Raw genomic sequence first — 57165 nt, forward strand, 5'->3', positions numbered from 1 at the left:
CGGCTGCCGCCGGTGACGATGGCCACCTTGCCCTCGAGGCCGAAGAGGTCGTCGATCGCGCTCATACCCTGAGCACCAGCTTCCCGGTGTTGCCGCCGGTGAACAGCAGCTGGAGGGCGTCTCCGAAGGCTGCGATGCCACCCTCGACCACCTGCTCGCGCGGGATCAGCGTCCCGTCCTCGAGCCACGAGGACATCTGCGTGACCGCCTCGGGGTAGCGGTCCTCGAAGTCGAAGACGAGGAAGCCGGTCATCGTGGCGCGGAAGACCAGCAGCGACATGTAGCGCGACGGTCCGGGCGGGAGCTTGGACTCGTTGTAGGCCGAGATGCCCCCGCAGATGACGACTCGCGCGCCGAGGGTCAGATTGGCCAGCGCTGCGTCGAGGATCTCCCCACCGACGTTGTCGAAGAACACGTTGATGCCGGTGGGGGCGATCTCTCGCAGGCGGCGTGACACCGACTCGTTCTTGTAGTCGATCGCTGCGTCGAACCCGAGGGTCTCGGTCAGCCACTGGCACTTCTGGGGGCCGCCGGCGATCCCGATGACCGTCGCGCCCTTGGCCTTGGCGATCTGCCCGACGACGCTGCCGACGGCACCTGCGGCGCCGGAGACGACCACAGTGTCACCGGAGGTGACCTTGCCGACCTCCAGGAGCCCGAAGTATGCGGTCATGCCCGGCATGCCCAGGGTTCCCAGCCAGGTCGGGGCTGCCGCGACCGCCAGGTCGGCGCGGGTGACGTCCTTGCCGGTGCTGATCACATGGTCGGTGGCGCCGAAGATCCCCATCACGGTCTCGCCGACAGCGAACTGTTCATGGCGTGACTCGGTGACGGTGCCGATGCCGAAGGCGCGCATGACGGCGCCGATCTGCACCGGTGGGACGTAGGAGCGGACGTCGTTCAGCCAGCCGCGCATCGCCGGGTCCATCGACAAGTAGTCGACCTTGATCAGGAACTCGCCGTCCTCGAGCGCCGGCAGCTCGGTCGAGACGTACTCCCAGGTCTGTTCGTCGGTGAGTCCGACAGGGCGTTGCTTGAGCAGAACCTGTTGTGCGGTAGTGGTCACGGGGTCAACTTTCGTGGCATCGCGGGACGGAGTCGTACGGGGATGTTATGCGAAACTGACGTCGGATTCAACTAGGACGATCCTCGGTGAAGATGGCCCACTCCGCGCCGAGGGAGAGGGCGTGCTCGCGTTCGATCTCCTCGGCACTGCGCGGATCGGTCCCGTTCGTGCTGGGGCGCATGCCCAGGACGACGATCAGGATGCTGGTGAGCATGGCGATCGATCCGACGATGAACACGGTGATGAACGACGACTCCGGCGAGTGGCCGTTGGCGAGGATCCGGCTGCTGAGCAGGGTGATGACCAGGGCGCTGCCCAGGGCGCTGCCGATCGACCGGGCGATCGAGTTGACGCCGTTGGCGATGGCCGTCTCCTCGGGACGCACCTCCGCAACGACAAGCGCCGGCAGCGCTGCGTAGCCCATGCTGAAGGCGCCGTTGGTGATGACGCCACCGAGGATCAGGTGCCAGCTCTGGGAGTGCAGCACGGCCATCTGGGCGAAGCCGACCAGGCCCAGTGTGGAGGCGATGATCAGGGTCGTGCGGCCGCTCAGTCTCTCCAGGAGGTATCCGCCCAGCGGCGCGGTGATGATGCCGATGGTAGCCGCCGGGACGAGGTAGATGCAGCTGGTCTGGAGCACGGATGCCGAGAACCCGTAGCCGAGCTCTCGCGGGACCTGTACGAAGGCAGAGATCACGAGGAACGTCGTGAACATGCCGAAGCCGATGAACATGCCGGCCGCATGGGTCGCCATCAGCGCCCGGTTGCGCAGCATCTCCAGCGGGACCAGCGGCTCGCGCACGTGTCGTTCGACGATGCCCCAGAGGACGAACGTTGCGACCGATCCGGCGAAGCTGCCGATCGTGGCGGTGCTTCTCCAACCCCACTCGTGGCCCTGTGACAACGGGAGCAGGAGCAGGACCAGGCTGAGGCCGAGCAGCAACCCGCCGATCCAGTCGACGCGCCCATGCCGGTGTGGGTCGTCTGCCGGGACCGTCCCGAGGGCGCACACCACCAGGACCAGCGCGACCACCAGTGCGAGCCAGAACATGCGCCGGTAGTCGCCGCCGTCGCGCAGGACCAGACCCGTCAGGACGAGCCCCACGCCACCTCCGACGCCGATCGCCCCGCTGACGATCGCCATGGACGACGAGAGCCGGTGCGCGGGCAACGAGGCACGAAGGATGCCGATCGACAGGGGGAAGAGGCCGAACGACACGCCCTGCATGGCACGGGCGATCAGCAGCATCGCGAGCGAGCTCGTGACGGCGGCCAGCAGTGATCCGGCCGCGACCGTGACGAGGATCCCGATCAGGACCCGCCTGCGGCCGTGGATGTCGCCGACCTTGCTGAGTATGGGTGTGAAGACGGCGGCGGCCAGCAGGTTGACCGTCACGGCCCAGCCGACCGCGGACGCCGAGACGTTCAGGGCATCGCCGATCTGGTGGAGGACCGGAACCACCATGGTCTGGAGCAGGGCGGTGACCATGGCAAGCATCGACAGCACCAGAACCAGTACTGGCCGGGCGGTCTCGATGGCAGATGTGGTCGGCGTGTGCCTGGTGGACAGGGCCATGATCTCGGGACAACCGTTCTCGCGTGGCGGCGTCGGGCGGGGCTCGTGCTGGTTGACGATGCCGGTCCCGGGGCCTAAGTTGAAGTCGACGTTAGATTCATGTTAGTCCACTTCGCGTATGCGGCAAGAGATTCAAAGAGATAGGGAAACCGACATGAGAGAAGCCGTCGTCGTTTCGACTGCGCGCACCCCGATCGGCAAGGCCTACCGGGGAGCCTTCAACAACACCCAGGCACAAGAGCTTGCCGCCCACGCGTTGGGTGCTGCGGTGAGCCGCGCCGGAATCGAGGGCGGCGAGGTCGAGGACGTGATCTTCGGAGCGGCCATGCAGCAGGGAAGCTCGGGGTTCAACATCGCTCGTCAGGCGGTCCTCCGCGCCGGATTTCCGACCTCCGTGCCGGGCATGACGATGGATCGTCAGTGCGCGTCGGGCCTGATGGCGATCGCCACAGCCGCCAAGCAGATCACCCACGACGGCATGAACATCGCCGTGGGGGCCGGGGTCGAGTCGATCTCGTTGGTCCAGAACGACAAGATGAACACGTTGCGCGCCGAGGACCCCTGGCTCGTGGAGCACCGCCCCGACATCTACATGCCGATGCTCCAGACCGCCGAGCTCGTCGCGGAGCGCTACGGCATCAGCCGGGACGCACAGGACGAGTTCAGCCTGCTCTCGCAGCAGCGCGTCGCCGCGGCCCAGGCTGCCGGCCGCTTCGATGCAGAGATCGTGCCGCTCGAGACGGTCAAGATCGTCACGGACCGCACCACGGGCGAGACCAGCGAGGAGCGGGTCACGCTGACCCAGGACGAGGGCAACCGGTCGTCGACGACGCTGGACTCGCTGCGCGGGCTGAAGCCTGTCCTGCCCGACGGAGCGGTGACCGAGGTTGCCAGCGTGACGGCGGGCAATGCCTCACAGCTCTCCGACGGCGCATCTGCGGCGGTCCTGATGGAGGCCGGCCACGCACAGCAACGCGGGCTCGACATCCTGGGCACGTATCGCGGCATGTCGGTGGCCGGATGCGATCCCGACGAGATGGGGATCGGCCCGGTGTTCGCGATCCCCAAGCTGCTCAAGCAGCACGGTCTCACGGTCGACGACATCGGCCTTTGGGAGCTCAACGAGGCCTTCGCCTCGCAGGCGCTCTACTGCCGCAACGAGCTCGACATCGATCCCGAGCGTTTCAACGTCGACGGTGGCGCGATCTCGGTCGGTCACCCGTACGGCATGACCGGCGCACGCCTCGTGGGGCACGCGCTGCTCGAGGGCAAGCGTCGTAACGCGCGCTATGTCGTCATCTCGATGTGCATCGGTGGCGGCATGGGTGCGGCCGGACTGTTCGAGGTTGCGCTGTGAGCTCCGAGGACATCAAGGACAGTGCCATGAGCTTTGCTGGAACCGGACCTGAGGACGACGTGTTCGGCGTCGTGCGTAACGGCGTCGGCACGATCACCCTCAACCGTCCCGATCGGCGCAACGCGATGTCCGACGCGATGATCAGCGGGCTCGCCGACCTGCTCGCCGCGATGGAGGCCTCCGACGAGATCGGCGCCATCGTGCTGACCGGCGCCGGCAATGCCTTCTGTGCAGGTGGCGATGTGCAGGGGTTCGACGAGAAGGGCGGCGAAGGCGGGGGAGCGCAGACGATCGACCCGGTTGCGGTCGCGCAGCAGCAGCAGGCTCAGCGGGACACCGTCGGCCGCATCTACCGGTGCCACAAGCCCGTTCTCGCGGCCCTGCCTGGTGCCGCTGCGGGAGCCGGCGTCGGCCTCGCGCTGGCCGCCGATCTACGCATCGGCGGACCCCGAGCCCTGATCGCCACGGCGTTCGCTGCGGTCGGGCTCTCCGGCGACTTCGGCGTGGCATGGCTGCTGGAACGGGCCGTCGGCCCGGCCAAGGCACGCGAGCTGATGTTCCTCAACCCGCGCATCAAGGCCGAGCAGTGCCTGGAGCTGGGCCTGCTCAACTGGGTCGTGGGCGAGGACGAGCTGGAGGCAAGGACCGCGGAGATCGCCGAGCAGCTCGCGAACGGCCCACAGCTCGCGCTCGCATCGATGAAGCAGAACCTGATCGAGGCGCCGATGGTCGATCTGGAGGCCTCGATGGACGCCGAGGTGCCGCGGCACAAGACGGCCGGCCTGAGCGACGACCACGTCGCCGCGGTCAGGGCCTTTGTCGAGAAGCGGCAGCCGGTGTTCGGTGCGGGTCGTGGCTGAGTCCGACTCAGCGACTCGTCCAGACGTGCCGAACCACGACCAAGGAGCGCCATGACCTCGACCGCACGCACAGTCTGGACGCCGTCGGCCGACGACGTCGCCGACACGAACATCGCTCGTTTCGCGAGCTGGCTGCGCGAGACCCGAGGGCTCGACGTCGGCACGTACGACCAGATGTGGCAGTGGTCGGTCGATCATCTCGAGCAGTTCTGGGCCGCGGTGTGGGAGTACTACGAGATAGGTGATCCGGTTCCCGACGACGAGGTGCTGATCGATCGGCGGATGCCGGGTGCCGAATGGTTCCCGCACGCCCGTGCCAACGTCGCCGAGTACATCCTGCGTCCCCGATCGGACGACGGTGAGGTCGCGATCGTCACGGTGGGGGAGACCGGGGCGCCGGTCGAGATCACGTGGGGCGGGCTGCGTCGTCAGGTCGCCAGCCTTGCCGCGACGATGCGCCGACTCGGCGTGCGGGAGGGCGATGTCGTCGCCAGCTTCCTGCCCAACATCGGCGAGACGCTGGTAGCAGGTCTCGCGACCGCCTCTCTCGGCGCAATCTGGTCGGGAGTCGGCCAGGACTACGCCGCACAGGCTGCGACCGACAGGTTCGCCCAGCTCGAGCCGGTGCTGCTGTTCGCGGCCGACGGACACGTCTTCAACGGCATTCCGCGGGACCAGCGTGCCTCCGTCACCGAGCTGCGCTCGAACCTGCCCACCGTGCGTCATGTCATCGGGGTCACGCGTCTGGGACACGGCCTTGACGACACGATCGACTTCGCGGTCGCCGTCGGCGACGACGTGCCCTTCGAGCCGGTCGACACCCCGTTCGGCCACCCGCTGTGGGTGCTGTTCTCGTCGGGCACGACCGGGCTGCCCAAGGGCATCGTGCACTCCCACGGCGGGGTCCTGGTGGAGCAGGTCCAGATGCTGGGGCTCAACTGGGACCTTCGCGCGACCGACCGCTACACGTGGTACACCTCGCCCAGCTGGGTCATGTGGAACACGGTGCTCGCCGCGCTGGGCGCCGGGTCGTCCGTCGTGTGCTTCGACGGGGCCCCGATGGCGACCGGTCCGCGGTCTCTGTGGAACCTGGTGGCCGAGCAGCAGGTCACGATCTTCGGAACCAGTCCTGGATTCCTGGCCGCCTCTCAGGACGCGGGTGTGCGACCCGCCGCCCAGCACGACCTGAGTGCCCTGCGCATCATGGGCAGCACCGGAGCGCCCCTCCCCGAGCGAGCGTTCGACTACGTCACGCAGGAGGTCGGCGACCTGCCGCTGTTCTCGATGTCCGGGGGCACCGACGTGGCAGGGGCGTTCGCCCTGGGCGCGCCCAACGTGCCGGTATGGGCGGGTGAGCTGCCGGTCCGTGGCCTCGGCGTCGCGGTCGAGGCGTGGGACGACGAGGGCCGACGGGTCGTGGATCGCGTCGGCGAGCTCGTGGTGACCCACCCCATGCCAAGCATGCCGATCCACTTCTGGGCCGATGCCGACGGGTCGAAGTACCGTGCGGCCTACTTCGAGACGTTTCCCGGTGTGTGGCGGCACGGTGACTGGATCACGATCTCCGACCGCGGCAGCGTGATCGTGCACGGTCGGTCGGACTCGACTCTCAACCGGCACGGCGTGCGCATGGGTTCGGCAGACATCTACGCCGCGGTCGAGTCGATGCCAGAGGTCGCCGAGGCGCTCGTGATCGGCGCGGAGGAGATCGACGGGGGCTATTGGATGCCGCTGTTCGTCGTGCTGCAGCCCGGGGTCGAGCTCGATGACGTCACGGTCTCGACGATGCGCACCCGGATCCGTGAGATGGCGTCGCCGAGGCACGTGCCAGACGAGATCATCGCCGTGCGGGGCATCCCTCACACCCGCACCGGCAAGAAGCTCGAGGTGCCGATCAAGCGGCTGATCCAGGGTGTCGAGCTGGCCCAGGTCGTCTCGCCCGCGGTCGTCGACGACGTGTCACTCCTCGAGGACTTCAGGGTCATCGCGGCGCAGCGCCTCGACGAGGTGCGTTCCCGGATGGTTCCGCAGGACGGCTGATGCTCGGCGACGATGCCGGCGGGTCAGGCGTGGATGAGGTCGGCCAGCGACTCGCGCACGGCCGGTCGCACGCCGGCCGGGACATTGGATCGGGGCGGGTACGCCGGCAGGTGGTCGAGGCCGAGCTCCTGCACCACCGCGGAGATGTTCGCGAACATCGCCTCGACCATCGAGCTGGTCCGCCCGGTGGACGACACGACAACGGCGGCGGCCTCCCTGCGCCGGGTGGGTCGGCCGTCGAGGGTGTCGCGAAGCATCGATGCGTACGCCTCGACGGCCACCCTGACGTCGTCCTCGGTCCAACGCCCCGGTTTGACCCGTGCGATCGCACCGGTCGGCAGCGCCCAGACGTCGCCGTCGACCAGGAGCTCCGCGGCGGCCGCCATCATCGAGGCGGTCTCGCGCAGCTCGAGCTGCCAGACGTAGACCAGGTCGCCGGTCGACTCCAGCTCGGCGCGGTGTCGCGACCAGACCTGCTTCGACACGTCGAGGAATTTCCCTGATCCGCCCACGGCCGACAGCGCCTCGACGATCCACGCCTGCAGCGCACTGGAGTTGCTCACCGACCAGTTGTACCGCACGTTGCCGCTGCGCCGGCTGGTCAGGACGCCAGCGACCCGCTGCGCCACGTGACCTGCGCGGCCGGGCCGGGACCGAGCGCGGGGCCGTCCCGGGGCGGAGAGTGACACGCGGCCGATCTGCGCATACGCTCGCTTTTCTCAGCACCCCGCGTGCGAGGCGACCGAGCGGATCATCGGATCGGCCGAGCGCACCTCCCGAGGTGACCGACCGGATCGGCGCCACGACCGCTCACGCGGTTCGAGAACTGGTGGTGCACCACCATGACCACGTTGGAGGCGACATCGTGACCGGAGCCAGGAGACTGTCATGACGGTGGAACCGACAGGGTTGACCGGCGGCGACGGCGAGGGTCGCGTCGAGGAGATCATGCGGGAGGTCCTGACCCGGCGCCGCGAATTCGTCGAGGAGCTGACGACCTACACCGGTGATGCGATCGCCGAGCTCGTCGCCGATGAGTCGACAGCCCATCTGCTCGGCGCGAGCATCAGCGAGAACACCTTGCTGCTGATCCAGACCCTCTACGAGGGGCAGGACCCGACGACGGTCACCGCACCGCCCGGTGCGGTGCAGTACGCCCGCAGGCTCGCCCAGAATGACGTCTCGATGGCCTCGCTCATGCGGGCCTACCGGTTCGGGCAGGCACGATTCACCGAGATGTGTCTCGAGGTCGCTGCCGAGCTTGGCGAGCGCTATGAGATCTCCGTGCTCAGCGACATCGTGACGCGGGTCGCCCAGTTCATCGATCGGATCTGCGACATCGTGGCCCGTGAGTACGAGCAGGAGCGCGATCGGTGGGTGCGCAGCCGCAGCGGCATGCGACAGCACTGGATCGGAGAGCTGCTGGCCGGCGATGTCACCGACATCGATCAGGCGGAGGCGGTGCTCGGCTATCCGTTGAAGGGCAGCCACCTGGCCGTCGAGGTGTGGAGTGACGACGTCGTCAACCGGGCCGACAGCCTGCATGCTTTCGACCTCGTGTCGGCGTTCATCGTCAAGTCGCTGGGCGCCCGCCGCCCGCACATGATGGTGGCGACGGGGGAGCACGAGGCCAGAGCGTGGTTCGCGTCCCGGCCAGCCGACAGACTGGATGTCAACGACGTCGCCACCTGGTTGCGCGAGCAGCGCGTCCCGGTCCGGCTGGCCTGGGGCACGACTCTTGCGGGTGTCGAAGGCTTCAGGCGCAGCATCCACCAAGCGGCCCGCACCAAGGAGCTCGCGGCGAGCCACCCGAACCGGAGGGCCGTCGACTTCACCGAGGTCGCCGCCGTGGCGATGCTGAGGAACGACCCCGTGGAGCAGCAGGACTTCGTTCGTCGTGTGCTGGGCGGGCTCTCCGAGCCCGGGGAACGCAACGACGGCCTCCGCGAGACGATGCTGGCGTTCCTGGAGCTCAGTGGCGATCACACGCTGACGGCGGAAAGGCTCCACGTCCACCGCAACACCGTGCGCTACCGCATCGAGCAGGCGCTCCAGACGATCGACCCGCACCGACCGCGAGTCGGCAACAGCCACGACACGATGCTCGCTCTGAGCATCCTGGAGTGGCGCCGCGACCTCTTTGCCGCCACGCGGTAGGTGGAGGTCTCAGACCTTCTCGTAGAGCGTGACGACGCAGGCGCTACCCAGTCCGAGGTTGTGCTGGAGCGCGAGCCTCGCGTTCTCGACCTGACGCCCGCCGGCCTGACCGCGTAGCTGCCAGACGAGCTCGGCGCACTGCGCGAGACCGGTCGCGCCGAGCGGGTGTCCCTTCGACAGCAGACCGCCGGACGGGTTCGTCACGACGCGACCGCCGTACGTGTTGTCTCCCGACAGGATGAACTTCTCGGCCGTGCCCTCGGGCGTCAGACGCAGCGCCTCGTAGCTCAGCAGCTCATTCGTGGTGAAGCAGTCGTGGAGCTCTACGACGGGGATGTCCTCGGGGTCCACGCCGGACTCCTCGTAGACCGCATCGGCGGCCGCGCGAGCGATACCGTAGCCGACCAGCATCCTTGGGTCCCCGGCGAACGACTCCGGGGTGTCCGACGTCATGGCCTGGGCGCGGATGCGCACCGAGGCGTCGAGCCCATGCTTGCGGGCAAACTCCGCGCTGCAGAGGATCGCTGCCGCGGCGCCGCACGTCGGCGGGCAGCACTGCAAGCGGGTGAGAGGCCCGTGGATGGTGGGCGAGGCCAGGACCTCCTCGACCGAGACCGGGTCGGTGAAGACGGCGTAGGGGTTGTGGGCCGCATGGCGGCGAGACTTGACCGAGATGTGGGCCAAGGTGTCCGGGTCCATCCCGAACTCGTCGATGTAGGCCTGGCCGGCGTTGCCGAAGAACTGCGCCGCTGTGGGAGCCGACGGATGGGTGCCCTGGTGGGCCTCGCGTGTCTCGTTGAACAGGCGCAGCGCGTCCGGTCGGTCGGTGAAGACCGAAGTGAGGGCGCCAGGGGTCATTTGCTCGAAGCCCAGAGCCAGGACGCAGTCGGCGGCGCCGGAGGCAATCGCCTGGCGGGCGAGCCACAGTGCGCTGGATCCTGTGGCGCAGTTGTTGTTGACGTTGACGACCGGGATGCCGGTGGGTCCCACGCCATACAGCGCAGCCTGCCCGGAGACGGAGTCGCCGTACACGTAGCCGACGTAGGCCTGCTCGACGAGGCTCAGGGCAATGCCGGCGTCGTCCAGAGCGCGTCGGGCGGCTTGACTGCCCATGGCGTCGTAGGAGTCGCTACGGCCTGGTTTGCTGAACGGGATCATGCCCACGCCGACGACGTGCACAGGTGCTGTTGTCTTGGTCATCCGCTCACTCTCCAGCGGACCGAGGGCTGAAGGAACCCGCAGACCGGAAGTTCGTACGGTCGAACAAGACGCGGCATGTGCCTTGGTCGGGAGCACAGACCGAGCGTCGCGCCAGTGGACCTGCGTTGATCAGGTCAGCTGACGATGGCGTGCATCAGGCGCCTGCACCGGCGCACGACGGCATCCATCGCGCCAAGGTCCCCGGCCAGGAACGCCATCAATGACTGCTCGAACATGCCGTCGTACATCGCGTAGGCGAGAGCAGACTCGACGTCGACCGAGGAGTCCGACAGCTCTGCGCACCGGGTCACGACGTTCCAGATCATCTGTTCCAGCAGATCATCGATCTCGTCGATCAGTGGACGCAGCTCGGCCTGGAACATGCTCTGGTTGCGCAGGTCGTACCAGAGGCGGTGCATCGACGCATCGTCGCGAAGCGTGAGAGACATGGCCTCCGCGAACTGGTCGGTCAGCTCATCCGCGGTGGACGCCGTCGCGACGATCTCGTCGTAGTGCGTTGCGCAGTCGCTCTTGTACTGGCGGACGCAGTGCTGGATGAGCTCGTCCTTGTCCTTGAAGTAGTAGTGCAGGACGCCGTGGCTGAACTCGGAGTTCTGGGCGATGTCGCGCAAACCGGTGCGGGCGTAGCCGCGCTCGGCGAGGGTGGCCAGCGCGGACGCCGCGAGCTGTTCGCGCCGGCGGGCGAACTTGTCGACCGCGGCCTTCTCGAGCCGGTCGTTCTGCGTGCTCACGTCTCACCCTTTGTCTGTTCGTCCAATCCGGGTGCACGGTTTTGTGCGCTCGGAAGAATGCGCCCATTCTACTGGTCAATCGTCCAGATTTGTCTTGTCAAGTGTCCAAATTTGGGCTTGTCTGTGATGGAGGTCATATCCGCGACGAAGGGAAGAACACGATGGCAACATGCGATTTGAGTGGCCGCAAGGTCCTCATCACTGGTGGCGCCCGAGGGCTTGGACTCAAGATGGCTGAGACCCTGGCGGGCCAGGGCGCAGCGGTGGTCATCGCCGACATCGATGCCGAGGCAGGAGCCGCCAGCGTTGCCGCCCTCGCCGATCAGGCGCACCACGTCTCCTTTGTCCATCTCGACGTGGCCGACGATGCCTCCTGGGAAGCGGCGATCCCGGACGTGCTCTCCGCGCTGGGTGGACTCGACGTGGTGGTCAACAACGCCGGTATCGAGATCACCGAGCTGTTCGTCGACCTGAATCCGGATCATGCGCGCAAGATCTTCGACATCAACGTGGTGGGCACGATGCTCGGAGTCAAGCACGCCTTCCGCACGATGCGTCCCGAGGGCCCGGCCGGTGCCGGCGGCGCGATCATCAACATTGCCTCGGTCGCCGCGACGATCGCCTTTCCGGGCATCGCTGCGTACTCGGCGTCCAAGTCGGCTGTCGACCGGCTGTCCCGCGTCGCCGCGGCCGAGTCCGGGCGCATGGGCTACGGCGTTCGAGTCAACGCGATCTGCCCGGGGCTGGTCCCCAACGCGATGGGCGCCCAGCTTGCGAACGACACCGCCGAGCTGGGGCTGTTCGGCTCGACCGAGGAAGCAGTCGGCGCCGTCGTCAGCTTGACCCCGAGCGGGCGCCTCGCGACCGAGCAAGACATCGCTGACGCCGTCGCCTTCCTCGCGTCCGAGGACTCGGCGTTCATCAACGGTGTCGCGCTGTCCGTCGACGGCGGCATGGGCATGTAGTCCTTCCGTCTCCCCACACCACCCTCCCCACAAGCAAAGGAAACTCCATGAGCAACAAGCCTGTCGTCGTCTACGGCGCATCGGGATACACCGGTCGACTGATCTGCGAATACCTCCGCGAGTACAACGTCCCGTTCGTGGCCGCTGGCCGCGACGAGGACAAGCTCACCGACTCGATGCAGTCGTGGGTACCGGGCATCGAGACCGCCAACTACGAGGTCGTCGAGGTCGAGCACGAGGTCGGCGCCCTGACTGATCTGTTCAGTGGTGCGTCCGTCGTCCTCAACACCGTGGGGCCGTTCAGCCGTTTCGGGCCCGAGGTCGTCGAGGCGGCGCTGGCGGCTGGCGTCCACTACACCGACACCACCGGTGAGCAGGACTGGGTCATCACGTGCGACGAGAAGTACGGCGCGGACTTCGCTGCCGCCGGCCTGTTGCTCTCTCCCGGGCTGGCCCAGATGTACACGACCGGCGAGATCGCCGCCGAGATCGCCCTCGAGCAGCCAGGTCTGGACACCCTCGACATCGCGGTCTTCTGGGGCGGCAGCCCGACCATCGCGTCGACCCAGACGATCCTGTTCAACGCCGCACTGACCGAGGCGAAGTACCTCGAGCAGAACGCCTATGTGCCGTTCGACCCGGAGGCGGGCCACTATCACCTCAACATTCCCGGTCAGCACGAAGTCGCGCTGGCGCTTCCGTGGGGTGGCACGTCGCACCCGGTCTGGTACAAGAACGACCCGAGGGTGGCCAACGTCAGGGCACTGGGTGGTGTGTTCAACCGCGGCCTGATGCTCGCCGTCCCGCAGATCGTGGCCGGTGCAATCCAGGCGACCGAGGGCATGGGCATCGAGGAGAAGTACGCAGCGCTGGCCGCGACGGCCTCGCAGGTCATGAGCGAGATGCCTCCCCGCGAGAACCCGCGGATCAACAAGTCGATGGACTCCGCGCACGCTTCGGGCCCGCTCGGTCGGGCGCACTGCGTGATCCACGGCAGGGAGAACTACAAGCAGACCGGACTGCTCCAGGCGTACGCGGCGTACGCGTTGCTGCAGCAGCCGCCCAAGAAGGTCGGCTTCGCATCGGGATGCCAGGCCTTCGGACACCGTGAGCTGCTCGGCCAGCTGATGAGTTTCGGCCTCGTGCAGCAGCCGGTGCTGACGATCGACTGAACCCATCCGTGGGGCGGCGGGAATCCGCCGCCCCACGAATTCCCCTCAACCCACCCACTGAGAAGGACGCCATGCACTTCGCCAGCCTCCCCGACGATCGCGCTGCTTCAGCACCTGATGCGCCGGCGATCGCCGACGACTCCACGACCCTGACCAATCGACAGTTCGCGGCCCGGGTGTCGGCGGCGGCGGGTGCTCTGGTCGACCGCGGAGTCGGAGTCGGCGACGTCGTCGCCGTCCAGCTGACCAATCGGGTCGAGCTCATCGTCGCGCTGTTCGCGGCGTGGCGCGTCGGCGCGACGCTCAACCCGCTCAACCCCGTGCTCACGGGCGCCGAGGCGACCCACCAGGTGCTCGACGCAGGGTCCGTGCTGCTGGTGACCCGGGACGGGACGGGGCCGGTGGCCGGCGTCGCGACCATCGGCCTCGCGGACCTCTCGTCCGCGACAACCACCGCGCCCGCGAAGGAGTCGGTCGACGACCTGGCCCTGCTGATCTACACGAGCGGGACGACCGGACAGCCCAAGGGCGTCATGCTCACCCACGCCAACCTCGACTCGATGACCGAGTCGTTCATCGAGTGGCTCGACATCACTGATGCCGACCACAGCATGCTGGTCCTCCCGCTCTTCCACGCCAACGGGATCGTCCTCGGGACGCTGACACCCCTGCGGGCCGGCGGTCAGGTCTCCATCACGGGCAAGTTCTCGCGGGACCGGTTCTTTGACGATGTCGAGCGCCTTCGGCCCACCTACTTCTCGGCCGTCCCGGCGATCTACGCGATGCTGAGCGACCTTCCCGATGACGTGCACCCGGACACGTCGTCCCTGCGCTTCGCGGTGTGCGGAGCGGCGCCGATGCCGGCCCAGCTCATCGGACGTTTCGAGACGCGCTTCGGGCTCACGCTGGTCGAGGGCTACGGATTGTCTGAGACCACGTGCGCCTCGACGATCAACCCTCTGGACGGCGTCCGCAAGGCCGGAACCGTCGGGCCGCCGCTTCCCGGACAGCAGGTGGACGTCATCGATCCCGAGGGCCGCCATCTGCCGGCCGGCGAGGTCGGCGAAGTCGTCATCGCGGGCCCGACTGTCATGGCCGGCTACCTGAACAAGCCCGAGGAGACGGCTCGGACGATCGTGGACGGCTGGTTGCGGACCGGTGACGTCGGACGAATCGATGAGGACGGCTACCTCGTGCTGGTCGACCGCGTGAAGGACATGATCATCCGCGGCGGAGAGAACATCTATCCCAAGGAGATCGAGACGGTCCTCTACCAGCACCCCGATGTTCTGGAGGCTGCCGTGGTGGGGCGGGCAGACAAGATCCTGGGTGAGGTTCCCGTGGCCTTCATCGCTCGACGCGCGGGATCGTCGGTCGACGAAGACGAGCTGCTCGAACACTGTCGGGTGCTTCTCAGCGCGTTCAAGCTGCCGGTGAAGATCTCCTTCACCGACGAGCTCCCCAAGAATCCGGTGGGCAAGATCGACAAGCCCACCCTCCGCTCCTTCGTGGGGCCGAGCTCACCGTGAGCTCAGCCGCGCCATGACGGCCAGACGGACGAGGAGCAGGCAGATCCTCGGCGTCCTGCACGACAGCTCCTGACCTGCACGACCACCATCACCACTCATCCCTCGGAAGGGGAATCATGTCTTCAACCCAGCAGCGCACAGCGATCGTCACCGGGTCGGCCAAGGGCATCGGGCTCGCGGTCGCCACCGAGCTCACCGCGCGCGGATATCGGGTCGTGATCTCGGACATCGACGCCGAGGCATCGGACCGCGCGGCCGCCTCGCTCGAGGGCGCCATCAGCATTCCTTGCGACGTCCGCGACGAGGAGCAGGTCAAGGCGCTGGTCGACGGTGCCGTGGAACAGTTGGGCCGGCTCGACCTCATGGTCCCGAACGCAGGCGTGGCGATCGTCGCCCCGCTGCTCGAGACCGATCTCGCAGCGTGGCGAACCGTGACCTCGGTCAATCTGGACGGGGTCTTCCTCTGCCTTCGCTACGCCGCTCCGGCGATCATGGCCTCCGGCGGCGGCAACATGGTCGCGATTGCCTCGGTCACAGGTGTCAACGGCACTGCGCTGGTCGGCTCGTACGCGGCCGCCAAGGCGGCGGTGATCAACCTCAGCAAGACCCTCGCGGTTGAGCTGCGAGATCACGGCGTGCGGGTCAACGCAGTCCTGCCCGGCTTCATCGGGACCGACCTCGTGATGGACCGGGCCGCGGAGTTCGAGGGCTACCTCGGTCTGCCCGCTGGTGGTTTCGACGGTCTCATCGCGCAGAAGCAAGGTCGATACGGCACGCCCGAGGAGGTAGCCCGCGCGGTGGCATTCCTCGCCGATCCCGAGCAGGGCTGGGTCACGGGCACGGCACTGACCCTGGACGGGGGACTTTCCGGCAGCCTGCTCTAGCCGCTGGTCCGGATGGGCGGTGCGGTCCGTTCCGCCCATCCGGCTCTCCCGGTCAGGCCGCGGGACCACTGGCGTCGGTGACGGGACGTTGGGCCCTAACCGTTCGACTGCATCTCGCTGATCCTTGAGGCACCACCACCTGACCTCATCGGAGACCAGCATGTCGAGCACCACTCGCACCCCAGCGCCGGCAACGGGCAAGCCCGCGCGCGGGTTCCACTTCCCCAGCGCGTTCACCGTGCTGTTCGGGGTGACGATCGCCGTATGGCTGCTCGCGTTCGTCGTGCCGACCGGTGCGTACAAGCTCGACGACAACGGCGCCCCGATTCCGGGCTCGTACGGCGGAGTGGATGCCGGGCTGAGCTTCGGCGACCGGCTCATGCAGCTGTTCATGGCGCCGATCAACGGCCTCTACGGCGTCAAGGCGTCCGAGGGTGGATTCATCGGTCCCTATGAGACCGGCGAGCTGTTCGGTGCGGTCGGCGTCTTCATGTTCGTGCTCGCGATCGGCATCTTCATCACGATGTCGATGAAGACCGGCGCGATCGACGTCGGCATCGGCCGCGTGGCCAGGCGGTTCCAGTCACACGGCGTCGTGGTGATCGCCATCTTGATGGTGCTGTTCTCGCTGGGCGGCACGACCGAGGGCATGGCCGAGGAGACGCTCGGGTTCTACGCCCTGGTGATCCCGCTGATGCTCTCGCTGGGCTACGACCGGATGGTCGCCGCGGCCACGATCCTGGTCGGGGCCGGTGTCGGTGTGCTCGCCTCGACCGTGAACCCGTTCGCGACCGGAGTCGCATCGGACGCCGCCGGCATCTCGATCGGCAACGGCATCGGCTTCCGACTGCTGATGTACGTCGTGCTGGTCCCGCTGGGCGTGCTGTTCGTGCTGCGCTACGCCAGCAGGGTCAAGGCGGACCCGTCGCGGTCGCTCGTGGAGCCGAAGGATGGCGACACCGAGCTGGCCGCACTCGGCATCGGCGAGACTCCGGCACTGACGGCGAAGCACAAGAGCGTGCTGACGATCGTCGGGCTGACATTCGCCTTCATGATCTTCGCGATCGTCCCGTGGGCCCAGGTCATCAGCGGCCCCGATGCCGCAAGCTATGTCTGGCAGCTCGACTGGTACTTCCCGGAGCTCGCCGCCCTGTTCATCGTGATGGCCGTCGTGGTCGGCCTCATTGGCGGACTGGGGGAGAAGGGGCTCACCGACACCCTGGTCCACGGGGCCGGAGACTTCATCGGTGTGGGACTGATCATCGTCCTGGCCCGGGGGATCACCGTGATCATGAACAACTCGCAGATCACCGACACCGTCCTGCACTCGATGGAGGACGTCGTCAGCAACACCTCCGCCGGCGTGTTCGGTGTCCTGATGTTCCTCATCAACATCCCGCTGGCGTTCCTGGTGCCGTCGACATCTGGCCACGCGGCCCTGGCCATGCCGATCCTCGCGCCTCTCGCCGACTTCGCCGGGGTGTCCCGCGCGATGGTCATTACGGCCTTCCAGTCCGCCTCGGGCATCGTCAACCTGATCACCCCGACCTCGGCGGTAGTCATGGGCGGGCTGGCGCTCGCGAGGGTCCGCTACGACCAGTACCTGCGCTTCATGGCGCCATTCCTCCTGGTGCTCGTGGTCGTCTGCGGCGCCTTCATCGCGCTGGGATCCATGATCTAGTGCCGCCGCTGCGCCGAACCCGACACACCAACCATTCATCCAGCACCATCCCAAGGAGATTTTGACCATGACGTTCCATGTTGATTCCGAGGTCGGCGAGCTGCGCGAAGTGATCGTGCACCGTCCAGGCAGCGAGCTCTCCAGGCTCACCCCCGACAACGTCGACGAGCTGTTGTTCGACGACGTGATGTGGGCCGAGCGGGCTCGCGAGGAGCATGACGGCTTCGTCGCCCAGCTCCGCGGACGAGGCACGAAGGTGCACTACTTCGCCGAGCTGCTCGCCACCGCGATCGACCAGCCGGGGGCCCGCGAGTTCCTCCAGGACCAGCTCACGACGGCCACGCGTTTCGGCCCGGCGCTTGACGCTCCGCTGGACTTCCTGGTCAACGAGACCCCGGCCGCTGAGCTCGCCGACATGATGATCGGCGGTGTGCTGAAGCGGGAGATCGCTCCCCGGCTCAAGGTGTCGAGCCTGCTGATGGAGTATCTCGACGACGAGGACTTCCTCCTGACGCCGCTCCCGAACCACCTGTTCCAGCGCGACAACTCCGCCTGGATGTACGGCGGCGTCTCGGTCAACCCGATGTCGAAGCCGGCCCGCAAGCGGGAGACCATCAACTCCCAGGTCATGTACAACTTCCACCCGATGTTCACGGGCGCCGACTTCACCTTCCTCTACGGCAACGATGCGTTGATCCACGAGCCGGCGACGATCGAGGGCGGCGACATCACGGTGATCGGCAACGGCGCCGTCATGATCGGCATGGGGGAGCGCACCAGCCCCCAGGGTGTTGAGATGCTGGCCCGCCGACTGTTCGAGACCGAGACCGCGTCGAAGATCATCGTCGTGGAACTTCCGAAGACCCGCGCCTTCATGCACCTGGACACCGCGATGACGATGATCGACAAGGACGCGTTCTGCGTCTATCCCTACCTACCGGACAACCTGCGGTCGTTCACGCTGACACCGGACGGGGCCGCGGGTCACTATCGCGTCGCGGAGAACGCCGAGCTCTTCGCGTCGGTCGCCGAGGCCATCGAGGTCGACAAGCTCCGGGTGCTTCGTGTGCCGACCACACCGATGGCCGCAGCGCGTGAGCAGTGGGACGACGGCAACAACTTCCTGGCGGTGTCGCCGGGCGTGATCATGGGCTACGAACGCAACACGACGACCAACGCGTACCTCACCGAGAACGGCATCGAGGTCATCCCGGTCGTGGGCTCGGAGCTCGGTCGCGGACGTGGCGGCCCCCGCTGCATGACCTGCCCGATCGTTCGCGAAGGAGTCAACGCATGACATCTCAGGATGGCGCCCCGAACAGCCCCCGGCCGATGACCGACCTGCAGCTCGGCGGCAAGAGCTTCACCAAGGAGCTCGACGTGACCGTGGAGCAGTGGCACGGTCTGCTCGACCTCGCCGCTGCGCTCAAGGCGGAGCGTCGATCCGGTCACGAGCGGTCAAGGCTGCGGGACAAGAACCTCGCCCTGATCTTCGCCAAGTCGTCGACCCGCACACGCTGCGCGTTCGAGGTCGCCGCACACGAGCAGGGCGCCCATGTGACCTACCTGGATCCGTCCGGGTCGCAGATGGGGCACAAGGAGTCGGTCAAGGACACGGGTCGGGTGCTGGGTCGGATGTTCGACGGCATCGAGTACCGCGGGTTCTCGCAGGCCAGCGTCGAGGAGCTCGCGACCTCCAGCGGCGTTCCGGTCTGGAACGGGCTGACCGACGAGTGGCACCCGACGCAGTCGCTGTGCGACATGTTGACGATGCTCGAGCACACCGACAAGCCAGCCGACCAGATCTGCTTCGCGTACGTGGGCGATGCCCACAACAACACGGCCAACTCGCTGCTCGTCGCCGGAGCCATGATGGGCATGGACGTCCGCATGGTCTCGCCGACCGAGCTGCGCAACCCGGATCACGTCGCTGACATCGCGACCGGCATCGCTTCGACCACCGGGGCAAGGATCCTGCAGACCAGTGACACCGCCCAGGGTGTGGCCGGGGCCGACTACGTGTACACCGACGTGTGGTTGTCGATGGGTGAGCCGGAAGCGGCGTGGGACGAGCGCATCGCGCTGCTGTCGGACTACCAGGTCAACGCCGAGCTGTTGGCGATGACGGGCAACCCCGACGTCAAGTTCATGCACTGCCTCCCCGCGTTCCACGATCGCAAGACCGAGGTGGGCGACCACATCTTCCAGCGCACGGGTCGTACCTGCCTGGAGGTGACCGACGAGGTGTTCGAGTCCGAGCACTCGATCGTGTTCGACCAGGCGGAGAACCGGATGCACACCATCAAGGCGGTCCTCGTGGCCACGCTCGAGACCCGCTGACGTGCTGGTCGTCGTCGCGCTGGGAGGCAACGCGATCCTGCGACGTGGACAACCCATGTCGGTGGAGAACCAGCGCGTCTCGATCGCCGAGGCCTGCGTCCCGTTGGCCCAGATCGCCGCGGACCACGACCTGGTCGTGTCCCATGGCAACGGGCCACAGGTCGGGCTGCTGGCGCTCCAGGCTGCTTCCTACGAGGAGATCAGCGAGTACCCGTTCGACGTCCTCGGCGCGCAGACCGAGGGGATGCTGGGATACATGATCGAGCAGGAGCTGGGCAACAGGCTGGGCAACGACAGGGCGATCGCCACGCTGGTCACCCGTACCGTCGTCGACCCCACCGATCCTGCGTTTGACGACCCGACCAAGTTCGTCGGCCCGGTCTACACCGCGGATGAAGCCCAGGCGATGGCGGAGCGACATGGCTGGGTCATGAAGCCCGATGGTGCTGACGTGAGACGAGTCGTCCCTTCGCCCACGCCGCTGCGGATCGTGGAGACCAAGCCGATCCAGTGGATTCTCGACAACAAGGGCGTGGTGATCTGCGCCGGCGGCGGTGGCGTGCCGACAACTCGAGACCCCGTGACCGATCTCATCGTGGGGGTCGAGGCCGTGATCGACAAGGATCTGGCCAGCGCAGTCCTGGCGCGAGACCTCGGCGCGGACCTGCTCGTGATCGCGACCGACGTCGACGGCGTCTACGTCGACTGGAACGGACCTGACCAGCGACTCATCGCCGGCGCACATCCGGATGCGCTGAACCCGGACGACTTCCCGGCGGGTTCGATGGGGCCGAAGGTCCGGGCGGCCGCACAATTCGCCAGGGAGACCCAAGGTACTGCGGTGATCGGCTCGCTGCGCGACATCGACAAGATGTTCGCCGGCACCGCGGGGACGACACTCAGTGCAGCGCGCTCGGGCGTCGAGTATCGGCCGTGACGACGGTGGACCGGCCGCCCGCCACGTGGCATGACCTCGAGATCGGCGAGGCTCTGGAGGCCCTCTCGGCGCAACGCGGCGGTCTGACGGCCGAGGATGCCGAGCGGCGGATGAAGGTGTACGGGCCCAACACCATCGAGCATGACGACGGGCCGCCGTGGTGGAGGGTCCTGGCCCGCCAGTTCACCAGCCCGTTGATCTATGCCTTGATCGCATCGGCCGGCGTGGCCTTCGCGTTCGGCGAGGTTGTCAATGGCGCCGTCGTCCTCGCCGTCGTCCTCCTGAACTCCGCGATCGGATTCGTCCAGGAGTTCCGCGCAGGACAGGCCATCAGCGCGCTGGCCGAGATGGTCGCCACACCCGCGAACGCGCTGCGGAGTGGCGAATGGACCGCAGTCGCATCCGAACGACTCGTTCCGGGCGATGTCGTCGAGATGGCACCGGGTGGCCGGGTGGTGGCTGATCTCCGCCTGATCGAGGACCACGGCCTGCGCGCCGACGAGTCCGCTCTGACGGGCGAGTCGGTGCCGGTCGACAAGTCAGCCCGCAGCGTCCCGACCGAGACCGTGCTCGCCGAGCGTTCGTCGGTCCTGCACGCCGGCACGATCGTCAGCAGCGGGACGGGTCAGGGCCTGGTCGTGGAGACCGGCGGCAGCACCGAGCTGGGTCGTATCTCCGGTCTGCTGAGCAGCGCCGAGCGCACGGCGACACCCCTGACCCGCTCGATCGCCCTGCTCGGCTCCCGGGTCACCCGGATCATCGCCGCGGTCACCGTCGTGCTGCTCGCCGTCGCGCTGGCGAGGGGCTATCCGCTTGCCGACGCGGCACTCGCCGCCATCACGCTGGCTGTGGCCGCGATCCCTGAGGGCCTGCCGGCGATCGTGACGATCGCGCTCGCGATCGGCGTGCGTCGGATGGCCCGGCAACGCGCGATCGTCCGGGAGCTCCCCGCCGTCGAGACACTGGGTGCCACCAGCGTCATCTGCACCGACAAGACCGGGACGCTCACGCGCAACGAGATGGTCGTGCGCCGTGCGTGGACACCCGACGGTGAGGTGAGCTTCGAGGGCCAGGGCTACGCCGCGGAGGGCCGGGTCGTGCGGGACGGTGAAGAGGTCATGCAGGTTCCCGACTCGGTCGAGCGGCTTCTTGTGGCGGCGGTGCTCGCCAACGAGAGTCGTCTGACCGGTGATGCCGCGGCACGTCAGGTCGTCGGAGACCCGACGGATGCTGCGCTCCTGGCAGCGGCCGACCGGGCCGGGCTGTCTCGCAGTGCGTTGGCCGAGCGACCGCGTGTCGACCTGCTGCCCTTCGACGCCGATCGTCGCTACATGGCGGGGGTGTTCGAGACACCAGATGAGATAGCCGAACCCATGACGTATGTGAAGGGCGCACCGGAAGTTGTCCTCGAGCACTTCCCGGACCTCATGACGGCTCCGGCTCGCGAGGCGCTCGAGCGCTACGCGGGTGAGGGGATGCGTGTGCTGGCGTTCGCGCGCTACCGGGGAGTGCTGATGGCGGCGGCATCGTGGCCGGACACGCTGGAGCTGCTGGGACTTGTCGCGATGATCGATCCGCCGCGGGACGGTGTGGCCGAGAGCATCGCCGAATGTCATCGCGCCGGCATCGCGGTCAAGATGATCACGGGTGACCATCCGGGCACTGCGACGGCCATCGGTCGCGAGCTCGGCATCGTGGGTGAGCTGCCGGCCCTGACCGGCCCGGAGATCGCAGAGCTTGACGATGACGCGCTGCTCGCGCGGGTCGGCCGTACGGCTGTCTTCGCTCGCGTCGCCCCGGAGCACAAGCTCCGCCTCGTGCGGGCGCTGCAGGCCAACGGCGCAATCGTGGCCATGACGGGGGACGGCGTCAACGATGCGCCGGCCCTGCGCCAGGCCGATGTCGGCGTCGCGATGGGCATCACCGGTACGGCGGCCGCGAAGGAGGCCGCGGACATCGTCCTCGCGGACGACAACTTCGCGACGATCCGATCGGCGATCTCAGAAGGTCGCCGCGTCTACGACAACCTGGTCAAGGCCCTGGCCTTCGCGCTCCCGACCAACGTCGGCGAGGGCCTCGTGATCCTGGTCGCAGTGCTGGTGTTCCCGGTGGTTGGTGGGCAGCCGATCCTGCCCATCGAGCCCGTGCAGATCCTCTGGATCAACCTGATCGCCACAGTCTCGCTGGCGCTGCCCCTGGCCTTTGAGGCCAGGGAGGCGGGACTCATGTCACGCGGCCCGCGTGACCCGCACGAGCCGCTGCTGTCACGCTTCGTGCTGGTGCGCACCGCCTACGTCGGCATCCTGATGTGTGCGATCGCCGTCGCGACGTTCGTGATCTCGCTCGACGCGTCGGGGGAGCCGCTGACGGGTGGGCAGACACCGAGCGACGGCGCCCTGGCCGAGGCGCAGACGCTTGCCGTCACCGCACTGATGTTCTTCCAGGTCTTCTACCTGCTCATGTGCCGCACTCTGAAGCAGCCGATCAGGTCGATCGGATTCTTCTCCAACCACTACGTGTTCTTCGGCGTCGGCGCGGTCATCGTGCTGCAGGCCGCGTTCGTGCACGTCCCCGTCATGCAACAGGTCTTCAGCTCGAGCGGCCTCAACCTGACCCAATGGATGGTTGCGGCGCTCGCCGGTGCCGTGGTCGTGCCCGTCGTGGGGTTGGAGAAACTGGTGCGTAGACGCAGAACTCATCAACCGAAAGGATCATCATGAACATCTCCTTGACCGCGCTGGCGCGCGAGCAGCTCGAGATCGCGACATCTGCGGCGAGCGGCCGCAGTGCGCACTCGGTGCGCGGAGGACACGAGCACACCCTCCACCAGACCATGATCGCGCTGGCGGCCGGCCATTCCCTGGGCGAGCACGCGAACCCCGGCGAGGCCACGGTTCATGTCCTGCAGGGCCGGGTGCGACTCGTTGCGGGTGATGACTCATGGGGAGGCGCCGCTGGGCACCTGATCGAGGTGCCGGACTCCCGCCACTCCCTCGAGGCGATCGAGGACTCCGTCGTGCTCCTCACGACGGTCAGCACGCGGGCCCCATCGACGGACTGAGTCGCCAGCGCTCCGCAGCCGGGAGCTCGATGACCGGCCGGTTCAGGCCGCTGCGGGGTAGCCCTCGCGCAGCGCCTCGACGAGGCTCTGGCGGCTCGGCTCCCAGCCGAGCTCGGTCTTGGCGCGTGCGCCGCTGGCCTGCTGGTCGAGCAGCAGCGCCTCGCCGAACCCGCCGAGTCGCTCGAGGGTCGCCTCGCGGCTCTCTGGCACGACCGCGCCGACCAGCGCCTCGCCGAGCTCACGCACCGTGGGGTTCTGTCCACTGGCGCCGACGTAGGCCCGTCCGCCGGGTGCCTTCTCGAGCGCCCGGACGTACAGGTTGGCCAGGTCATCGACGTGGACCGAGGTCCAGTGCTGGTCGCCACTGCCGATCAGCGCGACCCGGTTGCCGTCGACCGCGTCGCGGAGCATCGCGGGGATGCCCTTGCCGTGACCATAGACGATGCCGGGTTGGACGACCGAGGCCCTGACGTCGGAGTCGAGCAGGCGCTGCTCGCCGGCGGTACGCCACTGCGTCAGCGCGGGGGAGTCGAGCTCGTCACCCTCACTGATCGAGGCGTTGCTGCCGTAGATCCAGATGCCCCCGGTGTGCACGAAGGGCTTGGTCGTGCCGCCGAACGCGGCCAACGCCGCATCGATCACGGCATCGTTGAGAGCAATGTCCCGGTCGTCACTGCCGGCTGCGGTGTGGATCGCGCCATCGTGCTGACGGAGCTCCGAGGCGAGCCACTCCGCGTCGAACAGGTCGCCGATGATGCCTGTGGCGCCTGCGTCCTGGACTGCGAGCGACGACTTCTGGTTGCGGACTATCGCCGTGACGTGGTGTCCCGCGTCGACCAGGTGGTCGAGCACGGCTGAGCCGATGAAGCCGGTTCCCCCGGTGAGCAAGATCTTCATACCAGGGTCAACGGGGTGCTCGGGTGGCCTATTCCTGTCTCGTCGTGTGCGTGACGCACGTCCGGGCGGTGGGGCGCGCATCGAGTCGAGCCTCTGGGATCTGGGTCCCGCAGATCTCACACGTCCCGTACGTCCCGGCGTCGATCCGCAGGTGAGCGGCGGCGATCTCGGCCAGGCGGTGCCGGGCCTGCTCGATCATTGCCGACACCTGCGATCGCTCGAAGGCGATCGTCGCCCCCTCGGGGTCGTGCTCGTCGTCGGCGTTCGAGTCGGCCGAGGCTTCGATGATCCCGGTGAAGTCGCGGGTCAGGGCGGCGAGCAGATCCTGTGCGGACGCCCGCTCCAGGTCGAGTCGGGCGATGGCGCGAGCAGTCTCCACGGGCGCCCTCCGTTCGCGAAAAAAGCGAAGACCCCGTTCGGCGAGGAACGGGGCCTTCACAGTGCGGCATCAGGGACTCGAACCCCGAACCCGCTGATTAAGAGTCAGCTGCTCTGCCAATTGAGCTAATGCCGCGAAGCGAGGGAAACGTTATCAGCCACTCACGGTCGTTCCATAATCGGGAGTGCCTCGAGGATCGCGTGGGCCGCATTGTGCCCTGCGATGCCGCTGACTGCGCCACCGCGACGAGCGCCGCTGCCACACATCAGCACCCTGCGGTGGCCCGTCGAGACGCCCCAACGCTCCGCCGCGTCGTGCGGCCGCTCGCCCTCCTCGAGCCACGGCCACTGGAGGTCGCCGTGGAAGATGTGGCCGCCGGGCATGCCGAGTGACTCCTCGATCTGAGCCGGGGTGCGGTGCTCGACGCCGAGGATCAGCGGCTCGATCGGCTCGGCGAGGTGCTCGTCGAGCGCCGCGAGGAACTGCGCGTACGCCTGCTCCGCCGCGATCTCGTCCGGGAGCACGTCGTACGGGGTGTGCAGCCCGAAGTACGTCAGGGTCTGCGCCGGCGTGTCCGCCAGGCCCGGGCCGAGGATCGACCGGTCGGTCAGGGTGTGGCAGTAGAGCTCGCCGGCTGCCCGGTCGGGCAGGGCGCCCGCAGCGGCCTGCGCCCATGCCGTCTCCAGCTCGCTCATCGCTTCGCCGAGGTGGAGCGTGCCGGCGAACGCGATCGCCGGGTCGATGCCTGACCTCAGTCGCGGCAGGCGGGAGACGAGCAGGTTGATCTTGAACTGTGAGCCCGACGGCTTGGGCGGAGCAGGGTCGCCGAGCAGTCGCGCCAGGACGTACGGCGCCACACCGCTGAGCACCCAGTCCGTCTCGATCACGAACCCGTCGCCGCAGACCGTCGCATCGGTGTCGCGGGCATCGATGCCGTCGACCTCGCAGTTGGTGCGGATCTGGACGCCGGCCTCGCGTGCGACCCGCTCGAGCTCACCCGTGACCGCGCCCATGCCGCCGACCGGCACGCGCCACTCGCCGGTCCCGTTGCCGATCAGGTGGTAGAGGAAGCAACGGTTCTGGATCAGGGTGGGATCGTGCAGCGAGGCAAAGGTGCCGATCAGCGCGTCGGTGCTCACGACCCCACGGACCAGGTCGTGGGTGAATCGGCGCTCGATCGCGGTGCCCAGGGGCTCGTCGATCAGATCGGTCCAGATCGCCATCTCGACCTGGTCGCGCAGCTCGCCGATGTGGGGGAGTGGGCTCAGGAGGGTGGGGGCTATTGCCGCGGCGACCGTCGCGACCTCGGCGTAGAACCGGCGCCACGCCACGAGCTCGGTGTCCGAACCGGTCAGCACACGGAACGACTCCTCGGTCGCGGCACCCTCCGCGGTCTCGATCAGCAGACCGCCTCCGTCGTAGGGCGAGTACGACGCGGTGTCTCGTGATCGGAGCTCAAGTTCGAGCCCGAGGCGCGTGATGAGCTCCTCCGGCATCAGGCTCACGAGATAGGAATAGCGCGAGAGATGGGCATCGAGGCCGTCGAATACCGGTGCGCTGATCGCGGCGCCACCAACATGCGGGAGTCGCTCGAGGATCGTCACGGTGAGTCCGTTGCGGGCGAGGTACGTCGCGGCGACCAGGGCGTTGTGGCCACCCCCGACGATGACGACGTCCCGCTTCTCGGTTGCTGCGTCCATGCCCTCAGCGTAGGACTGATCGGCGGTCAGAGGTGCTTGAGCGCTTCACGTCTGGACACTCCGCTCAGGTCCGGGTGGCTCGCGACGAAGGCGCGGACCCAGTCCGGATCGGACCCGGCGTGGTCGCGCAACGCCCAGCCGATCGCCTTGCGGATGAAGAACTCCCGGTCCGCGATGTTGGACTCGACGGCGTCGGACAGCACAGCGGGGTCGAGGCGTTCCTTGCGTCGCAGCTGGCCGAGGATCGCGAGCCGGCGCAACCACAGATCATCGGCAGTGCTCCAGGAACGCACGACGGCCGCGGTCTGCTCCGGATGCGCGTCGTGCAGTGCTGCAATGCGCCGTGCGAGGTCGTCGACGTGGTCCCACCAGGCGCCTGTCGTGGCGAGGTGCTCGTACAGCGGCACGAGCTCGAGCCGGCCCGTCGCGATCTTCAGCCGCAGCAGGCTGGCCGCGGCGTAGCGCTCCTCCCGGAACGCGGCCCCGTCCCACAACCTCCGGACCGCGGTCTCGAGCTCGGCGAGCGTGTGCGGTGGGTGCGCCTTCGCGGCTGCCCCGGCGATCGAGCGGATCTCGGCCATCGGCACGCCTCGGTAGGGCATCGCGGACTTCGTGTACGCCTGCATGCGGGGTGCGCGCTCAGGATCTGCCGCGCTCTGCAGCGCCTCGCGGATCGCGGAGACGAGAGGAGCGACAGCCATGTCGGCAGCGTACGGGAATGGTTGACAGTCATTGAATGTTAAACTATCTTGAAGACCTACCGAGGAGAACCTGATGCCTGCTGTGAATGTTGCCGACTGGACCGTGCTGCCCCGCGTGATCGCGGCGCCGACGCAGACCGAGGACCGCGCGCCGGTGAGCGTCACCACCGCGCCGAAGGGCTTCGAGGGCGAAGGCTTCCCGGTTCGCCGGGCGTTCGCCGGAGTCGACCCGAGCAAGCTTGACCCGTTCATCCACATGGATCAGATGGGCGAGGTCGAGTACGAGCCCGGCGAGCCCAAGGGCACACCGTGGCACCCGCACCGTGGTTTCGAGACCGTGACCTACATGGTCGACGGCGTCATGGACCATCAGGACACCCACGGTGGCGGTGGCTCGATCACCGACGGCGACACGCAGTGGATGACCGCCGGCAGCGGCCTGCTGCACATCGAGACGCCGCCGGAATGGCTCGTCGTCAAGGGCGGCACGTTCCACGGCCTGCAGCTGTGGGTCAATCTGCCGAAGGCCGACAAGTGGCTCCCGCCGCACTACCAGGACATTCGCGGCACCGACGTCGGCCTGGCGTCGACCCCCGACGCCGGCGCTCTCCTGCGGGTCATCGCCGGCGAGGTCGACGGCGTGAAGGGTCCGGGCTCGACGCACACGCCGATGGCGATGGTGCATGCGACGGTCCTCCCGGGAGCCGAGATGACGGTGCCGTGGCGTGCCGACTTCAACGCGTTGGTCTACGTCATGAGCGGCTCCGGCCACGTCGGCCGTGAGCGGCGTCCGATCAGCTCGGGCCAGCTGGCGGTGCTCGGACACGGGGAGACGATCACGGTCGGCGCTGACCAACGCCAGGACAGCAAGCACTCAGCCCTGGAGGTCGTCGTGCTCGGCGGCCTGCCGATCCGCGAGCCGATCGCGTGGGCCGGACCATTTGTCATGAACACCAAGGCCGAGGTCATGCAGGCGTTCGAAGACTTCCAGAAGGGGCGGCTCGGCACGATCCCGACCGTCCCGCACAGCGACGTCCACGGCGAGATGCTGCAGGACTGACCGGAGCAGCCCCTGACCGCCGCGGCGGTCAGGGGCTCGCCGCGTCCGTCGGTACTGCTACCTGTCGAAGGGGCCGGAGGCAATGCCCATCGCCGCCGCCTCGGCGATGCTCTGGCCGAGCCAGGAACGGACCTCCCAGCCGGCTTCGGAGGATCCCTCGACGACCACGATCCCGGTGTTGACGACATGACGGTGCATGACGAACTCGAGGTCGACGTTGTTTGTACGGGCCGCGCACCACGCGCGGATCACGGCGCCGTGGCTCACGAAGGCGACACTCTCGACGCCCAGCGACTCCGCCTCGCCGACCACGCCGTCGAACCGGGAGATGACCTCGTGACCACTCTCTGCGCCGGGCATTCGTACGTGGAGGTCACCCCCGCACCACGACAGGAGCGTGCGGAGATACTGGGCGACCGAGGCATCGTCGGTGTTGCCCTCCACGTCACCCGCGGCGATCTCCCGGATGCCGTCCCGCTCGAGTGGCGCAAGCGCGCGATCGGAGACCAGCGGGGCAGCGGTGAGGTGCGTCCGGACCATTGACGAGACGAACAGCGCGTCGATCTTGTGGTCTGCGAGCGCCGGGACGAGCTCGATCGCCTGCTCGTGGCCGAGCGGGGTGAGCCCGGGTCCAGGGACGGTCGACTCAAGCACCCCCTCGACGTTGGCCGGAGTCTGACCATGGCGTACGAGGATCAAGCGCATGTGCTGAGCCTAGGCCGAGTGACCTCGCTAGGCTCTCGCGCATGGCTACGGATGCACAGGCGCGGTATGTCGGCGCGATCGACCAGGGAACCACCAGCACTCGATTCATGATCTTCGACCACGACGGTCACGAGGTGGCCCGCCACCAGCTCGAGCACGAGCAGATCCTGCCCTGCGCCGGATGGGTCGAGCACGACCCACACGAGATCTGGGAGGCGACGCAGGACGTCATCGAGGCAGCCCTGGGGCGCGCCGGCATCGCTGCCGACGGCCTGGTCGCGGTCGGCATCACCAACCAGAGGGAGACAACGGTCGTGTGGGACCGCCGCACGGGCGAGCCGTACTACAACGCGATCGTGTGGCAGGACACCCGCACCGACAAGATCGCCAGCGCGCTGGAACGAGACGGCCACGGAGACCTGATCCGCGAACGCGCGGGTCTGCCGCCCGCGCCGTACTTCTCGGGCGGCAAGATCCAGTGGATCCTGGAGAACGTCGAGGGAGTCCGTGCCGATGCCGAGGCGGGGCACGCGATCTTCGGCAACACCGACAGCTGGATCATGTGGTGGCTCACCGGCGGACCAGACGGCGGACTGCACCTGACCGATGTCACGAACGCCAGCCGCACGATGCTGATGGGCCTGGAATCACTGCAGTGGGACGACGAGCTGCTGGCACTGTTCGACATCCCACGCTCGATGCTTCCGGAGATCCGTTCGTCGTCCGAGGTGTACGGCCACACCCGCGAGGATGGTCCGTTCGGAGGCGAGGTCGCGATCGCCGGAGATCTGGGTGATCAGCACGCCGCGCTGGTCGGGCAGGTGTGCTTCGAGCCCGGCGAGCTCAAGAACACCTACGGCACCGGTAACTTCCTCGTGCTCAACACCGGCACCGAGATCGTCCGGTCGACCAACGGTCTGCTGACGACACTCGCGTACAAGCTCGGAGACGCACCAGCGGTCTACGCGCTCGAGGGTTCGATCGCGGTGACCGGCTCGGCGATCCAGTGGCTGCGGGACCAGCTCGGGATCATCAAGGCGGCCGCGGACTCCGAGAGCCTGGCCGGCAGTGTCGAGGACAACGGGGGCGTCTACTTCGTGCCCGCGTTCTCGGGTCTGTTCGCCCCGTACTGGCGCTCGGATGCGCGGGGGGTCATCGTCGGGCTCTCCCGGTTCAACACGGTCGCGCACGTCTCGCGGGCCGCTCTCGAGGCCATCTGCTATCAGAGCCGAGACGTCGTCGATGCGATGATCGCCGACGCCTGCCTCGACCTAAAGACTCTGCGGGTCGACGGGGGAGTCACGAGCAACGAGTTGTGCATGCAGATCCAGGCTGATGTCCTCGGCGTCGCGGTGAGCCGCCCGGTCGTGGCCGAGACGACGGCTCTCGGTGCCGCTTACGCGGCGGGCCTGGCCGTGGGGTTCTGGGCGAGCACCGACGAGCTGACTGCCAATTGGCACGAGTCGCGGAGGTGGGAGTCGACGTCGACGCTTGAGGAGCGCGAGGCCGGTCACCGGCAGTGGAAGAAGGCTGTCGACCGCACCCTCGACTGGGTCGAGACCGACTGAGCAGTGCGGCTGGGACACGCTGCGGCGTTCGGCGGCCGCACGCGTCCGCGACCAGTTGGTGCACCTGATTGACTGGGGGCATGAGATCGGTAGCCCTGTCACCCGAAAACCGTCAAGCCGCTCTCGATGCGATGGCACAGACGCCGTTGGACGTGCTGGTCATCGGCGGAGGAGTTGTGGGCGCAGGCTCCGCGCTCGATGCGGCGACCCGCGGACTGTCTGTGGGCCTGGTCGAGGCGCGCGACTTCGCGTCCGGTACGTCGAGCCGTTCCAGCAAGCTCATGCACGGTGGCCTGCGCTACCTGGAGATGCTGGATTTCCGGCTCGTCGCCGAGGCGCTCAGGGAGCGCGGACTGAACCTGCGCAAGCTGGCACCCCACCTCGTGCACGAAGTCGGTTTCCTCTATCCGCTGACGCACCGCGTGTGGGAGCGCTTCTACGCCGGCTCCGGCGTCGCGCTGTACGACGCGATGAGCAAGGCTTCCGGATACGGCCAGGGCGTACCGCTGCACCGTCACCTGACCCGGCGTGGGGCGCGTCGGATGATGCCGGCGCTCAAGAAGGACGCACTGGTCGGCGCGCTGCACTACTACGACGCGCAGGTCGACGATGCCCGGCACACGATGTTCCTGTCGCGCACCGCCGCGGCGTATGGAGCCCACGTCGCCAGCCGCACACGTGTCGTGGGCCTGCTCCGCGAGGGCGACCGAGTCACGGGGGCCAAGGTCAAGGACCTGGAGTCCGGCCGCGAGTTCGACATCCGGGCAAGGCAGGTCATCAACTCGACAGGAGTCTGGACCGACGAGACGCAGGGCATGACCTCCGAGCGCGGGCAGTTCCACGTCCGCGCGAGCAAGGGCGTGCACCTCGTGGTGCCGCGCGACCGCATCCGCGGGGAGTCCGGCCTGATCCTGCGCACCGAGAAGTCGGTGCTGTTCGTGATCCCGTGGGGGCGTCACTGGATCATCGGCACGACCGACACCGACTGGTCGCTCTCCAAGGACCACCCCGCGGCCAGTCGCAGCGACATCGACTACCTGCTCGACCACGTCAACACGGTGCTTATCGATCCCCTGACCCACGAGGATGTCGAAGGCGTCTACGCCGGCCTGCGGCCGTTGCTCGCCGGCGAGGACGAGGCGACCAGCAAGCTCTCACGCGAGCACGCGGTCGGCACGAGCGTCAAGGGGCTCGTCGTGATCGCGGGCGGCAAGTACACGACGTACCGGGTCATGGCCAAGGACGCCGTCGACGCTGCGGTGCACGGGATGTCGACGCACCTGGGCCGCACGGTCCCTCCCTCGTGCACCGAGGACGTCCCCCTGCTGGGTGCCGACGGCTACGAGGCGGTCTGGAACCAGCGGCAGATGCTGGCCGAGTCCAGTGGTCTGGGCGTGGGTCGGATCGAGCACCTGTTGCACCGGTACGGCTCGCTGACCCAGGAGCTGCTCGACCTGATCGCCGAGCGGCCGGATCTGGGCAATGCGCTCTCCGGCGCGGACGACTACCTGCGCGCCGAGATCACCTACGCCGCGTCGCACGAGGGTGCCAGGCACCTGGACGACGCGATCGCGCGACGCACGCGCATCTCGATCGAGACCTTCGATCGCGGCACCGACGTCGCCGAGGAGGTCGCCGGGCTGATGGGTGGCGTGCTCGGCTGGAGCGAGGCCCAGCGGGCCAACGAGGTCGACCACTACCTCAAGCGGGTCGAGGCCGAACGGGAGAGCCAGACGATGCCTGACGACGAGACCGCCGACGCGGCCCGCAAGGGCGCCGTCGACGTCGTCCCGGTCTCGACCCTGTCGGCGCAGACTGCCCCATGACGCACGAGGAGACGATCGCTGACTATGACGTGCGCTCACCGGCCTCGCGCACGCTCCTGACCGTGATCGGCACGCTGCTGACGGTCGGGCTGCTGGCGGGGCTGGTGCTGGGCGCGTCATTGCTCAAACGTGAGAGCCGCATCTCGACCAGCGTGGTCGAGCTCGACGGCTCCGCCCAGGTCGTGATCAATGCCGGATCTGCCGATGTCACCCTCGTCGAGGGAGAGGAAGACCTCGTCAAGATCCGTGCCCGCATCACCTCGGGCCTCCGTAAAACCGACTTTGCGCTGGGCCGGCGCGGCGATGAGATCAAGATCGCGTCCGGATGCCAGACGTGGCTGTCCCCGGGCTGCGGGGTGTCAGCCACCCTCGAGATTCCCAAGGGCATGCCGGTCGTGGTCAGGACGACCTCGGGCGATGTGGTCGCGGACGGTCTGACCGAGGGTGTTCTCACCGTGACGTCGGACAGCGGTGACATCGTGGCGTCCAAGCTGGAGGTCGACGAGTTCTCGGCGGCGACCGGGGACGGAGACATCCGGGCGTCGTTCTCGACGCAGCCCTTCGGATTCAAGGCCACGACGGTCGCTGGAGACATCTGGGCGACCGTGCCGACCGGCAAACGGACCTACGTCGTCACGACAAGTTCCAAGTCCGGGAAGGTGTCCAATGCGCTGCAGTCGGACGCAGAAGGCGCTGGATTCGTCCGGGTCAGGTCCGACAGCGGGGACATCGATCTCGGGAGCGAATGACAAGACCCCCGCTCCTTGCGGAACGGGGGTCTTGTTGGGGTGGATGACGGGACTTGAACCCGCGACCACCGGCACCACAAGCCGGTGCTCTACCAACTGAGCTACACCCACCACGCGTGTCGAGCATGCGCCCGACACGGCGTCGGTAAGTCTAACGCAACCTGATGACGACTCAGACCGCGCCCTTCAACGAACCGGACACCTCGGCCGCGATGGCCTTCGCGGTGTCGGTGTCGATGCCCGGTTCGGGGGTGAAGACGGTGCGCCGGTAGTAGCGCAGTTCTTCGATGCTCTCCTGGATGTCGACCAGCGCACGGTGGTGACCGGCCTTGACCGGTGCCGCGAAGTAGGCCCGTGGAAACCACTGGCGGGCCAGTTCCTTGATCGACGAGACGTCGATCACGCGATAGTGCAACCAGCCCTCGAGCTCGGTCATGTCGCGGGCGAGAAAGGCTCGGTCGGTGCCGATCGTGTTGCCGGCCATCGGTGCCTTGCCCGGCTCTGGGACGAACTGGCGGACGTAGTCCAGCACCTGCTCCTCCGCGTCGCGCAGGCTCAGGCCGGCTTCGAGCTCGGTCAGCAGCCCTGAGCTCGTGTGCATGTTGCGCACGAAGTCGTTCATCTGCTCGAGCGCCGCCTCCGGGGGCCGCACGATCAAGTCGATCCCCTCGCCGAGCACATTGAGGTCGTAGTCGGTCACCAAGGCGGCCACCTCGACCAACGCGTCGTTGGCCAGGGAGAGCCCGGTCATCTCACAATCGATCCACACCAGCTTGTCATTCACGCGCTGAACCTTACTGCGCCTCTCGGACGAGGCGGCTCGCGCGGGCAGATAGGGTCACATGGAACCTTCGGCGAGCGAGCCGCGTTGGTCCAGATGGTGACCGCCCGAACCAGGAGTACTCAGTGAGCAACGAACGTCAGCAGCGCGCCGCCCGTGCCGAGCAGATGCGCAAGCAACGGGAGAAGTCCGACCGCAAGCAGCGCAACGTCATCACGATCGCCATCGTGGTCGTCGTGGTTGCGCTCACGGCACTCGGTGGCTACGCGATCAAGTCCGCCAGCGACGACAACGCCAAGGTCGAGGACGTCATCAAGCCGGCGAACGCGACCAAGGATTTCGGCATCGTCTATGACGCTGCCGCGGCCGGTGGCAGCGCGGAGGCCGACAGCAAGCCCGTGTCGGTCGAGATCTACGAGGACTTCCAGTGCCCCGCATGCCTCCAGTTCGAGCAGCAGAGCGGCGCGTTCCTCAAGCAGCAGGTCGCCAGTGGCGCCATCACGATTACCTACCGTCCGTTCTCGTTCCTCGACGAGCTCGGTGGCAGCCCCAACGACTACTCGAAGCGTTCGACCAACGCAGCGTTGTGCGTGCTCGACCAGGGTGGCGTCGCGGACTACCAGAAGGCGCACGACTACCTGTACTCCAACCAGCCGCAGGAGGGGACCGCCGGGCCGGAGAACGCGGCCCTCGTCACGGCCATGGAGGGTCTGGGATTTACCGGGCTCGACTCCTGCATCAAGACCGAGAAGTTCGTGCCGTGGGTCAAGGCAGCCAAGGACAAGGGCTCGGATGACGGAGTCGGCAGCACCCCGACCGTGAAGGTGGCCGGCAAGGTCGTCGAATCACCGACGCCCGCCAGCCTGCAGCAGGCTGTCGAAGCGGCCCAGAAGGGCTGACGTGGGCTCAGCCGGCCAGGCTCACAGCGCGCTTCCGAGTGCGTAGCCGCACGACGCCGCCGCGATGCTCAGCACGAGCATCGCGGCGGCGTTGACTGCGGCTGCGCCGTACCGACGGTCCAGCGCGAGGTGCACGGTCTCGACACTGGCGGTGCTGAACGTCGTGTAGCCGCCGAGGAATCCGGTGCCGATGATGGTGTGCCACAGGTCTCCGGTGCCGAGGCCGACGACGAGACCCAGCAGCAGCGAACCACTGATGTTGATCAGGTGCGTCGACCACGGCAGCCTCTTCGACGCGCGCGGGCGCACCCAGGCATCGAGCGAGTAGCGGGCGCCGGCACCCAGCCCACCGGCCAGGGCCATCATCAGCGGCGTCATCGGACGACCGCCCGGGCAGTCACGATGCCCAGGAGCGCGGCCAGCAGGCCCGCCACGACCGTGCCGACGGCGTAGGCCAGGCCGAGCGCGACGTGATCGCCGCGTAGCAGGGTGTCGGTCTCGACCGCGAGGGCGCTGTACGTCGTGAACCCGCCGAGCAGTCCGGTGCCCAGCAGCAGTCGCAGTCGGTTGGCCCGGGCGCTGTGGTCGTGCACGATGAGGACTGCGAGCAGGGCACCCAGGGCGAACGACCCCACGACGTTGACCACGAAGGTGGCCAGCGGGAACAGCCGGTCGGCGTCCAGGGCCTCCGCGATCCCAAATCGGCCCAGGGTGCCGACGGCGCCGCCGACGGCGACCAGGGCGAAGGACTTCACCGGTCCATTAGACCGTGCAGCAGGCTGGCGGCGATCGCCGCCATGACGACGGCGATGAGTCCGTCGAGGATGCGCCAGGCGTTCGGACGGGCGAACAGTGGGCGGAGCAGTCGCGCACCGAAGCCCAGCGCAGCGAACCAGATGACCGACCCCAGCACCGCGCCGGCGCCGAACCACCAGCGGTCCTCGCCGTGCGTACCGGCGACGGAGCCGAGGAGCAGGACCGTGTCGAGGTAGACGTGCGGGTTGAGCCAGGTCAGGGCGACGGCAGTCGTGACGACCGGCCACAGCGGCGTCGACTCGGCGGGGGACTCGTCGATCACGGAGGGCCGCACGGCCCGTCGAGCAGCGAGCCCCGCGTACGTCAGCAGGAAGGCAGCACCCCCGATGCGCATCGTGTCCAGCAGCCACGGTGCGAGCTGCAGCAGACTCCCGATGCCTGCGACGCCCAGGGCGATCAGGAGGGCGTCCGACACCATGCAGACCAGCACCACGACAAGGACGTGCTGCCGCAGGAGTCCCTGCCGCAGGACGAAGGCGTTCTGCGCACCGATCGCGATGATCAGGGACAGCCCGAAGCCCAGGCCCGCGAGGGCGGTGACGAGGGCGGCGTGATCCATCCCCCCATCCAAGTGCACCGCCGCACCATCCCGCACATACACCTGGCGGGTCAGGGACCCGTCAGTGGTTGGCTGTGGCCATCGGGGGAGATGGCGCGGCGCAGGAGCTCGATGTCTTCGGCCCCCAGATGGCCCGCGAACCGCATGAGTGCCGCCCGGCGGTCGCCAGCCCCGGTCAAATGTTGCAGCATGGCCAGTCCGGTGTGCTCGGCCTCGGTCCTGGTGGCCGCGAACCGGATCCCTCTCGCGTCGACACCGGCGCGCTCGACGTCGCCCTTGCCGCGCAGACGATCCAGTGCCGTGAGCACCGTGGTGTGGGCGGGTAGCTGGCCGGGGAGGGCCTGTTGGATCTCCTTGGCGGTCAGCGGGCGCTCACCACCCCACAGAGTCCGGAGAACCTGGGCCTCCAACTCGCCGTGCGCGCGCCTGCCTGTTTCGGTCATCGGGATCCTCGTCTGATGCCGCCGGTCCATGTCTTCTACGCAATGTAGTACCCCATGCCGGTCAGCAGGAAGCCGATCGGTAGATTGACGTGGTGACCAGTGTGGCTCGTACGTCCCGGACGTCGCTGACGTCGGGGCACGTGCGCGCGATCAGAGCGGCTGTTGTTGCTGTGCTGACCGTGACGGTCGCTGCCGGGTGTCATGTTGCCGGTGGCGGCACGACCCCTTCGTGGGTCATGGCTGGCCTCATGCTCGCTGCGGGCACTCCGCTCAGCTGGAAGATCAGCGCCCATCGGTGGTCGGTCCGTGAACTCTTCGCGATGTTCCTGCTGGCGCAGGCTGCAGTGCACCTGCTGAGCATGTCGTCCCTGAACGGCGAGCACGGGATGGGCGGCATGGGGGTGTCGACCGCCATGGTCTCGGCGCACCTGCTCGGTGGCGCGGGTCTGGTGGTGTCGATCCGCTGGGGCGAACGCGTCCTGTGGTCGCTGGTCGACGTCCTGGCCCTGCGGCCGATGGCGCTCCTCCTCGCGGGCGCGCCGGTCCTCCAGGCGCGGGCTGTCGTCGCGGTGTCCGTCGCCTCACCCCGCCATATGACGTCGTGGCACGTGGCGCCGAGCCGAGCCCCACCCGGCGTCGCCGCGCGCATGGTCACCCTCTGAGCCGATCGGTTCCGTAGGCTCCTGCGCACGGCTCCGACCCCGGCCATCGCACCCATCCGGTGCGCCGTCCGTCCACTTCGGTGGACGTCGTCGAGGAGTACCTCACCATGCGCGTGTCCCGTCCGGGACGGGCGATCATGGCTTGCGCGTCACTGCTGGCTGCCTGCTTCATGTGGGCATCGCCGGCTAGCGCGCACAGCTCTCTGGTCCGCTCGAGTCCCGCAGAAGGCGCGGTGCTGCCCACAGCGCCACGCAGCATCACCCTGGAGTTCAACGAGAAGGTCTCGAAGATCGCCCCGGCCATCGTCCTGCGCAACGACGCCGAGGCGGTCATCAGCAGTCGTCCACCGACGGTCGGTCGGACCACGATCAGCTCGACGGTTCCCACAGGGCTGCCCGACGGTAGCTACTCCATCGTCTGGCGGGTCGTGTCGGATGACGGGCACCCGATTCAGGGCGTGATCCGGTTCGTGATCGGGCATGCGTCTGATCCGGTCGATGCGAACGAGGTCGATGCACCCGAGAACTCGACGAGCCGCAGCTGGACCTGGCTGCCCGTCGCGGCAGCTGTTCTCGCTGCCCTGATCGGCGCCGCGCTCGTGCTGCGCCGCTACAACACCAACCACACCCCTTGAACTGAACTGGAGAATTTCATGAACATGCGAACCGCTCGTCCCACCTCGACCCGACGTCTCACGTCCCTCACCGCTGCCGCGGTCGCGGTGGTTGCGTCCCTCGGACTGACTGCATGTGGCAGCAGCGGTGCGGACGTCGCCACCCAGGCGTCCGGAATCGTCATCGAGGACCCCTGGGTCAAGGAGGCCGACTCAGGCATGACGGCAGCCTTCGGCGTGCTGCGCAACGACTCGGACACCGAGGCCGTCGTCGTCTCGGCGACCAGCCCCTCGACGTCGTCGATGGAGCTCCACGAAATGGCCCCCCACGACGACGGCGACATGGTCATGCGGGCCAAGAAGGGTGGTGTGACGATCCCCGCCGGCGGAACCCACACGCTCGATCCGGGCGCTGATCACCTGATGCTCATGGACGTCACGAAGCCGATCAAGGCCGGTGACACGGTCACGGTCACGCTGACGTTCGCGGACAAGTCGACGATGAAGTTCACCGCGCCTGCCCGGACGTTCGCGGGCGCGAATGAGGACTATCAGGGCGACGACAAGTCCGGGACGGACATGAGCGAGATGGGTGATGAGTGACGGCGGCGGCGCCCCACCGCCGCGGCTGAACAGACGCCAACTGCTGCGTACAGGCGCCGTCGCCGCGGGCGGGGTCGCCCTCGGCGTCGCTGCGCGTGAGGCGACGGTTGCCGAGGCGGCATCCCCGGCCGCTCCGGCGATCGTGCCCTTCCGCGGAGTGCACCAGGCCGGGGTGGCCACCTCCCCGCAGGCGTACGCGGCGTTCGTCGCGTACGACCTGCGCGGAGGGGTGGACCGCGAGGCGCTGGTGCGGCTCATGCGGATCTGGACCGATGACATCGAGCGTCTGAGCCAGGGGCGACCAGGACTGTCGGACACCGAGCCCGAGCTGGCTCTGGCGAAGGCCAGGCTGACGGTGACCCTGGGACTTGGACCGGGGGTGTTCGACGCGGCGCGACTGCCGGATCGCAAGCCGTCGTGGCTCGCGCCGCTGCCGGCATTCGGCATCGATCGCCTCGAGGAGCAGTGGTCCGGCGGCGACCTGCTGCTCCAGGTCTGCGCGGACGACGAGCTGACGGTCTCGCACGCGGTGCGGGTGCTGACCAAGGAGGCACGGACCTTCACCTCCGTGCGATGGGTGCAGCGAGGATTTCGTCAGTCGTCGCCCACCGCGGGTGCGGGAGGCTCGACCCGCAACCTGATGGGGCAGGTCGACGGCACCCGCAACCCCGACGCGGACACCGAGTCGAGTCTGTTCTGGATCGGCGATCGCTCACAGCAGTGGTTCGGACCCCAGCCGAGCTGGCTGACTGGCGGGACCTCGCTGGTCGTGCGTCGTATCGCGATGGAACTCGACACGTGGGACGAACTCGATCGCACGGGCCGTGAGCAGGCCGTCGGACGCCGCCTCGACAACGGTGCACCCCTGACCGGCATGCGGGAGAAGGACGAGCCGGACCTGGAGGCGCTCAACGACCTGGGGCTGGAAGTCATCGAGCCGTTCGCGCACATCCGGCGAGCGCGGTCCGACGATCCTCGCGAGCGTTTCCTGCGGCGTCCGTACAACTACGACGAGGCGCCGCCGAAGGGGCAGCTCAGCAGCTCAGGCCTGGTCTTCGCGACCTATCAGGCCGACGTGGACAAGCAGTACGTGCCCATCCAACGGCGGCTCGACGAGCTCGACCTGCTCAACAAGTGGACGACCCCGATCGGGTCCGCGGTGTTCGCCGTCCCACCGGGTTGTCAGCGGGGCGAGTTCCTTGCCCAGTCGCTGCTGGGTTGAGCGCAGGCCCCGCCGCCTCGCACGTCGTGCGCGCCCGGCAGGACTCCGTCGGGCGCTGGGCGCCCTCCTCCCCGAATCCTGAACGACGGGATTCGCGAGCGGACCTCACGTTTCGTTGGCGCGCCCGGCAGGACTCCGTCGGGCGCTGGGCGCCCTCCTCCCCGAATCCTGAACGACGGGATTCGCCAGCGGACCTCACGTTTCGTTGGCGCGCCCGGCAGGACTCCGTCGGGCGCTGGGCGCCCTCCTCCCCGAATCCTGAACGACGGGATTCGCCAGCGGACCTCACGTTTCGTTGGCGCGCCCGGCAGGATTCGAACCTGCGACCTAGAGATTAGAAGGCTCTTGCTCTATCCGTCTGAGCTACGGGCGCTCGGGCGTTGCCACCCGGGGTAAGCCTATCTGCGCCGGTCGCCGAGCATGCGGGCCCAAGCCCCGATCACCTGCATGCCCTACGATTTGCGGGTGACAGAAGCGACTGCCGCCGCCATCCCAGCCGCGCTGCCCAAGTATCGAGAGCCGTTCCGCCAGCGCGGACGTGTGGCCCTGATCGTCCTGTTCGTCCTGATCGCGATCGCAGGTATTGCCGGCGGAGCCGCGATCTCGTTCAGCGCAGGCGATCCCGAGGGTGCCGGCCTCTCGGTGATGTTCGCGATCGTGCCACTGCCGCTGCTACTGCTCGCCTACTGGTGGCTCGACCGCTATGAGCCGGAGCCGCGCCGCTACAAGTTCGCGGCGTTCGTGTGGGGTGGAGTGGTCGCCGTCGCGATCGCGCTTGCTCTGGAGGTCTGGATCCAGAACACGTGGGACCTGAGCGACGAGACCGCGGCCTCGGTCGTCGCACCCCTCGTGGAGGAGCCGGCCAAGTGCCTGTTCCTCCTGCTGACCTTCGTCCGCTCCCGCCGCGTGATCGACGGTTTCCTCGACGGCCTGGTGTACGCGGGCATCGTCGGCGTCGGCTTCGCCTTCGTGGAGAACATCGGCTACTACGCCGCGAGCTACCTCGGCTCGCCCGACATCCAGGTCGCCGGCGCCGAGGGCGTCACGACGACGTTCGTGGTCCGGGGGCTCTTCAGTCCGTTCGCCCACCCGCTGTTCACCTCGGCATTCGGGATCGCGGTCGGACTGGCCGTTGCGCGGCGCTCCAAGGTGCTCAAGGTCGTGATCCTCATGGTGGGCCTGGCAGCGAGTGTTGGGCTGCACGCGGTGTGGAACGGGTCACTGAGCTATGGCGGAGGCGCCGGCTTCGTGCTGGCCTATCTCGCTCTCGCGATCGTCCTGGCCGGCATCACGATCTTGGCGATCGTCGCGCGGGTCCGTCAGGTCAGGACTCTGGAGCGCTCGCTGTCCTACGTCGCGCAACGTGGGTGGATCCATCCGGCCGAGATCCCCTACCTTTCGCGCTTCGGCTACCGCAAGGCAGCCCGCCGTTTCGCGAAGGATCACGGGGGCAGGGTGACGGCCAAGGTCGTGAAGCGCTACCAGCGGCACGCGACCGAGATGGCGTTCCTGCACGATGCGATGATGACTGGTCGGTCGATCCCCCACGGGGTCGAGCGCACGTATGCACTGCTCGATGCGATGTACGCACTGCGTCCCGCTCTTCGATTCCCGCCCGCCCTCCAGAACACCGCACGTCACTTCTGACCCGCCCGCCGCACGGGACGTGGCGGCGAACTGTCCTCACGTCCACTAATCTGTGTGCCAGCCCCCCATCCGCACAGACCCGTCAACGAAAGGAGCCACCGTGGCCAGCGATCACGCTTCGGCCGAGCTCCTTGGTGCGATGAGCAAGCTCCTGATCGGCGTGCGCGACGTCGCCCTGCGCCTCGAGGTCGACGACGTCGACACTGCGCGGACCACTCAGGCCAAGCTCGTCGACCAACTGTCGGACTACGTCCTTCCGCGTCTCGTGCAGCTCGACGCGCCGCTGCTGACCGTCGTCGGTGGATCGACCGGCGCCGGCAAGTCCACATTGGTCAACTCGCTCGTGGGGGAGCGCGTCACCGAGTCGGGTGTCCTGCGACCGACGACGCGTTCGCCGGTTCTCGTCTACCACCCCGATGACGCCGAGTGGTTCCTGCCCGATCGGATCCTGCCCGATCTGCCGCGCACCGACGTGCCGACCAACGACACGTACGCCCTCCGTCTCGCCTCGTCCGACAAGGTCCCGCGCGGTCTGGCGATCCTGGATGCGCCCGATGTCGATTCGATCGACAAGGGCAACCGCGATCTGGCCGCTCAGCTCCTCGCCGCCGCCGACCTGTGGCTGTTCGTCACATCCGCTGCCCGCTACGCCGATCAGGTCCCGTGGGACTACCTGCGGCAGGCGTCCGAGCGCAGCACCTCGGTCGCGGTGGTCCTCGACCGAACGAGCGCCGAGGCCGTCGTCGAGGTGCGGGGTCACCTCGCTCGGATGATGACCTCACGTGGCCTTTCGGATTCCCCGCTGTTCACGGTCCCTGAGTCAGGCGTCGACGCCGACGGGTTGCTGCCGAGCGAGTCCGTCTCTCCGATTGTGGTGTGGCTGCACGAGCTCGCCGCCGACCCGGCGGCTCGACAGATGGTCGTCGGTCGCACGCTGGACGGGGCTGTCCGCCACGTCGTGCTGCGGGCCCACGACGTCGCCGATGCGATGGACACCCAGATCGCGGCGGCCGAGGTGCTCCACGGGGAGGTCGAAACGATCTTCCGCAAGGCGCTCGACACGTTTGCGACGCAGAGCGCCGACGGCACGATCCTGCGCGGTGAGGTGCTCGCCCGGTGGCAGGAATTCGTCGGCACCGGCGAGCTGTTGCGCTCGGTCGAGGAGAAGGTCAGCCGCATCCGCGACCGGTTCGTCGACGGCGTGACCGGCAAACGTACCCGTTCGACCGAGGTCGTCGAGGCGATCGAGTCCGGTCTCCAGATGCTGCTGGTCGAGCACGCCGAGGCAGCCGCCGAAGCGGGTTCGCGGGCCTGGGCGAGTGTTCCGGCCGGTCGCACGCTGCTGGCTGCCAACCGCGGGATCGATCGGGCGTCGCGCGACTTCCGCGTGCGGGCCGAACGCATGGTCCACGACTGGCGTCAGTCGGTCCTGGAACTTGTGCGGGTCGAGGGCGCCGACAAGCGGATGACTGCGAGGTTCCTGGCCTTTGGCGTCAACGGCATCGGTGTCGCGCTGATGGTCGTGGTGTTCTCACGCAATGGCGAGGGCAAGGAGGCCGGCGGCACCGCAGCACTGGCCCACAAGCTTTTGGATGCAATCTTCGGCGAGGAGGTCGTGATCTCGCTGGCCGACCGTGCCCAGGCCGATCTGGAGGCGCGCGCCGCTGGACTGTTCCAGAGCGAGATCCAGCGCTTCCTCGACCTGGTCGAGAGTCCTCAGACGATCAAGGCCAATCAGGATGTCCTCCGCGAGTCTGCACGTCAGGCCGAATACGCTCGGCACTCCGACTTCCTGAACGGAGAGCCGACGCCATGACTTCCCCGACCGTCGCCGCCGAACCAGTGTTCAGCGGTGGGCGCAACGACGTCGCTGCACGCCTGGACGGGCTGACCAAGGCCGTCGAGGCAAGCCAAGGACGAATCGCGCCCGAGGTGCTCGCTCCGGCCGCAACGTTGTCGGACCGGGCCGCTGAGCGGCTCAAGCTCTCCGGCGAGCACACGATCGTGGCGCTGGCCGGTGCGACGGGTTCGGGCAAGTCGTCGCTGTTCAACTCGCTGACCGATCTCGAGCTCGCCGGCGTCGGTGTCCGACGACCGACGACCTCGTGGGCCCTGGCCTGCGCGTGGGGTCCGGACGGAGCACAGGGCCTGCTGGAGTGGATGGGCATACCGGCGCGCCACCAGGTGTCCCGCATGAGCATGCTTGACCACTCCGCCGAGGACACCAAACTCGACGGTCTGGTGCTGCTCGATCTGCCGGACCACGACTCGACCGAGGTCTCACACCACCTCGAGATGGATCGACTGGTCACCTACGCCGATCTTCTCGTGTGGGTCCTGGATCCGCAGAAGTACGCCGATGCCGCGATCCACGACCGCTACATCCGGCCCATGGCGTCCTATGCCGACGTCACGCTCGTCGTGCTCAACCAGATCGACCGCATCCCGTTCGAGGAGCGCGAACGCGCACTCGCCGACGTCAAGCGGATCCTCTCCGACGAGGGCCTCCCCGATGTCGCGGTGATCGGTGTGTCCGCGACGCGCGGTGACGGCGTCGAAGACCTCAAGCGTGAGATGGCCTCCCGCATCCGGGCGAAGTCGTCGGCGAAGTCCAGGCTCGGATCCGACATCGCGTCTGCGGCCCAGGCGCTCGTCGAGGCCGGCGGGTCGTCGCAGGCTCCCGGACTCGCCCCGGCGGACCGTGAGGCCCTCGACACGGCCCTCGTGGACGGCGCCGGTGTGCCGCAGATCGTCGACGCCATCGCGGCGTCGACCCGACGCCGGGCAGCACAACACACTGACTGGCCGGTGGTGCGGTGGATGGGCCGCTTCCGCGACGACCCGCTCAAGGAGCTCGGACTCGACGAGGACCTCTCGATGTCCTCGCTGGCCCGCGTCGCCGTGCCCGAGGCCGGCAACGTGCAGCGCGCCAATGCCGAGCTGGCGATCCGCGATGCCGCCGAGAAGGCTTCGGTGGGTCTGTCGCGTCCATGGCGGGACGCGATCCGCGACGTGTCGAGCCCCCCAGGTGACGACATCATCGACGCACTGGACCGCGCCATCCACGAGACCAGCCTCGGTGCGACCCGTCCGGCTGTGTGGTGGCGCATCGTCCAGGCAGTCCAGATTCTGCTGTTCGCCGCCATGGTGGTCGGTGTGGGCTGGCTCGCGCTGCAGGGAATTGCCGCGCTCGCCTCGTTCGACCTGCCCGATCTCGGCGAGGTGTCCGGTGCTCCGGTGGCCGCCGTGGTGGCAGGGGGATCGCTCGCGGCTGGCATCGTGCTGGCCATCGTGTCGCGGCTGGCTTCCCGCGTCGGCGGACGCAGGAAGGCTATGCGTGCCGACAGTCAGCTCCGTGCGGCCATCGACGCGGTCACGACCGAGCGGGTCATCGTGCCGATCCAGGCCGAGCTCGATGCCTATGCGGCGTACCGCATCGGCGTCCTCGCAGCCCTGGGCTGACCTCATCGGGCCACGGAGCCACCACGGTTCGTCGTTCAGGGGTCCGGCTCGATAGGCTGGGTCATATGGCTGACTACGTCTTCACACTCCGCAACGTCCGCATGAAGCTCGGCGAGAAGCTCGTCCTCGACGACGTCACGCTTTCGTTCCTGCATGGCGCCAAGATCGGCGTCGTCGGCCCCAACGGCACCGGCAAGTCCACGCTGTTCAAGATCATGGCCGACATGGTGCAGCCCAACAACGGCGACGCGATCAAGGACCCCGACGCCACGGTCGGCATCCTGCTGCAGGAGCCGCCGCTGACCGAGGGCCGCACGGTCCTGCAGAACGTCGAAGAGGCCGTCAGCGAGATCAAGGGAAAGATCGACCGGTTCAACCAGATCAGCGAGGAGCTCGCTGATCCGGACGCCGACTACGACACGCTGCTGCCCGAGATGGGCGAGCTGCAGACCGATCTGGACCACGCCAACGCGTGGGACCTGGACGCCCGGCTCGCCCAGGCCATGGACGCGCTGCGCTGCCCGCCGCCGGACGAGCTGGTCGACCACCTCTCCGGTGGTGAGCGTCGCCGCGTCGCGCTCTGCAAGCTGCTGCTCGAGCAGCCCGACCTCCTGCTGCTCGACGAGCCCACCAACCACCTGGATGCCGAGAGCGTCCTGTGGCTCGAGCAGCATCTCGCGAGCTATCCCGGCGCCGTCCTGGCGATCACCCACGATCGTTACTTCCTCGACAACGTCGCCGAGTGGATCCTCGAGCTGGACCGCGGCAAGACCCACCCCTACGAGGGCAACTACTCGACCTACCTCGAGACCAAGCAGGCCCGTCTCATCGTCGAGGGCAAGAAGGACGCCAAGCGCGCCAAGATCCTCGCCAAGGAGCTCGAGTGGGTTCGGTCCAACGCCAAGGCGCGCCAGGTCAAGAACCAGGCGCGTCTAGGTCGCTACGAGGAGATGGCGGCTGAGGCCGAGCGCGGACGCAAGCTCGACTTCGAGGAGATCAACATCCCGGCGGGTCCACGCCTGGGCGACGTCGTGCTCAACGCCAAGGAGCTGCACAAGAGCTTCGGTGACCGTGAACTCTTCGACGGCCTGACCTTCGACCTGCCCCGTGCCGGCATCGTCGGTGTCGTGGGCCCCAACGGCGTCGGCAAGTCGACCCTGTTCCGGATGATCGTGGGGGAGGAGAAGCCCGACAGCGGTTCGCTCGACGTCGGCCAGACCGTCAAGATCTCGTACGTCGACCAGGGTCGTGGCGGTATCGACGACAGCCTCAACATCTGGCAGCTGGTCTCCGGCGAGCTCGACTTCATCAAGGTCGCCAACTACGAGGTGCCGAGCCGCGCGTACGTCGCCTCGTTCGGCTTCAAGGGCCCCGACCAGCAGAAGCAGGTCAAGGTGCTCTCCGGTGGTGAGCGCAACCGCCTCAACCTGGCGCTGACCCTCAAGATGGGCGGCAACCTGCTGCTGCTGGATGAGCCGACCAACGACCTGGACGTCGAGACCTTGCAGTCCCTCGAGGATGCCCTGCTGGACTTCCCCGGCTGCGCCGTGGTGGTCTCGCACGACCGGTGGTTCCTCGACCGCGTCGCGACGCACATTCTGGCGTGGGAAGGCAATGCCGACACCCCGGCCCGGTGGTTCTGGTTCGAGGGCAACTTCGCCGACTACGAGATCAGCAAGGTCGAGCGCCTGGGCGAAGAGGCCGCACGGCCGCACAGCGTGACGTACCGCAAGCTGACCCGCGACTGAGCAGGGCCACGCGCGAGGCGACGGGACCCGGGGTCAGAAGCCCTTGCCGTTGAGCTTTTCGACAACCTGCTGCATGACGCGACCCAGGGCGGCGAAGTCCTCGGCCCCAGCGGTGTCGAGCAGGTAGTCGTTGACTCCCTGCACGTGGGTGTGGGCCGCCGCCTCGAGGGTGCTGAGGCCGTGGTCGGTCAGGACTGCCGACACGCCGCGTCCGTCGTCAGAGCACTGGCCACGGACGACGATGTCCTCGCGCTCGAGGCGCGCGATCGTGTGGGTCACGCGGCTGCGCGAGTGGCCGACTGCATCGGCCAGCTCAGCCATCCGGATCGAGCGGCCCGGCGCCTCGGACAACCGTACGAGGATCTCGTACTCCGGCATCGACAGGCCGTGTGCGGTGCGGAGATCACGATCGAGGCGGTCCATCAGCGCGGTGGTGCCGCCGAGGAACGAGCGCCAGACCCCCTGCTGCTCCGCGGTCAGCCATGGCGTGGCGGTCGTCGTTTCCATGTGGTCACCCTACTCCGTCGAGGCATTTGATTGAACGTTCAATCGTGTGTACAGTGTATCTAGTTGAAGGATCAACGACAAAGCCACTAGGAGTACTCATGACCACAGCTACCGCAGTCACCACCGGCACCTGGACACTGGACCCGACGCACACCGAGATCGGCTTCACGGTCCGCCACCTGATCGGCAAGGTTCGTGGCAAGTTCACCGGCTTCGAGGGCGCTGTCGTCACGGCCGAGGACCTGAGCGCGTCATCGGTCACGGTCGAGGTCGACCTCAGCACGATCGACACCGGCACTGCCGGCCGCGACGAGCACCTGCGCTCGGCGGACTTCTTCGGCGTCGAGAGCAGCCCCACCATGACCTTCGTCTCGACCGGCGTGGTGCAGAAGAGCGCCACCGACTTCGTCGTGACCGGCGACCTGACGATCCGCGGCATCTCCAAGTCGGTCGAGCTCGCGACCGAGTTCCTCGGTGAGGGGGGCGACCCGTGGGGTGGCACCCGGGTCGGTGTCGAGGCCACGACCCAGATCAGCCGCAAGGAGTTCGGCATCGACTTCAACATGCCCGTCGAGGGCTCCGACAAGCTCATGATCGGCGACAAGATCTCGATCCACATCAACGCCGAGGCTGTGCTCCAGGCCTGATCCGGCCTGCAGGTCGGACGGCTAGCGGCTGTTGGGCCGGGTCATCCTCACCGCGAGATCTGCGTGCAGGGTTGCCAGCTCAGGACCCGACCGGGAGCCGCCCGGCTCGAACCAACGCACCAGATCGACGCCCAGGGACAGCAGCGAGAACGCGGTCCCCGGAACGTCATCAACATCCAGGACTCCCTGGTCGACGCCGTCGGCCAGGGCGTCCTGCATGGCCTTCTCGATGCTTCGGCGGTACCCCGCGACATCGGTCCGGTGATCGGCGGTCAGCGCGTGGTACTCGTACTGCACGATGCGTCCGACCCGACTGTTGTCGGCGTGCCAGAGGCTGAACTCGTAGACCATCGTGCGGAGTCGCTCGATCGGGTCGGCGCTCGACGCGGCGGCAGTGGTGATGACGTCCAGGGCCTTGCGGTGCCCGTTGAGGCTCACCGTGAACAGCAGGCTCTCCTTGGAGTCGTGATGGACATAGACCGCCGCGGGGCTCATGCCCGCCCGTGAGGCGATGTCTCGGGTCGTGGTCCCGGCGAAGCCCTTCTCGGCGAACGCCTCGACCGCGGCGTTGATGAGTCGTTCGCGTGCCGTGATCGTGGTCATGTCGGGACCTCCTTCGGTTGACAGCATGGCGGAGTGATTGCATGCTAAGCAAGCGCTTAGCGTGTTTGACCTCCAGAGCCGCACCATCGAAGGCAGAGCATTGCAGCGATCGATCTTCCACGAGGACCACGAAGCATTCCGCGCATCGTGCGCCGCGTTCCTCGCCAAGCACGTGGAACCGCATCTTGAGATGTACCTGGAGGACAAGGCGCTCCCGCGCGACTTCTGGCTGACCGCGGGCGCCGAGGGGTATCTCGCGCTGGAGATCCCCGAGGCCTTCGGAGGCGCCGAGGCCGGCGACTTCCGGTTCAATGCGGTGTGGGCCGAAGAGCTCAGCAAGCTCAACGCCGCGCTCGCGTCCTGCGCGGCGATCCACTCCGACATCGCCGTGCCCTACATCGTGGACCTGGGCACCGACGAGCAGAAGCAGCGCTGGCTGCCCGGCTGTGCAGCGGGCGAGATCGTCACCGCGATCGGCATGACCGAGCCCGGCGGCGGCTCGGACCTGGCGGCGCTGCGGACCACTGCGGTCCGCGACGGCGACGCGTGGGTCATCAACGGCTCCAAGACCTTCATCACCAACGGCTTCTCGGCGGATCTGATCCTCACTGCGGTCCGCACATCGCCGGAGAAGGGGGCCAAGGGCATCACGCTGTTCGGCATCGAGGCGACCGATGCGGGATTCAGCCGCGGCCGCAAGCTCGACAAGGTCGGGCAGTCCGAGGCCGACACCTCTGAGCTGATCTTCGAGAACGTGCGCCTCGGCGACGACCGGATCATCGGTGAGCAGGACCGTGGCTTCATCTACATGATGGAGCGACTCCCGCAGGAGCGACTGACGTGCGCGGTGTCGAACGTCGCGCATGCCAAGCAGATCCTCGCCGAGACGATCCAGTACGCGCACGACCGGCAGGCGTTCAAGCAGTCGATCGGCAGCCTGCAGCACAACAAGTTCCTGCTCGCCGAGCTGGTGACCAAGATCGACGTCGCCGAGGCGTACGTCGACCAGGTCGTGCTGGCCCACACGCAGGGCAACGCGACCGCGACCGACGCCGCCAAGGCGAAGTGGTGGTCCTCGGAGATCCAGAACGATGTGCTCGACCACTGCGTGCAGCTGCACGGCGGATATGGCTTCATGAACGAGTACCGTGTCGCCCGCGCCTGGCGCGACGCTAGGGTCAGCAAGATCTGGGCTGGATCCAACGAGATCATGAAAGAGCTCATCGGTCGCGACCTCGGATTCTGAGGCCGGACCACCCCACCAGGAAGGCAACGAAATGCCCGAAGCAGTAATTGTGGCCACCGCGCGCTCGCCGATCGGTCGCGCCGTCAAGGGATCGCTCAAGGACATGCGTCCTGACGACCTGACGGTCCAGATGGTCGAAGCCGCGCTCGGCAAGGTGCCGGAGCTGGATCGCCACGACATCATGGACCTCCACCTCGGCGTCGGCCAGCCGGCCGGTGAGTCGGGCAACAACCTGGGTCGGATCGTCTCGGTCATGGCTGGCATGGACCACGTTCCCGGCGTGACGGTCAACCGCTACTGCTCCTCGAGCCTGCAGACGACCCGCATGGCCTTCCACGCGATCAAGGCCGGCGAGGGCGATGTCTTCATCTCGGCGGGCGTCGAGACCGTGAGCCGGTTCGCCAACGGCATGGCCGACTCGGCGAGCACCTTCAACCCGTTGTTCAACGATGCTCTGGCCCGCACGGAGAAGCGCTCCGAAGGTGGGGCCGACGCATGGCACGACCCGCGCGAGGACGGTTCGATCCCCAATGCGTACATCGCGATGGGACAGACCGCCGAGAACGTTCAGCAGCTCATCGGCATGAGCCGCCAGGAGCAGGACGAGTTCGGCGTCCGCAGCCAGAACCTGGCCGAGAAGGCCATCAACGACGGCTTCTGGGCCAAGGACATCACTCCGGTCACGCTGCCCGACGGCACTATCGTCAGCACCGACGACGGACCCCGCGCCGGCGTGACCCTCGAAGGCGTCTCGCAGCTCAAGCCGGTGTTCCGGCCGGACGGCACGATCACGGCCGCCAACTGCTGCGCGCTCAACGACGGCGCCGCGGCGCTCGTCATCATGAGCGACACCAAGGCCAAGGCTCTGGGCCTGACCCCGCTGGCACGGATCGTGTCGACCGGTGTGACGGGTCTGTCGCCCGAGATCATGGGTCTTGGACCGGTCGAGGCCGTCAAGCAGGCTCTGCGCCACGCCAACATGGACATCGGCGACATCGACCTGTTCGAGATCAACGAGGCTTTCGCGGTGCAGGCGCTCGGTTCGGCGCAGGCTCTCGGCATCCCGATCGACAAGCTCAACATCAACGGTGGAGCTATTGCGATTGGTCACCCGTTCGGCATGACCGGTGCACGTATCACCAGCACGCTGATCAACTCGATGCAGCACCACGACAAGCAGTTCGGCGTCGAGACGATGTGTGTCGGCGGCGGACAGGGTATGGCGATGGTCCTGGAGCGTCTGTCCTGATGGCGGGTCGTTTCGACGGCCAGGTCGCGATCGTCACCGGTGCGAGCCGGGGGATCGGTCTCGCTATCGCCCAGCGGTTCGTGGCCGATGGCGGCAAGGTGTGCATCACGGCCCGCAAGGCCGAGGCGCTCGCCGAGGCGGTCGAGTCGCTCGGCGGTTCCGAGCACGCGATCTTCGTGGCTGGCAGTGCCGATGACGAGGCGCACCAGGACGAGACCGTCGCGACGACGTTGGCGGCCTTCGGTCGGATCGACTTCCTGGTCAACAACACGGGCATCAACCCGACGTACGGGCGGATGATCGACGTTGACCTCGGCGCTGCTGAGAAGACCATGCGGGTCAACGTGGTCTCCGCGATTGCGTGGGCGCAGAAGGTCTATCACGCCTGGCTGGGCGACCACGGTGGCGCGATCGTCAACATCGCCTCCGTGGCAGGCCTCCTGCCGGCGCCCGGCATCGGTGTCTACGGGGCGTCCAAGGCCGCGTTGATCCACGTGACGGAGGAGCTCGCGGTCGAGCTCGGCCCCGACATTCGGGTCAATGCCGTGGCGCCTGCGGTCGTCAAGACCAAGTTCGCGACGGCGTTGTACGAAGGCAGGGAGGAGGAGGTCGCGGCGGCGTACCCCCTCAAGCGTCTGGGCGAGCCGGACGACATCGGCTCGGTCGTCACGTTCCTGCTGTCGCAGGACTCCGCCTGGGTCACGGGCCAGACCATCACGATCGATGGTGGCGTGACGCTCACCGGGGGCGTCTAGCCCGTCCGCGTCCGTCACACCGTGCCCTCGTCGACTGTCAGCCGACGAGGGCACGGTCGCGTCGTGGGATCAGGAATTTCGTGCATCGGACGCGCGCTGTGCTTGGTATGAGCATTCTTCCCACGCACACGCCGCCCAGCCTCGATCTCCCGCTCACGGGAGGGGGAGGCACCGAGAGCCTCAAGCTGGGCTCCGGTCAGGACGGTCGGTTCACCCTGGTGGTCTTCTACCGCGGCCTGCACTGCCCGGTCTGCCGCAAGCAGCTCAAGGAGCTCGATCGCCGGATCGAGGACCTCAACGATGCCGGCGTGGGTCGCGTGATCGCGGTCAGCATGGAGACCGAGGAGCGTAGTGCCAAGGTCGTGGACGAGTGGCACCTCCAGGACCTGTCGGTCGCGTACGGCCTGAGCGAGCAGTCGGCGCGCGACTGGGGCCTGTTCATCTCCACGGCGATCAAGGAGGGGGAGCCGGCCACGTTCAGCGAGCCGGGGATGTTCGTGCTGGACTCGGACGGCTCGCTGTTCTGGAGCAGCGTCGCGAGCATGCCGTTCGGTCGCCCCGCGATCGACGACGTCATCGCTGGACTGACCTTCGCGCAGAGCAACGACTACCCGGCTCGCGGCACGGCCTGAGCGCGGCGGGGTGTGAGGCACGTCTCGGGAAAAGATGAGGAAAACCTCATCTAAAAGTTGAGGAATCCCTCATGTTTTGTCATGATGGAGGGACCGCCCGTCGATCCAGCGACGGCAGTAACCCGAGGGAATCCGCCTGTGACGACCATCGACACCCCGCTTGCCGCGATCCAGACAACCGAGCGTCGCGGCGCCCTGATCGACCGCATCCTGACCGGCACGCCGTACGCCATCGCGTTCGGCGGTCAGGGTGCGCCGTGGCTCGAGCCGCTCGCCGGCCTGATCCGTGACTTCGCGCTCGAGGCCGAGCTGGAGTCACTCGTGTCGCAGGCCGAGGAGCGTCTGTCGCCTGTGGCGACCGAGCTGGCTCGTGTGGGCGTCACCTTCACCCCACTGGCGTGGGCCGATGTCATTGCGGTCGGTGAGTCCGCAGAGGACGACGACGCACCTGTACTGCCGAGCTCCGAGGTGCTGGATACACCCGGAGCCTCGGTGCCCGGCATCCTGCTGGCCCAGCTCGCGGGCCTCCGGGCCCTGCGCCGCCAGGGCATCGACCCGCAGGTCGTCGCGCCCGTCGCAGTCATCGGTCACTCGCAGGGTGACCTTGCGACACAGTCGCTCGCGGGTGTCGACGATGTCGAGCTGCTGGCCGTCGCCCGCCTGATGGGTGCGGCAGCGCAGCTCGTCGGGCGCCGCCGCGGACTGCTCGGGTCCACGATGCTGAGCGTCTCGAACGTCGTCCCGCAGCGCATCGACGAGATCCTGGCCGAGCTGCCGGCCTCGTTGCGGGTCGTCTCGCGCCTGCGCAACGGTCGTCGTAGTGTCGTCCTGTCCGGGCCCGTCGACGGCCTCCGCGTCGTCGAGGCACGGCTCGAGGAGATCGCCGCGGCCGAGAAGGCCGAGCGCGAGCGCAAGACCACCGGTGGATCGCCGTTCGCACCCGTGCTCGAGCCGCTCCCGGCGCAGCTGGCGTTCCACCACCCCGATCTCGCCGAGGCGGCGGACCTCGTCGCCACGTGGGCACAGGCCTGCGGCTTCGACGCAGCGCGTGCTCGGACGCTCACGATGCGCGCGATCGTCGACCCGGTCGACTGGGTCGCCTCGCTGGATTCGGCGCTGGATGCTGGCGCCACCTGGATCCTTGACATCGGACCTGCGGAGATCGCCGCGCAGCTGTCCGCGCGTGAGCTCCGCAGCCGTGGGGCCGGCGTCATCGCCACGACGACCCGTCGTGGTCACCGTGAGCTGACCGCCGCTGGCGCCTCGCCTCGTCTCGCGAAGCCGTGGGCCGCGTACGCGCCCAGCGTCGTGACGCTGCCTGACGGCAGTCTGCACGTCGAGACCCGGTTCACCCGGCTGACCGGCAAATCGCCGATCCTGCTCGCCGGCATGACTCCGACGACGGTCGATGCCAAGATCGTTGCCGCCGCGGCCAATGCCGGCTTCTGGTCCGAGCTCGCCGGTGGCGGTCAGGTCACCGAGGAGATCTTCGCCGATCGTGTCGCCGAGCTCGACGACCTGCTCCTGCCCGGCAGGAGCTACCAGTTCAACTCCCTGTTCCTCGACCCCTACCTGTGGAAGCTGCAGCTGGGACAGAAGCGTCTGGTGCAGCGCGCCCGTGCCGCCGGAGCGCCGATCGACGGCGTCATCGTCACGGCCGGCATCCCCGAGCTCGACGAGGCGGTGGCACTGGTCGAGGAGCTCCGCGAGGCCGAGATCGCGCACATCGTCTTCAAGCCCGGGACCGTCAAGCAGATTCGCCAGGTCGTGGCCATCGCCAAAGCCGTCGCGCCGACCCCGATCATCGTCCAGATCGAGGGCGGCCGCGCCGGTGGGCACCATTCGTGGGAGGACCTCGACGACCTGCTGCTCGCGACCTATGGCGAGCTGCGCGCGCTCGACAACGTCGCCGTGGCCGTCGGCGGCGGCATCGGCACCCCCGAGGTCGCTGCGGCGTACCTGACCGGTGAATGGGCCCGTCGTCATGGATATCCGGTGATGCCGTTGGACGGCATCCTGGTCGGCACCGCCGCGATGGCAACCCTCGAGGCGACGACCGCCCCGGACGTCAAGCAGCTCCTGGTCGACACCCGCGGCACCGGCACCTGGGTCGGTGCGGGCAGCGCCAAGGGCGGGATGGCCTCGGGCCGCAGCCAGCTCGGCGCCGACATCCATGAGATCGACAACACGGCGTCACGCACGGGCCGCCTGCTCGACGAGGTCGCCGGTGACGCCAAGGCCGTCGCGGCGCGCCGCGACGAGATCATCATCGCGCTCGACCGCACCGCGAAGCCGTACTTCGGCGACGTCGAGACCATGACGTACGCCCAGTGGCTGCGCCGCTACATCGAGCTGTCCGGCACCCCGTCGTGGCTCGACATCACGTTGCGTGACCGCTTCCACGCGATGCTGCAGCGGGCCGAGTCCCGGCTGCACGTCGCGGACCGTGGCCAGATCGCGACCCTGTTCGCCGACTCGGCATCCGTTGACGACAGCGCTACGGCGCTGGCCACGCTGGTGGAGACCTACCCCCACGCCGAGGGCGTCACCCTGCACCCGGCCGACGTGCTGTTCTTCGTCGAGCAGTGCAGGACGCCGGGCAAGCCGGTCAACTTCGTGCCGGTGCTTGACCAGGACGTCCGTCGCTGGTGGCGCTCGGACTCGCTGTGGCAGGCACACGACCCGCGGTACGCCGCCGACGAGGTCTGCATCATCCCCGGCCCGGTCTCAGTGGCCGGCATCGACCGCGTCGACGAGCCGGTCGCCCAGCTCCTGCGTCGCTTCGAGGACGTCACGATCGACGGTCTGCTGGCCTCGGGGCGCGCCGCCCAGCGCGTCTCCGGACGCCGGCGGGTCGAAGGGGCCGGCGACGTCCTGTCCCTGGTCCTGGCGGCACCCGACCTGGTCTGGGCCGGTCGCACGGTCCGCAACCCGGTCCACCGTCTCGGCGCCGAGTGGTTCATCGTCGATCCGCAGCGCGCCGAGCACCCCGAGACAGGCGCGACCCTGGTGGCGATCGATGGCCGCACCGCAGAGCTCAACGTGCCGCTGGCCCGTCCGCTCTCGCTGCGGATCGACCTCGACGACGCAGTGCTCGCGGGTTCTGCCCCGATCGTCACGACCGATGTCGCGGTGGCCGCTATGGGCTCGCTCGTCGCAGGGGCTGCTGGTGGTGACGTCCCGACCGTGTCCAACGGCCGTGCGACGGTCAGCATCTCGTGGGACCCCGACCTGGTCGCCGATCACGCCGGAGTCACGGGAGCCCACACCCCGACGCATCCCGTGCCCGACGTCCTGGTCGGCCTGGCCTGGCCGTCGGTGTTCGCGGTCCTCGGCGCCGCCACGACGCGTGACGGTCTCCCGGTCATCGAGGGAATGCTCGACCTGGTCCACCTCGACCACGCGATCGCGATGACCGGCACGCTCCCGGTCGCACCGACCGCTCTGTCGATCTCCTCGGTCGTCCACTCGATCGAGGACACCGGCTTCGGCCGCGTCGTCGCGGTCGACGTCACGGTCTCCGCACCCTCGGGTGACATCGCCACGCTTCGCGAGCGCTTCGCGATCCGTGGCCGCATCGGCTCCGGCGAGCTCGCCGATCCTGTGCGGGCAGGCGGATCCCTGACCGGCGACATCGCGGACACCCCGCGCAAGTCGCGTGGCGCCGCGACTCTCATTGCTCCGACCGACCTGCGCGGCTTCGCCGCCGTGACGGGCGACCACAACCCGATCCACACCAGCGTCGCGGCGGCCCGCCTGGCGGGCCTCGGCGATCCGATCGTGCACGGCATGTGGGTCTCCGCCGCCGCCCAGCAGGTCCTGTCCCACCGTCGCATCACGGGCTGGACGACGCGCTTCCTCGCCCCGGTCCGCCCGGGCGTGACGGTCGACATCAAGGCCGACCGCATCGGCCTGGACGCCGGCGCCGAGGTCGTCGACATCACCTGCCGCGCCGATGGTGAGGTCGTCATGTCGGCCACCGCCCGCCTCGAGGCGCCGCGCACCGCGTACGCCTTCCCCGGGCAGGGCATCCAGCACCCCGGCATGGGCATGGCCGCGTACCAGCGGTCCAAGTCTGCCCGTGAGATCTGGGACCGTGCCGACGCGCACACCCGCGAAGCGCTCGGCTTCTCGATCCTCACGGTGGTCCGTGACAACCCGACCGAGCTCGTCACGAACGGGGTCAACCACAAGCACCCCGATGGAGTGCTGTTCCTGACCCAGTTCACCCAGGTCGCCATGGCGGTCCTGGGAGCGGCCCAGATGGCCGAGCTGCGCGAGTCCGGCGGCTTCGTCGAGGGCTCGATCCTCGCGGGACACTCGGTCGGCGAGTACAACGCGCTGGCCGCAGTCTCGGGCGTCATACCGCTCGAGGCCGTCGTCGAGGTCGTGTTCCAGCGCGGCTCGGTCATGCACGCGCTCGTCCCGCGCGACGCCGCCGGACGCAGCAACTATCGGCTCGCCGCGATCCGTCCTTCGCAGATCGGCCTGACCGACGACGACGTCACGGCGTACGTCGACGGTGTCGCCGAGCGTTCGGGCGAGTTCCTGCAGATCGTCAACTACAACCTGCGTGACTCGCAGTACGCGATCGCCGGCACGGTGCGCGGTCTGGAGGTCCTCGAGACCGACATCGCGAAGCGTCGCACGCAGTTCGGTGGCAAGGCGGCGTTCATCCTGGTGCCCGGGATCGACGTGCCCTTCCACTCGACCGTCCTGCGTGATGGTGTCCCGGACTTCCGGGATCGGCTCACCGAGCTCCTGCCGACGTCGATCGACCCGGAGATCCTGACGGGACGCTACGTCCCCAACCTGGTGCCCAAGCCGTTCTCGCTCGACCGTGCCTTCTTGCAGGAGATCGCCGATCTCGTGCCGTCGGAGCCGCTCGACGCGGTGCTGGCCGACTTC

Annotated in this window: 51 protein-coding genes and 3 tRNA genes (2 of these 54 running past the window's edge); 33 read left to right on the plus strand and 21 right to left on the minus strand. The window is 67.9% G+C overall.

From position 1 onward, the window contains the following. The 3 genes from C6I20_RS03645 to C6I20_RS03655 all read right to left on the minus strand — a co-directional run. A protein-coding gene (locus C6I20_RS03645) for an SDR family oxidoreductase (RefSeq protein ID WP_118394719.1) crosses the window boundary here: on the minus strand, positions 1-65 show its 5' end (the start). 721 nt of this gene lie to the left of the window's left edge; the window shows 65 of its 786 coding nt (coding positions 1-65); its start codon is at positions 63-65; its stop codon lies beyond the left edge, outside the window. Beyond that, on the minus strand, positions 62-1066 hold the full coding sequence (locus C6I20_RS03650) for an NADP-dependent oxidoreductase (RefSeq protein WP_118394720.1): 1005 nt from the start codon (positions 1064-1066) through the stop codon (positions 62-64). Before C6I20_RS03650 ends, C6I20_RS03645 begins: the two co-directional genes overlap by 4 nt. A gap of 67 nt (positions 1067-1133) precedes the next feature. Further along, positions 1134-2642, minus strand: a complete 1509-nt coding sequence (locus C6I20_RS03655) for an MFS transporter (RefSeq protein ID WP_118394721.1) — start codon at positions 2640-2642, stop codon at positions 1134-1136. Positions 2643-2796: 154 nt separating this feature from the next. Here C6I20_RS03655 and C6I20_RS03660 point away from each other — a divergent pair, with 154 nt between their 5' ends. From C6I20_RS03660 to C6I20_RS03670, 3 genes are read left to right on the plus strand one after another with little or no spacing between them, the layout of a single operon-like run. After that, positions 2797-3999, plus strand: coding sequence for an acetyl-CoA C-acyltransferase (locus tag C6I20_RS03660; protein ID WP_118394722.1), 1203 nt, complete (start codon positions 2797-2799; stop codon positions 3997-3999). 26 nt (positions 4000-4025) lie between these two features. Further along, positions 4026-4859, plus strand: a complete 834-nt coding sequence (locus C6I20_RS03665; RefSeq protein WP_118398564.1) for an enoyl-CoA hydratase-related protein — start codon at positions 4026-4028, stop codon at positions 4857-4859. A gap of 51 nt (positions 4860-4910) precedes the next feature. Then, positions 4911-6899 (plus strand): acetoacetate--CoA ligase, encoded by a 1989-nt coding sequence (locus tag C6I20_RS03670; protein WP_118394723.1) that lies wholly within the window; start codon positions 4911-4913, stop codon positions 6897-6899. 23 nt (positions 6900-6922) lie between these two features. On the opposite strand, the gene C6I20_RS03675 is transcribed toward C6I20_RS03670, so the two are convergent. Beyond that, the gene (locus C6I20_RS03675; RefSeq protein WP_162891094.1) at positions 6923-7462 is read right to left on the minus strand and encodes a hypothetical protein; all 540 of its coding nucleotides are present in this window, start codon (positions 7460-7462) and stop codon (positions 6923-6925) included. Positions 7463-7787: 325 nt separating this feature from the next. Here C6I20_RS03675 and C6I20_RS03680 point away from each other — a divergent pair, with 325 nt between their 5' ends. Further along, positions 7788-9056: a CdaR family transcriptional regulator gene (locus C6I20_RS03680; protein ID WP_118394725.1), complete on the plus strand. Its 1269-nt coding sequence runs from the start codon at positions 7788-7790 to the stop codon at positions 9054-9056. Between the two features lie 9 nt (positions 9057-9065). Here C6I20_RS03680 and C6I20_RS03685 read toward each other — a convergent pair whose 3' ends face one another. Together C6I20_RS03685 and C6I20_RS03690 are read right to left on the minus strand one after the other, a co-directional pair. Then, positions 9066-10256 carry a lipid-transfer protein gene (locus tag C6I20_RS03685; protein ID WP_118394726.1) on the minus strand — a complete coding sequence of 397 codons (1191 nt, stop codon included), beginning with the start codon at positions 10254-10256 and terminating at the stop codon, positions 9066-9068. 134 nt (positions 10257-10390) lie between these two features. Next, complete coding sequence (locus C6I20_RS03690) at positions 10391-11008, minus strand: TetR/AcrR family transcriptional regulator (RefSeq protein WP_118394727.1); 618 nt, start codon at positions 11006-11008, stop codon at positions 10391-10393. A 161-nt stretch (positions 11009-11169) separates the two neighbouring features. Between C6I20_RS03690 and C6I20_RS03695 the strand changes: the two genes are divergently transcribed. The 10 genes from C6I20_RS03695 (at position 11170) to C6I20_RS03740 (ending at position 23577) form a co-directional block, all read left to right on the plus strand. Beyond that, complete coding sequence (locus C6I20_RS03695) at positions 11170-11973, plus strand: SDR family NAD(P)-dependent oxidoreductase (protein ID WP_118394728.1); 804 nt, start codon at positions 11170-11172, stop codon at positions 11971-11973. 47 nt (positions 11974-12020) lie between these two features. Next, positions 12021-13145 carry a DUF5938 domain-containing protein gene (locus C6I20_RS03700; protein WP_118394729.1) on the plus strand — a complete coding sequence of 375 codons (1125 nt, stop codon included), beginning with the start codon at positions 12021-12023 and terminating at the stop codon, positions 13143-13145. Between the two features lie 71 nt (positions 13146-13216). Next, positions 13217-14674 carry a class I adenylate-forming enzyme family protein gene (locus tag C6I20_RS03705; protein WP_118394730.1) on the plus strand — a complete coding sequence of 486 codons (1458 nt, stop codon included), beginning with the start codon at positions 13217-13219 and terminating at the stop codon, positions 14672-14674. Positions 14675-14790: 116 nt separating this feature from the next. After that, positions 14791-15558 carry an SDR family NAD(P)-dependent oxidoreductase gene (locus C6I20_RS03710; protein WP_118394731.1) on the plus strand — a complete coding sequence of 256 codons (768 nt, stop codon included), beginning with the start codon at positions 14791-14793 and terminating at the stop codon, positions 15556-15558. A 160-nt stretch (positions 15559-15718) separates the two neighbouring features. After that, positions 15719-17239, plus strand: a complete 1521-nt coding sequence (locus C6I20_RS03715; RefSeq protein ID WP_118394732.1) for a YfcC family protein — start codon at positions 15719-15721, stop codon at positions 17237-17239. 67 nt (positions 17240-17306) lie between these two features. Beyond that, positions 17307-18536, plus strand: a complete 1230-nt coding sequence (locus C6I20_RS03720; protein WP_118394733.1) for an arginine deiminase — start codon at positions 17307-17309, stop codon at positions 18534-18536. Between the two features lie 35 nt (positions 18537-18571). Next, positions 18572-19579 carry an ornithine carbamoyltransferase gene (argF, locus tag C6I20_RS03725; RefSeq protein WP_118394734.1) on the plus strand — a complete coding sequence of 336 codons (1008 nt, stop codon included), beginning with the start codon at positions 18572-18574 and terminating at the stop codon, positions 19577-19579. A 1-nt stretch (position 19580) separates the two neighbouring features. Beyond that, positions 19581-20516, plus strand: a complete 936-nt coding sequence (gene arcC / locus C6I20_RS03730; RefSeq protein ID WP_118394735.1) for a carbamate kinase — start codon at positions 19581-19583, stop codon at positions 20514-20516. After that, positions 20513-23236 carry an HAD-IC family P-type ATPase gene (locus tag C6I20_RS03735; RefSeq protein WP_216822984.1) on the plus strand — a complete coding sequence of 908 codons (2724 nt, stop codon included), beginning with the start codon at positions 20513-20515 and terminating at the stop codon, positions 23234-23236. Before arcC ends, C6I20_RS03735 begins: the two co-directional genes overlap by 4 nt. Then, positions 23233-23577: a cupin domain-containing protein gene (locus tag C6I20_RS03740; protein WP_254052239.1), complete on the plus strand. Its 345-nt coding sequence runs from the start codon at positions 23233-23235 to the stop codon at positions 23575-23577. Before C6I20_RS03735 ends, C6I20_RS03740 begins: the two co-directional genes overlap by 4 nt. A 42-nt stretch (positions 23578-23619) precedes the next feature. Here C6I20_RS03740 and C6I20_RS03745 read toward each other — a convergent pair whose 3' ends face one another. From C6I20_RS03745 to C6I20_RS03765, 5 genes are all read right to left on the minus strand, one after another. Next, positions 23620-24474 carry an NAD-dependent epimerase/dehydratase family protein gene (locus C6I20_RS03745; protein WP_118394737.1) on the minus strand — a complete coding sequence of 285 codons (855 nt, stop codon included), beginning with the start codon at positions 24472-24474 and terminating at the stop codon, positions 23620-23622. A 28-nt stretch (positions 24475-24502) separates the two neighbouring features. Next, complete coding sequence (locus C6I20_RS03750; protein ID WP_118394738.1) at positions 24503-24853, minus strand: TraR/DksA C4-type zinc finger protein; 351 nt, start codon at positions 24851-24853, stop codon at positions 24503-24505. A 62-nt stretch (positions 24854-24915) separates the two neighbouring features. Continuing rightward, positions 24916-24988: transfer RNA gene (locus C6I20_RS03755), tRNA-Lys, on the minus strand. Between the two features lie 26 nt (positions 24989-25014). Beyond that, positions 25015-26553, minus strand: a complete 1539-nt coding sequence (locus C6I20_RS03760) for an NAD(P)/FAD-dependent oxidoreductase (RefSeq protein ID WP_118394739.1) — start codon at positions 26551-26553, stop codon at positions 25015-25017. Positions 26554-26579: 26 nt separating this feature from the next. Then, positions 26580-27254, minus strand: a complete 675-nt coding sequence (locus C6I20_RS03765; RefSeq protein WP_118394740.1) for a DNA alkylation repair protein — start codon at positions 27252-27254, stop codon at positions 26580-26582. A gap of 73 nt (positions 27255-27327) precedes the next feature. On the opposite strand from C6I20_RS03765, the gene C6I20_RS03770 reads away from it, so the two are divergent. Continuing rightward, positions 27328-28314: a pirin family protein gene (locus C6I20_RS03770; protein WP_118394741.1), complete on the plus strand. Its 987-nt coding sequence runs from the start codon at positions 27328-27330 to the stop codon at positions 28312-28314. Positions 28315-28371: 57 nt separating this feature from the next. Here the strand turns inward: C6I20_RS03770 and C6I20_RS03775 are convergent, their stop codons facing one another. Next, a complete protein-coding gene (locus tag C6I20_RS03775) occupies positions 28372-29019 on the minus strand; it encodes a histidine phosphatase family protein (RefSeq protein WP_118394742.1) in 648 nt (215 codons plus the stop codon). A 41-nt stretch (positions 29020-29060) separates the two neighbouring features. On the opposite strand from C6I20_RS03775, the gene glpK reads away from it, so the two are divergent. The 3 genes from glpK (at position 29061) to C6I20_RS03790 (ending at position 33162) form a co-directional block, all read left to right on the plus strand. After that, positions 29061-30587: a glycerol kinase GlpK gene (gene glpK / locus C6I20_RS03780; RefSeq protein ID WP_118394743.1), complete on the plus strand. Its 1527-nt coding sequence runs from the start codon at positions 29061-29063 to the stop codon at positions 30585-30587. An 80-nt stretch (positions 30588-30667) separates the two neighbouring features. Further along, a complete protein-coding gene (locus C6I20_RS03785) occupies positions 30668-32413 on the plus strand; it encodes a glycerol-3-phosphate dehydrogenase/oxidase (RefSeq protein WP_118394744.1) in 1746 nt (581 codons plus the stop codon). Continuing rightward, positions 32410-33162 carry a DUF4097 family beta strand repeat-containing protein gene (locus C6I20_RS03790; protein WP_118394745.1) on the plus strand — a complete coding sequence of 251 codons (753 nt, stop codon included), beginning with the start codon at positions 32410-32412 and terminating at the stop codon, positions 33160-33162. Before C6I20_RS03785 ends, C6I20_RS03790 begins: the two co-directional genes overlap by 4 nt. A gap of 35 nt (positions 33163-33197) precedes the next feature. Here C6I20_RS03790 and C6I20_RS03795 read toward each other — a convergent pair. Continuing rightward, positions 33198-33273 (minus strand) — tRNA-His (locus C6I20_RS03795). Between the two features lie 61 nt (positions 33274-33334). Continuing rightward, the gene (gene orn / locus C6I20_RS03800; RefSeq protein ID WP_118394746.1) at positions 33335-33946 is read right to left on the minus strand and encodes an oligoribonuclease; all 612 of its coding nucleotides are present in this window, start codon (positions 33944-33946) and stop codon (positions 33335-33337) included. 122 nt (positions 33947-34068) lie between these two features. Between orn and C6I20_RS03805 the strand changes: the two genes are divergently transcribed. Further along, on the plus strand, positions 34069-34842 hold the full coding sequence (locus C6I20_RS03805) for a thioredoxin domain-containing protein (protein ID WP_118394747.1): 774 nt from the start codon (positions 34069-34071) through the stop codon (positions 34840-34842). A 21-nt stretch (positions 34843-34863) separates the two neighbouring features. Here the strand turns inward: C6I20_RS03805 and C6I20_RS03810 are convergent, their stop codons facing one another. The 4 genes from C6I20_RS03810 to C6I20_RS03825 are packed head-to-tail and all read right to left on the minus strand — an operon-like array spanning position 34864 to position 36660. Further along, positions 34864-35220, minus strand: coding sequence for a CrcB family protein (locus C6I20_RS03810; protein ID WP_118394748.1), 357 nt, complete (start codon positions 35218-35220; stop codon positions 34864-34866). Continuing rightward, positions 35217-35597 carry a CrcB family protein gene (locus C6I20_RS03815; RefSeq protein WP_118394749.1) on the minus strand — a complete coding sequence of 127 codons (381 nt, stop codon included), beginning with the start codon at positions 35595-35597 and terminating at the stop codon, positions 35217-35219. Before C6I20_RS03815 ends, C6I20_RS03810 begins: the two co-directional genes overlap by 4 nt. Continuing rightward, positions 35594-36217: a LysE/ArgO family amino acid transporter gene (locus C6I20_RS03820; protein WP_118394750.1), complete on the minus strand. Its 624-nt coding sequence runs from the start codon at positions 36215-36217 to the stop codon at positions 35594-35596. Before C6I20_RS03820 ends, C6I20_RS03815 begins: the two co-directional genes overlap by 4 nt. Before the next feature lie 50 nt (positions 36218-36267). Next, complete coding sequence (locus tag C6I20_RS03825) at positions 36268-36660, minus strand: BlaI/MecI/CopY family transcriptional regulator (RefSeq protein WP_118398567.1); 393 nt, start codon at positions 36658-36660, stop codon at positions 36268-36270. Between the two features lie 92 nt (positions 36661-36752). On the opposite strand from C6I20_RS03825, the gene C6I20_RS03830 reads away from it, so the two are divergent. The 4 genes from C6I20_RS03830 (at position 36753) to C6I20_RS03845 (ending at position 39761) form a co-directional block, all read left to right on the plus strand. After that, positions 36753-37322, plus strand: coding sequence for a hypothetical protein (locus C6I20_RS03830; RefSeq protein ID WP_162891095.1), 570 nt, complete (start codon positions 36753-36755; stop codon positions 37320-37322). 107 nt (positions 37323-37429) lie between these two features. Beyond that, complete coding sequence (locus tag C6I20_RS03835) at positions 37430-37957, plus strand: copper resistance CopC family protein (protein WP_162891096.1); 528 nt, start codon at positions 37430-37432, stop codon at positions 37955-37957. Positions 37958-37975: 18 nt separating this feature from the next. After that, positions 37976-38539, plus strand: a complete 564-nt coding sequence (locus tag C6I20_RS03840) for a copper chaperone PCu(A)C (protein WP_118394753.1) — start codon at positions 37976-37978, stop codon at positions 38537-38539. Beyond that, positions 38532-39761, plus strand: a complete 1230-nt coding sequence (locus C6I20_RS03845; RefSeq protein ID WP_118394754.1) for a Dyp-type peroxidase — start codon at positions 38532-38534, stop codon at positions 39759-39761. Before C6I20_RS03840 ends, C6I20_RS03845 begins: the two co-directional genes overlap by 8 nt. A gap of 296 nt (positions 39762-40057) precedes the next feature. On the opposite strand, the gene C6I20_RS03850 is transcribed toward C6I20_RS03845, so the two are convergent. Then, a tRNA-Arg gene (locus C6I20_RS03850) sits at positions 40058-40134 on the minus strand. Between the two features lie 92 nt (positions 40135-40226). Here C6I20_RS03850 and C6I20_RS03855 point away from each other — a divergent pair. From C6I20_RS03855 to ettA, 4 genes are all read left to right on the plus strand, one after another. After that, the gene (locus C6I20_RS03855) at positions 40227-41408 is read left to right on the plus strand and encodes a PrsW family intramembrane metalloprotease (protein WP_162891097.1); all 1182 of its coding nucleotides are present in this window, start codon (positions 40227-40229) and stop codon (positions 41406-41408) included. Between the two features lie 100 nt (positions 41409-41508). Beyond that, a complete protein-coding gene (locus C6I20_RS03860) occupies positions 41509-43224 on the plus strand; it encodes an ABC transporter (RefSeq protein WP_254052240.1) in 1716 nt (571 codons plus the stop codon). Beyond that, on the plus strand, positions 43221-44870 hold the full coding sequence (locus C6I20_RS03865) for a GTPase (RefSeq protein WP_118394756.1): 1650 nt from the start codon (positions 43221-43223) through the stop codon (positions 44868-44870). Before C6I20_RS03860 ends, C6I20_RS03865 begins: the two co-directional genes overlap by 4 nt. A 65-nt stretch (positions 44871-44935) precedes the next feature. Then, entirely contained in the window at positions 44936-46618 is a 1683-nt protein-coding gene (gene ettA, locus C6I20_RS03870) for an energy-dependent translational throttle protein EttA (protein ID WP_118394757.1), read from the plus strand. Between the two features lie 33 nt (positions 46619-46651). On the opposite strand, the gene C6I20_RS03875 is transcribed toward ettA, so the two are convergent. Next, complete coding sequence (locus C6I20_RS03875) at positions 46652-47125, minus strand: MarR family winged helix-turn-helix transcriptional regulator (RefSeq protein ID WP_118394758.1); 474 nt, start codon at positions 47123-47125, stop codon at positions 46652-46654. 98 nt (positions 47126-47223) lie between these two features. Between C6I20_RS03875 and C6I20_RS03880 the strand changes: the two genes are divergently transcribed. After that, positions 47224-47772: a YceI family protein gene (locus C6I20_RS03880; protein ID WP_118394759.1), complete on the plus strand. Its 549-nt coding sequence runs from the start codon at positions 47224-47226 to the stop codon at positions 47770-47772. 21 nt (positions 47773-47793) lie between these two features. On the opposite strand, the gene C6I20_RS03885 is transcribed toward C6I20_RS03880, so the two are convergent. Next, complete coding sequence (locus C6I20_RS03885; RefSeq protein ID WP_118394760.1) at positions 47794-48375, minus strand: TetR/AcrR family transcriptional regulator; 582 nt, start codon at positions 48373-48375, stop codon at positions 47794-47796. A 100-nt stretch (positions 48376-48475) separates the two neighbouring features. Here C6I20_RS03885 and C6I20_RS03890 point away from each other — a divergent pair, with 100 nt between their 5' ends. The 5 genes from C6I20_RS03890 to C6I20_RS03910 form a co-directional block, all read left to right on the plus strand. After that, complete coding sequence (locus tag C6I20_RS03890) at positions 48476-49621, plus strand: acyl-CoA dehydrogenase family protein (RefSeq protein WP_118398573.1); 1146 nt, start codon at positions 48476-48478, stop codon at positions 49619-49621. Between the two features lie 31 nt (positions 49622-49652). Next, positions 49653-50870: an acetyl-CoA C-acetyltransferase gene (locus C6I20_RS03895; protein ID WP_118394761.1), complete on the plus strand. Its 1218-nt coding sequence runs from the start codon at positions 49653-49655 to the stop codon at positions 50868-50870. Next, positions 50870-51625 (plus strand): SDR family oxidoreductase, encoded by a 756-nt coding sequence (locus C6I20_RS03900; RefSeq protein ID WP_118394762.1) that lies wholly within the window; start codon positions 50870-50872, stop codon positions 51623-51625. Before C6I20_RS03895 ends, C6I20_RS03900 begins: the two co-directional genes overlap by 1 nt. 107 nt (positions 51626-51732) lie before the next feature. Further along, positions 51733-52257, plus strand: a complete 525-nt coding sequence (locus C6I20_RS03905) for a peroxiredoxin-like family protein (RefSeq protein WP_118394763.1) — start codon at positions 51733-51735, stop codon at positions 52255-52257. A gap of 138 nt (positions 52258-52395) precedes the next feature. Next, a protein-coding gene (locus tag C6I20_RS03910) for a type I polyketide synthase (RefSeq protein WP_254052241.1) crosses the window boundary here: on the plus strand, positions 52396-57165 show its 5' portion. The gene runs 4227 nt beyond the window's last position; 4770 of the gene's 8997 nt are visible here — the first part of the coding sequence; the start codon lies at positions 52396-52398; its stop codon lies beyond the right edge, outside the window.

Source organism: Aeromicrobium sp. A1-2 (assembly GCF_003443875.1).
Taxonomy (GTDB): Bacteria; Actinomycetota; Actinomycetes; order Propionibacteriales; family Nocardioidaceae; genus Aeromicrobium.

What these genes read in the sequence shown, in the direction of transcription:
- C6I20_RS03660 (WP_118394722.1), top strand. Translation starts at nt 2,797, where the DNA reads ATGAGAGAAGCCGTCGTCGTTTCGACTGCGCGCACCCCGATCGGCAAG.
- C6I20_RS03900 (WP_118394762.1), top strand. Translation starts at nt 50,870, where the DNA reads ATGGCGGGTCGTTTCGACGGCCAGGTCGCGATCGTCACCGGTGCGAGC.
- C6I20_RS03845 (WP_118394754.1), top strand. Translation starts at nt 38,532, where the DNA reads ATGAGTGACGGCGGCGGCGCCCCACCGCCGCGGCTGAACAGACGCCAA.
- C6I20_RS03895 (WP_118394761.1), top strand. Translation starts at nt 49,653, where the DNA reads ATGCCCGAAGCAGTAATTGTGGCCACCGCGCGCTCGCCGATCGGTCGC.
- C6I20_RS03905 (WP_118394763.1), top strand. Translation starts at nt 51,733, where the DNA reads ATGAGCATTCTTCCCACGCACACGCCGCCCAGCCTCGATCTCCCGCTC.
- C6I20_RS03770 (WP_118394741.1), top strand. Translation starts at nt 27,328, where the DNA reads ATGCCTGCTGTGAATGTTGCCGACTGGACCGTGCTGCCCCGCGTGATC.
- C6I20_RS03835 (WP_162891096.1), top strand. Translation starts at nt 37,430, where the DNA reads ATGCGCGTGTCCCGTCCGGGACGGGCGATCATGGCTTGCGCGTCACTG.
- C6I20_RS03865 (WP_118394756.1), top strand. Translation starts at nt 43,221, where the DNA reads ATGACTTCCCCGACCGTCGCCGCCGAACCAGTGTTCAGCGGTGGGCGC.
- C6I20_RS03880 (WP_118394759.1), top strand. Translation starts at nt 47,224, where the DNA reads ATGACCACAGCTACCGCAGTCACCACCGGCACCTGGACACTGGACCCG.
- C6I20_RS03790 (WP_118394745.1), top strand. Translation starts at nt 32,410, where the DNA reads ATGACGCACGAGGAGACGATCGCTGACTATGACGTGCGCTCACCGGCC.
- C6I20_RS03875 (WP_118394758.1), bottom strand. Translation starts at nt 47,125, where the DNA reads ATGGAAACGACGACCGCCACGCCATGGCTGACCGCGGAGCAGCAGGGG.
- C6I20_RS03825 (WP_118398567.1), bottom strand. Translation starts at nt 36,660, where the DNA reads ATGACCGAAACAGGCAGGCGCGCGCACGGCGAGTTGGAGGCCCAGGTT.
- C6I20_RS03740 (WP_254052239.1), top strand. Translation starts at nt 23,233, where the DNA reads ATGAACATCTCCTTGACCGCGCTGGCGCGCGAGCAGCTCGAGATCGCG.
- C6I20_RS03700 (WP_118394729.1), top strand. Translation starts at nt 12,021, where the DNA reads ATGAGCAACAAGCCTGTCGTCGTCTACGGCGCATCGGGATACACCGGT.
- C6I20_RS03810 (WP_118394748.1), bottom strand. Translation starts at nt 35,220, where the DNA reads ATGACGCCGCTGATGATGGCCCTGGCCGGTGGGCTGGGTGCCGGCGCC.
- C6I20_RS03760 (WP_118394739.1), bottom strand. Translation starts at nt 26,553, where the DNA reads ATGGACGCAGCAACCGAGAAGCGGGACGTCGTCATCGTCGGGGGTGGC.
- C6I20_RS03670 (WP_118394723.1), top strand. Translation starts at nt 4,911, where the DNA reads ATGACCTCGACCGCACGCACAGTCTGGACGCCGTCGGCCGACGACGTC.
- C6I20_RS03820 (WP_118394750.1), bottom strand. Translation starts at nt 36,217, where the DNA reads ATGGATCACGCCGCCCTCGTCACCGCCCTCGCGGGCCTGGGCTTCGGG.
- glpK (WP_118394743.1), top strand. Translation starts at nt 29,061, where the DNA reads ATGGCTACGGATGCACAGGCGCGGTATGTCGGCGCGATCGACCAGGGA.
- C6I20_RS03785 (WP_118394744.1), top strand. Translation starts at nt 30,668, where the DNA reads ATGAGATCGGTAGCCCTGTCACCCGAAAACCGTCAAGCCGCTCTCGAT.
- C6I20_RS03885 (WP_118394760.1), bottom strand. Translation starts at nt 48,375, where the DNA reads ATGACCACGATCACGGCACGCGAACGACTCATCAACGCCGCGGTCGAG.
- C6I20_RS03710 (WP_118394731.1), top strand. Translation starts at nt 14,791, where the DNA reads ATGTCTTCAACCCAGCAGCGCACAGCGATCGTCACCGGGTCGGCCAAG.
- C6I20_RS03720 (WP_118394733.1), top strand. Translation starts at nt 17,307, where the DNA reads ATGACGTTCCATGTTGATTCCGAGGTCGGCGAGCTGCGCGAAGTGATC.
- ettA (WP_118394757.1), top strand. Translation starts at nt 44,936, where the DNA reads ATGGCTGACTACGTCTTCACACTCCGCAACGTCCGCATGAAGCTCGGC.
- C6I20_RS03685 (WP_118394726.1), bottom strand. Translation starts at nt 10,256, where the DNA reads ATGACCAAGACAACAGCACCTGTGCACGTCGTCGGCGTGGGCATGATC.
- C6I20_RS03665 (WP_118398564.1), top strand. Translation starts at nt 4,026, where the DNA reads ATGAGCTTTGCTGGAACCGGACCTGAGGACGACGTGTTCGGCGTCGTG.
- C6I20_RS03775 (WP_118394742.1), bottom strand. Translation starts at nt 29,019, where the DNA reads ATGCGCTTGATCCTCGTACGCCATGGTCAGACTCCGGCCAACGTCGAG.
- C6I20_RS03745 (WP_118394737.1), bottom strand. Translation starts at nt 24,474, where the DNA reads ATGAAGATCTTGCTCACCGGGGGAACCGGCTTCATCGGCTCAGCCGTG.
- C6I20_RS03715 (WP_118394732.1), top strand. Translation starts at nt 15,719, where the DNA reads ATGTCGAGCACCACTCGCACCCCAGCGCCGGCAACGGGCAAGCCCGCG.
- C6I20_RS03695 (WP_118394728.1), top strand. Translation starts at nt 11,170, where the DNA reads ATGGCAACATGCGATTTGAGTGGCCGCAAGGTCCTCATCACTGGTGGC.
- C6I20_RS03680 (WP_118394725.1), top strand. Translation starts at nt 7,788, where the DNA reads ATGACGGTGGAACCGACAGGGTTGACCGGCGGCGACGGCGAGGGTCGC.
- C6I20_RS03765 (WP_118394740.1), bottom strand. Translation starts at nt 27,254, where the DNA reads ATGGCTGTCGCTCCTCTCGTCTCCGCGATCCGCGAGGCGCTGCAGAGC.
- C6I20_RS03705 (WP_118394730.1), top strand. Translation starts at nt 13,217, where the DNA reads ATGCACTTCGCCAGCCTCCCCGACGATCGCGCTGCTTCAGCACCTGAT.
- C6I20_RS03655 (WP_118394721.1), bottom strand. Translation starts at nt 2,642, where the DNA reads ATGGCCCTGTCCACCAGGCACACGCCGACCACATCTGCCATCGAGACC.
- C6I20_RS03840 (WP_118394753.1), top strand. Translation starts at nt 37,976, where the DNA reads ATGAACATGCGAACCGCTCGTCCCACCTCGACCCGACGTCTCACGTCC.
- argF (WP_118394734.1), top strand. Translation starts at nt 18,572, where the DNA reads ATGACCGACCTGCAGCTCGGCGGCAAGAGCTTCACCAAGGAGCTCGAC.